General features: G+C 62.7%; 54 protein-coding genes and 2 pseudogenes (1 of these 56 running past the window's edge). 37 read left to right on the top strand and 19 right to left on the bottom strand.

Annotation, left to right across the window (positions count from 1 at the left end; genetic code table 11):
• Positions 1 to 15 precede the first annotated feature (15 nt).
• The 5 genes and pseudogenes from NKH78_RS09015 to NKH78_RS08995 all read right to left on the bottom strand — a co-directional run bounded on the left by NKH78_RS09015 (position 16) and on the right by NKH78_RS08995 (position 3258).
• Positions 16 to 405 carry a type II toxin-antitoxin system VapC family toxin gene (locus tag NKH78_RS09015; RefSeq protein WP_352505217.1) on the bottom strand — a complete coding sequence of 130 codons (390 nt, stop codon included), beginning with the start codon at positions 403 to 405 and terminating at the stop codon, positions 16 to 18.
• Positions 392 to 667 carry an AbrB/MazE/SpoVT family DNA-binding domain-containing protein gene (locus NKH78_RS09010; RefSeq protein WP_254818449.1) on the bottom strand — a complete coding sequence of 92 codons (276 nt, stop codon included), beginning with the start codon at positions 665 to 667 and terminating at the stop codon, positions 392 to 394. The genes NKH78_RS09015 and NKH78_RS09010 overlap by 14 nt, the downstream gene beginning before the upstream one ends.
• Positions 668 to 799: 132 nt before the next feature.
• On the bottom strand, positions 800 to 2212 hold the full coding sequence (gene tldD / locus NKH78_RS09005; protein ID WP_352882702.1) for a metalloprotease TldD: 1413 nt from the start codon (positions 2210 to 2212) through the stop codon (positions 800 to 802).
• An 82-nt stretch (positions 2213 to 2294) separates the two neighbouring features.
• Positions 2295 to 2724 (bottom strand): annotated as a pseudogene (locus NKH78_RS09000) (GNAT family N-acetyltransferase).
• 9 nt (positions 2725 to 2733) lie between these two features.
• Positions 2734 to 3258, bottom strand: a complete 525-nt coding sequence (locus tag NKH78_RS08995; protein ID WP_254818452.1) for an invasion associated locus B family protein — start codon at positions 3256 to 3258, stop codon at positions 2734 to 2736.
• 371 nt (positions 3259 to 3629) lie between these two features.
• Here NKH78_RS08995 and coxB point away from each other — a divergent pair, with 371 nt between their 5' ends.
• From coxB to rnhA, 11 genes and pseudogenes are all read left to right on the top strand, one after another.
• The gene (coxB, locus tag NKH78_RS08990) at positions 3630 to 4508 is read left to right on the top strand and encodes a cytochrome c oxidase subunit II (protein ID WP_352646297.1); all 879 of its coding nucleotides are present in this window, start codon (positions 3630 to 3632) and stop codon (positions 4506 to 4508) included.
• A 38-nt stretch (positions 4509 to 4546) separates the two neighbouring features.
• Complete coding sequence (ctaD, locus tag NKH78_RS08985) at positions 4547 to 6199, top strand: cytochrome c oxidase subunit I (RefSeq protein ID WP_352476671.1); 1653 nt, start codon at positions 4547 to 4549, stop codon at positions 6197 to 6199.
• 76 nt (positions 6200 to 6275) lie between these two features.
• Positions 6276 to 7220 (top strand): heme o synthase, encoded by a 945-nt coding sequence (locus NKH78_RS08980; protein ID WP_352645918.1) that lies wholly within the window; start codon positions 6276 to 6278, stop codon positions 7218 to 7220.
• Positions 7217 to 7384 (top strand): cytochrome c oxidase system small membrane protein, encoded by a 168-nt coding sequence (locus NKH78_RS08975; RefSeq protein WP_023674135.1) that lies wholly within the window; start codon positions 7217 to 7219, stop codon positions 7382 to 7384. The genes NKH78_RS08980 and NKH78_RS08975 overlap by 4 nt, the downstream gene beginning before the upstream one ends.
• 7 nt (positions 7385 to 7391) lie before the next feature.
• Positions 7392 to 7949 (top strand): annotated as a pseudogene (locus NKH78_RS08970) (cytochrome c oxidase assembly protein); the annotation flags it as partial.
• Positions 7950 to 8024: 75 nt separating this feature from the next.
• On the top strand, positions 8025 to 8906 hold the full coding sequence (locus NKH78_RS08965; RefSeq protein ID WP_352688989.1) for a cytochrome c oxidase subunit 3: 882 nt from the start codon (positions 8025 to 8027) through the stop codon (positions 8904 to 8906).
• 82 nt (positions 8907 to 8988) lie between these two features.
• Positions 8989 to 9375, top strand: a complete 387-nt coding sequence (locus tag NKH78_RS08960; protein ID WP_352882700.1) for a DUF983 domain-containing protein — start codon at positions 8989 to 8991, stop codon at positions 9373 to 9375.
• On the top strand, positions 9372 to 10127 hold the full coding sequence (locus tag NKH78_RS08955; protein ID WP_352882698.1) for an SURF1 family protein: 756 nt from the start codon (positions 9372 to 9374) through the stop codon (positions 10125 to 10127). Before NKH78_RS08960 ends, NKH78_RS08955 begins: the two co-directional genes overlap by 4 nt.
• A 107-nt stretch (positions 10128 to 10234) precedes the next feature.
• Entirely contained in the window at positions 10235 to 11239 is a 1005-nt protein-coding gene (ispH, locus tag NKH78_RS08950) for a 4-hydroxy-3-methylbut-2-enyl diphosphate reductase (protein WP_254818458.1), read from the top strand.
• A gap of 5 nt (positions 11240 to 11244) precedes the next feature.
• Positions 11245 to 12207, top strand: a complete 963-nt coding sequence (locus NKH78_RS08945; protein ID WP_352882696.1) for a homoserine kinase — start codon at positions 11245 to 11247, stop codon at positions 12205 to 12207.
• Entirely contained in the window at positions 12204 to 12743 is a 540-nt protein-coding gene (gene rnhA / locus NKH78_RS08940; RefSeq protein ID WP_352882694.1) for a ribonuclease HI, read from the top strand. The genes NKH78_RS08945 and rnhA overlap by 4 nt, the downstream gene beginning before the upstream one ends.
• A gap of 18 nt (positions 12744 to 12761) precedes the next feature.
• On the opposite strand, the gene NKH78_RS08935 is transcribed toward rnhA, so the two are convergent.
• The 3 genes from NKH78_RS08935 to NKH78_RS08925 all read right to left on the bottom strand — a co-directional run bounded on the left by NKH78_RS08935 (position 12762) and on the right by NKH78_RS08925 (position 14778).
• Complete coding sequence (locus NKH78_RS08935; protein ID WP_352645929.1) at positions 12762 to 13241, bottom strand: DUF2938 domain-containing protein; 480 nt, start codon at positions 13239 to 13241, stop codon at positions 12762 to 12764.
• A 147-nt stretch (positions 13242 to 13388) separates the two neighbouring features.
• Positions 13389 to 13889, bottom strand: a complete 501-nt coding sequence (locus NKH78_RS08930) for a peroxiredoxin (RefSeq protein ID WP_254818462.1) — start codon at positions 13887 to 13889, stop codon at positions 13389 to 13391.
• An 82-nt stretch (positions 13890 to 13971) separates the two neighbouring features.
• Entirely contained in the window at positions 13972 to 14778 is an 807-nt protein-coding gene (locus NKH78_RS08925; protein ID WP_352882692.1) for a protein-disulfide reductase DsbD domain-containing protein, read from the bottom strand.
• Between the two features lie 146 nt (positions 14779 to 14924).
• Between NKH78_RS08925 and NKH78_RS08920 the strand changes: the two genes are divergently transcribed.
• Positions 14925 to 15533 (top strand): YqgE/AlgH family protein, encoded by a 609-nt coding sequence (locus NKH78_RS08920; RefSeq protein WP_254818656.1) that lies wholly within the window; start codon positions 14925 to 14927, stop codon positions 15531 to 15533.
• Between the two features lie 24 nt (positions 15534 to 15557).
• On the opposite strand, the gene NKH78_RS08915 is transcribed toward NKH78_RS08920, so the two are convergent.
• Genes NKH78_RS08915 through thrC form a run of 4 tightly spaced genes read right to left on the bottom strand, consistent with a single transcriptional unit; the run spans position 15558 to position 21766 of the window.
• Positions 15558 to 18446: an EAL domain-containing protein gene (locus NKH78_RS08915; protein WP_352882690.1), complete on the bottom strand. Its 2889-nt coding sequence runs from the start codon at positions 18444 to 18446 to the stop codon at positions 15558 to 15560.
• A gap of 3 nt (positions 18447 to 18449) precedes the next feature.
• Positions 18450 to 19046, bottom strand: coding sequence for a GNAT family N-acetyltransferase (locus NKH78_RS08910; protein ID WP_254818464.1), 597 nt, complete (start codon positions 19044 to 19046; stop codon positions 18450 to 18452).
• 15 nt (positions 19047 to 19061) lie between these two features.
• Entirely contained in the window at positions 19062 to 20354 is a 1293-nt protein-coding gene (locus NKH78_RS08905) for a M16 family metallopeptidase (RefSeq protein WP_292657506.1), read from the bottom strand.
• A gap of 14 nt (positions 20355 to 20368) precedes the next feature.
• Complete coding sequence (gene thrC / locus NKH78_RS08900) at positions 20369 to 21766, bottom strand: threonine synthase (protein ID WP_352882688.1); 1398 nt, start codon at positions 21764 to 21766, stop codon at positions 20369 to 20371.
• 128 nt (positions 21767 to 21894) lie between these two features.
• Here thrC and NKH78_RS08895 point away from each other — a divergent pair, with 128 nt between their 5' ends.
• Entirely contained in the window at positions 21895 to 22593 is a 699-nt protein-coding gene (locus NKH78_RS08895; protein WP_352701597.1) for a hypothetical protein, read from the top strand.
• A gap of 37 nt (positions 22594 to 22630) precedes the next feature.
• On the opposite strand, the gene NKH78_RS08890 is transcribed toward NKH78_RS08895, so the two are convergent.
• A complete protein-coding gene (locus tag NKH78_RS08890; RefSeq protein WP_352737050.1) occupies positions 22631 to 23320 on the bottom strand; it encodes an HAD family hydrolase in 690 nt (229 codons plus the stop codon).
• 181 nt (positions 23321 to 23501) lie between these two features.
• Between NKH78_RS08890 and NKH78_RS08885 the strand changes: the two genes are divergently transcribed.
• Positions 23502 to 24635, top strand: a complete 1134-nt coding sequence (locus NKH78_RS08885; RefSeq protein WP_352882685.1) for a site-specific DNA-methyltransferase — start codon at positions 23502 to 23504, stop codon at positions 24633 to 24635.
• Between the two features lie 62 nt (positions 24636 to 24697).
• Here NKH78_RS08885 and NKH78_RS08880 read toward each other — a convergent pair whose 3' ends face one another.
• Together NKH78_RS08880 and mutY are read right to left on the bottom strand one after the other, a co-directional pair.
• Positions 24698 to 25309 carry an HAD family hydrolase gene (locus NKH78_RS08880; RefSeq protein WP_254818470.1) on the bottom strand — a complete coding sequence of 204 codons (612 nt, stop codon included), beginning with the start codon at positions 25307 to 25309 and terminating at the stop codon, positions 24698 to 24700.
• Positions 25310 to 25320: 11 nt separating this feature from the next.
• Positions 25321 to 26433, bottom strand: coding sequence for an A/G-specific adenine glycosylase (gene mutY, locus NKH78_RS08875; protein WP_352505204.1), 1113 nt, complete (start codon positions 26431 to 26433; stop codon positions 25321 to 25323).
• 49 nt (positions 26434 to 26482) lie between these two features.
• Between mutY and NKH78_RS08870 the strand changes: the two genes are divergently transcribed.
• The 8 genes from NKH78_RS08870 to nadE all read left to right on the top strand — a co-directional run bounded on the left by NKH78_RS08870 (position 26483) and on the right by nadE (position 37477).
• Complete coding sequence (locus NKH78_RS08870) at positions 26483 to 26983, top strand: DUF721 domain-containing protein (RefSeq protein ID WP_352777216.1); 501 nt, start codon at positions 26483 to 26485, stop codon at positions 26981 to 26983.
• Between the two features lie 129 nt (positions 26984 to 27112).
• Positions 27113 to 27841: a DsbA family protein gene (locus tag NKH78_RS08865; RefSeq protein ID WP_254818473.1), complete on the top strand. Its 729-nt coding sequence runs from the start codon at positions 27113 to 27115 to the stop codon at positions 27839 to 27841.
• Positions 27842 to 27958: 117 nt separating this feature from the next.
• Positions 27959 to 31417: a chromosome segregation protein SMC gene (gene smc, locus NKH78_RS08860; RefSeq protein WP_352505202.1), complete on the top strand. Its 3459-nt coding sequence runs from the start codon at positions 27959 to 27961 to the stop codon at positions 31415 to 31417.
• 109 nt (positions 31418 to 31526) lie between these two features.
• A complete protein-coding gene (locus NKH78_RS08855; protein WP_352737047.1) occupies positions 31527 to 32498 on the top strand; it encodes an NAD-dependent epimerase/dehydratase family protein in 972 nt (323 codons plus the stop codon).
• 184 nt (positions 32499 to 32682) lie between these two features.
• Entirely contained in the window at positions 32683 to 34620 is a 1938-nt protein-coding gene (gene asnB / locus NKH78_RS08850; protein ID WP_352737046.1) for an asparagine synthase (glutamine-hydrolyzing), read from the top strand.
• 19 nt (positions 34621 to 34639) lie between these two features.
• Positions 34640 to 34903: an acyl carrier protein gene (locus NKH78_RS08845; protein WP_254818658.1), complete on the top strand. Its 264-nt coding sequence runs from the start codon at positions 34640 to 34642 to the stop codon at positions 34901 to 34903.
• Positions 34904 to 34925: 22 nt separating this feature from the next.
• Complete coding sequence (locus NKH78_RS08840) at positions 34926 to 36473, top strand: class I adenylate-forming enzyme family protein (RefSeq protein WP_352737045.1); 1548 nt, start codon at positions 34926 to 34928, stop codon at positions 36471 to 36473.
• Positions 36470 to 37477 carry an NAD(+) synthase gene (nadE, locus tag NKH78_RS08835; RefSeq protein WP_352777218.1) on the top strand — a complete coding sequence of 336 codons (1008 nt, stop codon included), beginning with the start codon at positions 36470 to 36472 and terminating at the stop codon, positions 37475 to 37477. Before NKH78_RS08840 ends, nadE begins: the two co-directional genes overlap by 4 nt.
• 47 nt (positions 37478 to 37524) lie before the next feature.
• Here the strand turns inward: nadE and NKH78_RS08830 are convergent, their stop codons facing one another.
• Positions 37525 to 38640 carry a hypothetical protein gene (locus NKH78_RS08830; RefSeq protein WP_352505197.1) on the bottom strand — a complete coding sequence of 372 codons (1116 nt, stop codon included), beginning with the start codon at positions 38638 to 38640 and terminating at the stop codon, positions 37525 to 37527.
• A gap of 510 nt (positions 38641 to 39150) precedes the next feature.
• Between NKH78_RS08830 and NKH78_RS08825 the strand changes: the two genes are divergently transcribed.
• The 13 genes from NKH78_RS08825 to NKH78_RS08765 all read left to right on the top strand — a co-directional run bounded on the left by NKH78_RS08825 (position 39151) and on the right by NKH78_RS08765 (position 53107).
• Positions 39151 to 40278, top strand: coding sequence for a transporter substrate-binding protein (locus NKH78_RS08825; protein ID WP_352688934.1), 1128 nt, complete (start codon positions 39151 to 39153; stop codon positions 40276 to 40278).
• Positions 40275 to 40877: an ANTAR domain-containing response regulator gene (locus NKH78_RS08820; RefSeq protein ID WP_352645958.1), complete on the top strand. Its 603-nt coding sequence runs from the start codon at positions 40275 to 40277 to the stop codon at positions 40875 to 40877. The genes NKH78_RS08825 and NKH78_RS08820 overlap by 4 nt, the downstream gene beginning before the upstream one ends.
• 19 nt (positions 40878 to 40896) lie before the next feature.
• Complete coding sequence (locus tag NKH78_RS08815) at positions 40897 to 41763, top strand: ABC transporter permease (protein WP_352777429.1); 867 nt, start codon at positions 40897 to 40899, stop codon at positions 41761 to 41763.
• Complete coding sequence (locus NKH78_RS08810; RefSeq protein ID WP_352777223.1) at positions 41760 to 42680, top strand: ABC transporter permease; 921 nt, start codon at positions 41760 to 41762, stop codon at positions 42678 to 42680. Before NKH78_RS08815 ends, NKH78_RS08810 begins: the two co-directional genes overlap by 4 nt.
• A 30-nt stretch (positions 42681 to 42710) precedes the next feature.
• Positions 42711 to 44354, top strand: coding sequence for an ABC transporter substrate-binding protein (locus NKH78_RS08805; RefSeq protein ID WP_352777226.1), 1644 nt, complete (start codon positions 42711 to 42713; stop codon positions 44352 to 44354).
• Positions 44344 to 45288, top strand: a complete 945-nt coding sequence (locus NKH78_RS08800; protein ID WP_352777228.1) for an acetamidase/formamidase family protein — start codon at positions 44344 to 44346, stop codon at positions 45286 to 45288. The genes NKH78_RS08805 and NKH78_RS08800 overlap by 11 nt, the downstream gene beginning before the upstream one ends.
• Entirely contained in the window at positions 45285 to 47081 is a 1797-nt protein-coding gene (locus NKH78_RS08795) for an ABC transporter ATP-binding protein (protein ID WP_352777230.1), read from the top strand. Before NKH78_RS08800 ends, NKH78_RS08795 begins: the two co-directional genes overlap by 4 nt.
• Before the next feature lie 184 nt (positions 47082 to 47265).
• Positions 47266 to 48150, top strand: coding sequence for a dihydrodipicolinate synthase family protein (locus NKH78_RS08790; RefSeq protein WP_352777232.1), 885 nt, complete (start codon positions 47266 to 47268; stop codon positions 48148 to 48150).
• Between the two features lie 39 nt (positions 48151 to 48189).
• Positions 48190 to 48849: a GntR family transcriptional regulator gene (locus NKH78_RS08785; protein WP_023674176.1), complete on the top strand. Its 660-nt coding sequence runs from the start codon at positions 48190 to 48192 to the stop codon at positions 48847 to 48849.
• Positions 48850 to 48911: 62 nt separating this feature from the next.
• Positions 48912 to 50249 carry an extracellular solute-binding protein gene (locus NKH78_RS08780; protein ID WP_352777233.1) on the top strand — a complete coding sequence of 446 codons (1338 nt, stop codon included), beginning with the start codon at positions 48912 to 48914 and terminating at the stop codon, positions 50247 to 50249.
• A gap of 35 nt (positions 50250 to 50284) precedes the next feature.
• Positions 50285 to 51187: a carbohydrate ABC transporter permease gene (locus tag NKH78_RS08775; RefSeq protein WP_352476784.1), complete on the top strand. Its 903-nt coding sequence runs from the start codon at positions 50285 to 50287 to the stop codon at positions 51185 to 51187.
• On the top strand, positions 51188 to 52009 hold the full coding sequence (locus NKH78_RS08770) for a carbohydrate ABC transporter permease (protein ID WP_023674179.1): 822 nt from the start codon (positions 51188 to 51190) through the stop codon (positions 52007 to 52009).
• A gap of 39 nt (positions 52010 to 52048) precedes the next feature.
• Entirely contained in the window at positions 52049 to 53107 is a 1059-nt protein-coding gene (locus tag NKH78_RS08765; RefSeq protein WP_352777235.1) for an ABC transporter ATP-binding protein, read from the top strand.
• Positions 53108 to 53136: 29 nt separating this feature from the next.
• On the opposite strand, the gene NKH78_RS08760 is transcribed toward NKH78_RS08765, so the two are convergent.
• Together NKH78_RS08760 and NKH78_RS08755 are read right to left on the bottom strand one after the other, a co-directional pair.
• A complete protein-coding gene (locus NKH78_RS08760) occupies positions 53137 to 54210 on the bottom strand; it encodes a Gfo/Idh/MocA family protein (protein WP_502899797.1) in 1074 nt (357 codons plus the stop codon).
• A 60-nt stretch (positions 54211 to 54270) separates the two neighbouring features.
• The gene (locus NKH78_RS08755) at positions 54271 to 54927 is read right to left on the bottom strand and encodes a GntR family transcriptional regulator (protein WP_352777239.1); all 657 of its coding nucleotides are present in this window, start codon (positions 54925 to 54927) and stop codon (positions 54271 to 54273) included.
• Between the two features lie 226 nt (positions 54928 to 55153).
• Here NKH78_RS08755 and NKH78_RS08750 point away from each other — a divergent pair, with 226 nt between their 5' ends.
• Both NKH78_RS08750 and NKH78_RS08745 read left to right on the top strand, forming a co-directional pair.
• Positions 55154 to 56311, top strand: coding sequence for an LLM class flavin-dependent oxidoreductase (locus tag NKH78_RS08750; RefSeq protein WP_352882675.1), 1158 nt, complete (start codon positions 55154 to 55156; stop codon positions 56309 to 56311).
• A complete protein-coding gene (locus tag NKH78_RS08745; protein WP_352777244.1) occupies positions 56311 to 56793 on the top strand; it encodes a flavin reductase family protein in 483 nt (160 codons plus the stop codon). The genes NKH78_RS08750 and NKH78_RS08745 overlap by 1 nt, the downstream gene beginning before the upstream one ends.
• Here the strand turns inward: NKH78_RS08745 and NKH78_RS08740 are convergent.
• Positions 56778 to 57242 carry the 3' portion of a LacI family DNA-binding transcriptional regulator gene (locus NKH78_RS08740; protein WP_352777246.1) on the bottom strand. Its footprint extends 603 nt past the window's final position, so 465 of the gene's 1068 nt are visible here — the last part of the coding sequence; its start codon lies off the right edge, out of view; it ends in the stop codon at positions 56778 to 56780. The two genes, NKH78_RS08745 and NKH78_RS08740, sit on opposite strands and share 16 nt — an antisense overlap.

Genomic DNA, 57242 nt, shown 5'->3' with positions numbered 1-57242 from the left:
GGTGGCCATAAACTGCTATGCTTCTTGCACGCCGTCATATCCAGCCGCCTGCGCTGCCGTGACGAACTTACGATCAAAAGTCGCGAAGCCAACGCAGTGAGCAGATTTGCCCAGATGCAGCGCATCAGCGAAATCCAATCCCCTTTCCGAGAGGTCGAGCGCGGACGACACGACCGTCCCGTCTTCCACCTCTACCGTAGGGAGCCCGCTAAACGCCCGTAGCGTGCGGGCGATTTCGAGCGGTGCCAAACCGTAGGCGCTGCGCAACACCCACTCGACCTCCAGCATTACCGTGACGGCGACAAAGACTGGCTGGCTATCGATCAACGCGCGGGCGCGGGAAGACTGAGTCGGGTGATCGTCCGTCAGGTAGCGGACGATCAGGTTGGTATCAATCGCGAGCATGGCGCCGCCGCGCTTCGGCGAGCACGCCCGCGTCCATTTCTTCCAACGTCTTCGGTCTGCCGCTATAGCGCAGCGATCCAAACACGTCCTCTGGCCGCGTCTCGGCGAAGACTGGCGCAGGCTTCAGTAGCACTCCCTCCGGGGTATCTTCGACCAGAAGGCGTGTGCCGGCGTCCCATTCTCTCCGTTTCCGGATCGAACTGGGCAGGATGACCTGTCCCTTGGTCGAGACGGTGGTCACGAGCTTTTCCGCGGCAGCCATGATGGCGCTCCTCTGGATGTAAGACGAACGTAAGATAAGTGAAGATCGCGCCCAATTCAAGGCTCGAATAGCTCAATGGGACGACAGGACGGACAGGGTGTTCGAAACAGCGATGCCGGACCGCCGGCCGCATCAAACCCTGGTGCCGCCGACCGTCATCTGGTTCATCCTGAGATGCGGCTGGCCGACGCCGACCGGCACGCCCTGTCCGGCCTTGCCGCACATGCCGATGCCGGTGTCGAGCGTCATGTCGTTACCGATCATCGCCACACGATGCATGGCATCCGGCCCGTTGCCGATCAGCATGGCGCCCTTGATCGGCTGCGTTACCTTGCCGTTCTCGATCATGTAGGCCTCGGTGCAACCGAACACGAACTTGCCCGAAGTGATGTCGACCTGGCCGCCGCCGAACGACACGGCATAGATGCCGTTCTTGACCGAGGCAATGATTTCCTCCGGCTCCATGTCGCCTGCGGTCATGTAGGTGTTGGTCATGCGCGGCATCGGCTCGTGTGCGTAACCTTGGCGCCGCCCGTTGCCGGTGGCTTTCATGCCCATCAGACGCGCGTTCTGGCGGTCCTGCATGTAACCGACCAGCTTGCCATCGTCGATCAACACGTTGTGGGCAGAAGGCGTGCCTTCATCGTCGACGGTCAGCGAACCACGCCGTTCGGGAATGGTGCCGTCGTCGACGACGGTGACGCCTTTCGCCGCCACCTGCTGGCCAAGCAGGCCGGCGAAGGCAGACGTCTTCTTGCGGTTGAAATCGCCTTCCAGCCCGTGGCCGACGGCCTCGTGCAGCATGACGCCCGGCCAGCCGCTCGACAGCACGATGTCGAAAGTGCCGGCAGGCGCGGGAACCGCTTCGAGATTGACCAGTGCTTGCCGCAGCGCCTCCTTGGCCGCATGCTTCCAGCTGTCCTCGATCAGGAACTCGCCAAAATCCTTGCGCCCGCCCATGCCGTAGGAGCCGCTCTCCTGGCGGTCACCGTCGCCGACCACCACCGACACGTTGATCCTGACCAGCGGGCGGATGTCGCGGACCATCTGGCCATCAGCGCGCACGATCTCGACATGCTGCCAAGAGGCGGCGAGCGACGCCGTCACCTGCCGGACGCGCGGGTCCTCCGATCGCAGCCAGGCATCGATTTCCTGAAGCAGCTTGGCCTTGGTCTCGAAGGAAGGCGAGGGGATAGGGTTTCCGTCGCCGTAGAGATGGCGGTTGGTGCGGGCGGGAGCCGCAGCAAGCGTGCCGGAATAGCCGCTCTTCACCGTCGAAACCGCATCGGCGGCGCGCAGCAGCGAGGCTTCGGAGAGATCACTGGAATGGGCGTAGCCGCTGGCCTCGCCGGCGACTGCGCGCAGGCCAAAACCCTGGTCGGTGTTGAAATTGGCGGTCTTCAGCTTGCCATTGTCGAACATCAGCGCTTCGCTTTCGCTGTATTCGAGAAACAGTTCACCGTCGTCGGCGCCGTTTATAGTCTCGGCGACGATCTGCTTGATGCGATCGTCGGAAATGTCGAATTGGCCGATCAGGCTGTTCATGGCGCTGGCCTCTTGAGAAGTGATTTTACGGCATGTAGGCGCCTGGGCGCCGTTCGGCAACTTCACGGTGGAACACCACGACCTAAGTCAAGCGGCGTGCCATCATGATTTCGTCGATCTCCCTGCCTTCATGAAGAAAGCCGGCCAGCACTTACAGCCAGCTCGATCTGCCTTATGCCCAATGCTCGGGCGTGATCGAGCAGCAGATTGAGCATCTTGACGGCGTATCCGCCGCCACGCTCACTGCCGCGCAAATAGACCATGACGATCGTCGCGCGCTGCGCCATCTTGCTGGCCGGCTGGCGCATCAGGCCCATTATGCTGACAGGTTCCCCGCTCCGAAAGCTGACGACAACCAGGTTGTTCGTCAGGCGCCGCCGCCATTCCTCGTCGGCAAGTTGCTCCCATTCCGCTGCGCTGCTGGCGAAGGCTTCGGGCTCAGCGCGCAAAGCCTCCAGGCGAATTCGCTTGAATATCTCGAAGTCGTCCGCATCGAGCAGTTTCAGCGTCAACGTGCAGCCTCAAGGCAGGGCGGCAAAGCCGTCGGCGAAACCCTTGAGGTCGACGGGAATGCCGATGCCCTCCTCCGGCGTCTGGAAGACGATGAAGGTGGCGGACGTACCGGTCTTCAGCGTGTCGAGCAGCGGCTTTTCCAGGATGACCTCGGCGTAGCAGCCGTCCTGGAAACAGCGCACGAAATAGGCGCGGCCGATATCCTTGCCGTCGACATTGAGGCCGAGCCCGTTGGGCAACAGCACGCCGAGCGGCGCCAGCACGCGAAGGATTTCGGCCTTATTGTCGGCTGTACGCAGCACGACGACGGAAAGACCCATTTCCGGGCGATCCTCGGCGACAACGTTCTGCATCATCACGCATTGTTCGGACGTAGCACCGGCCGGCGTATCGCAGATGATCGACCACGCCCCATGCGTCGACTTCACGGTGCCGCTTGGCTGCGCGGCATTGGCCAGGCCGGCGCCGGGCAAGGCTATTGCGGCGGCAACAAGGATGACCTTCGCCAAGGTTCTCGAAAGCCAAGGGTTCATGACGGCTCCATTGCGAATCACGGCACTTTAAGCCGCACTAAACCCAAGTAAAGGACGAGACCCCGGCGATCTGCCCCGACACAGGCGACAATGCGCTTTTCCGTGCCAATTTCGCCCTAATTGCGACGGTTCCGCGCGCCGCGCGGCTCATTCTACTCGGATGCCGCTCCGGTGATTCGCGGCGAGCCGTCACCGCACGAAGCCAGCGCCGCGCTTGCGCGCAAAAATGCCGCACGGGTTCCGGCGCTCCTTTCTTGCGGAGGCAAATAGAGTATGGTTTGAACCAGCCTTGAATTGTCCGGGATTCCCGTCCCGGCATTGTTCGACATTCTTGCGGTCCGATCGCGAGGAACTGGGAGATGACGAGGGCGATGAGAAAATTCCTGGCAACCGCCAAAATCGTAGCTAGTGCCGCCGCCACGTTGTTTGCCGCTGCATCGGCTCGTGCAGCCCAGCCCCAACCTTGGGAAACCAGTTTTCAGCCTGCGGCGACCGACATTATGAGGCAGATCGAGTGGTTCGGGAACTACTCGTTCGCGTTCATCATTGTGATCACCGCCTTGGTGCTTTTCCTGATCGCCTACTGCATTTTGCGGTTCCGGGCGAGCGTTAACCCGACCCCGTCGCGCACCAGCCACAACACGCTGATCGAGGTCATCTGGACTGTCGGTCCCGTCGTCATCCTGCTCTGTCTCGCCATTCCCTCGTTCCAGCTGCTGACCGCGCAGTACACGCCGCCGGAAGAAGCCAAGCTGACCGTCAAGGCGACCGGCAATCAGTGGAACTGGGACTACGAATACCAGGTCGACAATACGCTTTCCTTCAATTCCGCGATCCTTCAGGATGCCGACAGGGCTGCTGCCGGCAAGGAAGATCGCGCCGAGTATCCGCGCCTGCTCGCCGTCGACAATGAGATGGTGGTGCCGGTCAACACCATGACCCGGGTGCTGGTGACGGCGACCGACGTCATTCACGCCTTTGCCATGCCGTCCTTCGGCATCAAGACCGATGCGGTGCCGGGCCGCATCAACGAGGTGTGGTTCAAGGCCGACAAGGAAGGCCTCTATTATGGCCAGTGTTCCGAACTCTGCGGCAAGGACCACGCCTTCATGCCGATCGCTATTCGCGTCGTCTCCGATGCGCAATACAAGACCTGGCTGGCGGCAGCCAAGACCGACCTTCCCGGCGCCAACAAGGCGCTGATGGCCGAGGTCGATGGCACGAACAAGGTAGCGGCCGCCGGCAACTGATGCCGCGACCAGAAAAGATTCAGGGAACGGAGCCGATCATGGCAGACGCTGCAGTTCACGACGACCACGACCACAAGCCGTATCATGGCTGGGTCCGGTGGGTGTATTCGACCAACCACAAGGACATTGGCACTCTTTATCTGATCTTCGCGATCATGGCGGGCTGCATCGGTGGCGCCTTGTCGGTCGTCATGCGCATGGAATTGCAGGAGCCGGGCATCCAGATATTCACTGGCCTGGCGCAGATGGTCTACGGCATGAATGGTGACGCCGCCATCGACGGCGGCAAGAGCATGTACAATGCTTTCACCACCGCGCATGCGCTGATCATGATCTTCTTCATGGTGATGCCGGCGCTGATAGGCGGTTTTGCCAACTGGATGGTGCCGATCATGATCGGCGCGCCGGACATGGCCTTCCCGCGCATGAACAACGTCTCGTTCTGGCTGCTGCCGCCGGCTTTCATCCTGCTGATTATCTCGGCCTTCGTCCCGAGTGCGCCCGGCGCCTACGGCGTCGGCGGCGGCTGGACGCTTTATCCGCCGCTATCGACATCGGGCCAGCCCGGACCGGCCATGGACCTGGCGATCCTTTCAATCCACATCGCCGGCGCCTCCTCGATTCTTGGCGCCATCAACTTCATCACCACCATCTTCAACATGCGCGCGCCCGGCATGACCATGCACAAGATGCCGCTGTTCGCCTGGTCGGTGTTGATCACCGCCTTCCTGCTGCTTCTGTCGCTTCCAGTGTTGGCTGGCGGCATCACCATGCTGTTGACCGACCGTAATTTCGGCACCACCTTCTTCGCCCCGGACGGCGGCGGCGATCCGATCCTGTTCCAGCACCTGTTCTGGTTCTTCGGCCATCCGGAGGTCTACATTCTGATCCTCCCGGGTTTCGGCATCATCAGCCACATCATCTCGACCTTTTCGAGGAAGCCGGTGTTCGGCTATCTAGGCATGGCCTATGCGATGGTTGCCATCGGCGCGGTGGGCTTCATCGTCTGGGCCCACCACATGTACACGACGGGCCTGTCGCTCGACACCCAGCGCTATTTCGTCTTTGCCACCATGGTCATCGCGGTGCCGACGGGTGTGAAGATCTTCTCGTGGATCGCCACCATGTGGGGCGGGTCGATTTCGCTCAAGACGCCGATGCTGTGGGCGATCGGCTTCATCTTCCTGTTCACTGTTGGCGGCGTCACCGGCGTGCAGCTGGCCAATGCCGGCCTCGACCGCCCGCTGCACGACACCTATTTCGTGGTCGCGCACTTCCACTACGTGTTGTCGCTGGGCGCGGTCTTCGCCATCTTCGCCGGCTGGTACTACTGGTTCCCGAAAATGACCGGCTACATGTATTCGCCGGTGATCGCCAACACCCACTTCTGGGTCACTTTCGTCGGCGTCAACCTGGTCTTTTTCCCGCAGCACTTCCTCGGTCTTTCCGGTATGCCGCGTCGCTATATCGACTATCCGGATGCCTTCGCCGGCTGGAATATGGTGTCGTCCTACGGCTCGTACATCTCGGCTGTCGGCGTCGTCATCTTCCTGTTCGGCGTCTTCGAGGCGTTCCAGAAGAAGCGTGTCGCCGGCGCCAATCCTTGGGGCGAGGGTGCGACCACGCTGGAATGGCAACTGCCTTCGCCGCCGCCGTTCCACCAGTGGGAACAGTTGCCGAAGATCAAGTAGGCGGTTGCCTCCTTTAATACGGAACCGCCGGCCGACCGGCGGTTTTGGCCAACGGAATGATGGACTTTAAGTACGCATGGCCCTTGCCGAAGACAGACTGATTGACGAGCCAGGCTTCCGCATGTCGGAAGCGACGGCGGGCGATTTTTTCGCCCTGCTGAAGCCGCGCGTCATGTCGCTGGTGGTGTTCACCGCGTTTGTCGGCATGGTCGCCGCCCCGGTAACCATCAATCCGCTGCTGGCGGTGATCGCGATCCTGGCTATTGCCATTGGAGCTGGCGCGTCCGGTGCGCTCAACATGTGGTACGACGCAGACATCGATGCGGTGATGACGCGCACCGCCGGCCGTCCCGTGCCGGCCGGCCGCATCCGGCCAGGCGAGGCATTGAGTTTCGGGCTGGTGCTGTCGGTTCTGTCGGTGATGACGCTCGGCGTGCTGGTCAACTGGTTGGCCGCATCGCTTCTGGCCTTCACCATCTTTTTCTATGCCGTCATCTATACGATGTGGCTGAAGCGCTGGACGCCGCAGAACATCGTCATCGGCGGTGCTGCCGGCGCCATTCCGCCGGTCATCGGCTGGGCGGCGGTAACCGGATCGGTCAGCCTCGAAAGCTTGGTGCTGTTCCTGATCATCTTCCTGTGGACGCCGCCGCATTTCTGGGCGCTCGCGCTGTTCAAGTCGGAGGACTACGCCAAGGCAGGCATTCCGATGATGCCGAATGTCGCCGGCCATCCCGCGACCAGGCGCCAGATCTTTGCCTATGCGCTGGTCCTCGCGCCGGTTGGCGTGCTGCCATGGGTTCTTGGCTTCACTACGCCGGCCTATGGCATCGTTGCGTTGCTGCTCGGCGTCGGCTTCCTATGGTATGCGTGGAAGGTGCTGCAAATGGCCGATGACGACAGGGCGATGAAGCCGGCCAAGGCCTTGTTCGGCTATTCGCTGCTTTATCTCTTCGCCATCTTCGCCACCTACCTTGGCGATTGCGTCGTCGCGCGCGCGCTGACCGTCGGCGGAGCATGAGCATGGCCGAAAAGAAGCTTGAACTGGTCACGCTGACCGAACGTCAGCAGAAGGCGCGCCGCAATCGCTCGGCCGCAATCGGTTTCGCGCTGGCGGCGCTGGTCGTCATATTCTACGTCGCGACCATCGTGAAATTTGGCCACAGTTTCCCTGGCTCGATGTGAGCTGACGATGACCAGGCAAACAGTCACCGATCCTACGAAGAAGAATACGAACCGCGTCGTCGCTGCCGTCTGCATCGCGTTCTTCGGCGGCATGATCGGCATGGCTTACGCCGCAGTGCCGCTCTATGCGATGTTCTGCCAGGCGACAGGCTACGGCGGCACCGTCAAACGGGCGACCCAGCAATATGCCGATAGGGTGCTCGACCGCGACATCACCATCCGCTTCGATGCCAACACCGCCGGCGTTCCCTGGCAATTCCAGCCGGTCGACCGCTCGATCATCATCAAGATCGGCGAGACCGCCGAGGCGCATTTCAGCGCGACGAACAAATTCAGCCGGCCCATCACCGGACGCGCCACCTTCAACGTGCAGCCGGAACTGGCTGGGCCTTACTTCAACAAGGTCGAGTGTTTCTGCTTCACCGACACGACGCTGAAGCCGGGCGAGACGCTGGACATGCCGGTCGTGTTCTATGTCGATCCCGACATCGTCAACGCGCCGGAATTGAAGGATTTGAGGACGATTACCCTGTCCTACACGATGTTCCCGGTCGACAAGACCAAGCCGGTCGCATCATCGGTGCGGCCGACGGCCGCCGCAACAAGATTTCAGATACCGAAGCAAGCCTCGGGGGTTGATATGGCAGACGCACACGCAAAACCACAGCATGACTATCATCTCGTCGACCCGAGCCCGTGGCCTTTCCTGGGCTCCGTCGGGGCACTGGTGACCGCGATCGGCGGCGTCTGTTACATGCAGTATCTCAAGGGCGGCGATTTCCCGATCTTCGGTTTCAACATTGCCAATCCGTGGCTGTTCTTCATTGGCCTTTTGATCGTCATCTACACGATGTTCGCTTGGTGGTCTGACACCATCAAGGAGGCGCATGAGGGTCGCCACACCCGCGTCGTGTCGCTGCATCTGCGCTACGGCATGATCATGTTCATTGCCTCCGAGGTGATGTTCTTCGTCGCCTGGTTCTGGGCCTTCTTCGACGCCAGCCTGTTTCCGGGCGAGGTCCATCAATACGCCCGCACCGCCTTCACCGGCGGCGTCTGGCCGCCCAAGGGCATCGAAGTTCTCGACCCCTTCCACCTGCCGCTCTACAACACCGTCATCCTGCTTTTGTCGGGCACCACGGTGACATGGGCGCATCACTCGCTCATCCACGGCGACCGCAAAGGCCTGATCAATGGCTTGCTGCTGACCGTCGGCCTCGGCATGCTGTTCACCATGGTGCAGGCCTACGAGTACATGCACGCGCCGTTCGGCTTCAGGGACTCAATCTACGGCGCCACCTTCTTCATGGCGACCGGCTTCCATGGCTTCCACGTCATCATCGGCACGATCTTCCTGTTGGTCTGCCTGATCCGCGCCATGAAGGGCGACTTCACGCCCAAGCAGCATTTCGGCTTCGAGGCCGCCGCCTGGTACTGGCACTTCGTCGACGTGGTGTGGCTGTTCCTGTTTGCCTCGATCTACGTCTGGGCCTCGAACGGCGCGATGATCGAACCCCATTGAGATCGACCTGAGGAAATCGACAAGGCGGCTGCGGCGGCGCGGCCGCCTTATCTTTTGCGGCAAATGCTCCTAGGATGATCCGATGAGCGACGACAAGGCGATCTGGCCACCAATCGATCCGATCTCGGCCGGCCTGTATGGCCGCTGCCCGCGCTGCGGCGAGGGCAAGCTGTTTTCGGGATTCCTCACGGTCGGCAATCGCTGCACCAATTGCGGCCTCGATTATTCCTTCGCCGATGCCGGCGACGGGCCGGCGGTGTTCGTTATCCTGATCATCGGCTTCATCGTCGTCGGCCTGGCGCTGTGGATGGAGGTGACGCTCAATCCGCCGCTCTGGCTGCATCTGCTGCTGTGGATTCCGCTGACGCTGGTGCTTTGCCTGGCGGCGCTCCGGCTGATCAAGGGCGTGCTGCTGACGCTGCAATACCGCAACAAGGCGGCCGAGGGCCGGCTGGACCGCGGCGAATGAGCGAGGCATCAGGTTTGGTGGCCGGCCGGTCGCGGCCCAAGCGCGCATTGGCGCTCGGCCTGGGTATCATCGTGTTTTTGATCCTGCTGGCGCTCGGCACCTGGCAGGTTCAGCGACTGCACTGGAAAGAGGGCCTTCTCCAGACGATAGACCAGCGCACGCATTCGGCGCCTGTGCCATTGGCCGAGGTCGAAAAGCGGTTTGCTGCCACCGGCGACGTGGACTACACGCCGGTAACGGTGACCGGCACTTTCTTGCATCAAGGCGAGCGGCATTTCCTCGCCACCTGGGAAGGCCAGTCCGGTTTCGATGTCTTCACGCCACTGCAGCTCGACGATGGCCGTTTCGTACTGATCAACCGCGGCTTCGTGCCTTACGATTTCAAGGACCCAGCCAAGCGGCCGCAGGGGCAGGTAACGGGCGAAGTGACGGTGACGGGGCTCGCCCGCAACCCGCTGCCGGCCAGGCCCTCGAGGATGCTTCCCGACAATGATCCGCAGAAGAACATCTTCTACTGGAAGGACCGTGATGCGATGGCCTCTAGCGCCGGCCTGCCGGCAGGTGCGGCGCTGGTGCCAATCTTCATCGATGCGAACGCCACGCCCAACCCCGGCGGGCTGCCGGTCGGCGGCGTCACCGTCATCGACCTGCCGAACAGCCATCTGCAATATGCGATAACCTGGTACGGCCTTGCCGCCGCCCTTGCCGGTGTCCTTATCTCCTGGTTCCGCCGCCCGGCGAAAGACCAATGATCGCCGCCACTACCCTTGACAGGGCAGGGCCGCGCACCTCATTTCGCGCCTAGAGCTCAGTAGTCACAGTCCGATCAACCGGCCTACAATCAGCGTAAGATGCAATCATGCTTCACACAAAGCCACCGCTGACCATCCGGCTTTGCCAGCCGCGCGGTTTCTGTGCGGGCGTTGACCGTGCCATCCAGATCGTCGTGCTGGCGCTGAAGAAATACGGCGCGCCGGTCTATGTCCGCCACGAGATCGTGCACAACCGCTACGTCGTCGAAGGGCTGCAAAGCCTCGGCGCGGTGTTCATCGAGGAGCTCTCCGAGATCCCGCCCGAGCATCGCCAGAGCCCGGTCGTCTTTTCGGCGCATGGCGTGCCGAAATCGGTGCCGGCCGACGCCCAGTCGCGCAACCTCTTCTATCTCGACGCGACTTGCCCGCTGGTTTCGAAAGTCCACAAGCAGGCAATGCGCCATCAGCGGCTTGGCCGCCACGTGCTTTTGATCGGCCATGCCGGGCATCCCGAGGTGATCGGCACAATGGGCCAGTTGCCGGATGGCGCGGTCACTCTGATCGAGACCGAAGCCGACGCCGCAAGCTTCGTGCCTGCAGACCCGCAGGCGCTCGGCTTCGTGACCCAGACGACGCTGTCGGTCGAGGACACCGCTGGTATCATTCGCGCCCTGCAGCAACGTTTTCCCGAGCTGCACGCGCCGGCGGCGGAATCGATCTGTTATGCCACCACCAATCGCCAGGAAGCGGTCAAGGAAACAGCGGCCGGCGCCGATCTCTTCCTGGTTGTCGGCGCACCTAACTCCTCCAACTCGCGGCGCCTGGTCGAAGTGGCCGAGCGCGCCGGCGCCTCGATGTCGCTTCTCGTGCAGCGCGCCTCCGAAATTCCGTGGAATGAGATTGCCGGCATTTCGACGCTCGGCCTGTCGGCGGGCGCCTCGGCGCCGGAGATCATCGTCGACGAGATCGTCGATGCTTTCAGGCAGCGCTTCGACGTGACCATCGAGCTGGCCGTAACGGCGACGGAGACGGAGGACTTTCCGGTGATGCGGGTGTTGCGCGATGTCGAACTGACGGCTGCCGACATGGCCTTCGTCAACGGGGCCGCGTAACAACGATGGCGGTCTATACCGACGTCAACGAGGGCGAGCTCGGCGCATTCCTCAGGAACTATCCGGTCGGCGACCTCCTGTCCTACAAGGGCATCGCCGAAGGTACCGAAAACTCGAATTTTCTGCTGCACACCAGCAGCGGCTCCTACATCCTGACGCTTTACGAGAAGCGGGTCGACAAGGCTGACCTGCCGTTCTTTCTCGGCCTTATGGCCCACCTCGCCAGAAAGGGCATTTCGTGCCCGCTCCCGGTCACCGCACATGATGGCGGTGTCATCGGAACACTTGCCGGTCGGCCGGCGGTCATCATCACCTTTCTCGAAGGCCTGTCGCTGCGGCGGCCGACGGCTGCGCATTGCGGCGAGGTCGGCAAGGCGCTGGCGGCCCTGCATCTCGCCGGCGCGGATTTTCCGATGACCCGCCCCAACGCCCTTGCCATCGATGGCTGGCGCAAGCTGTGGAATGCCGCCCGCGCCCGCGCCGACGAGGTCGAGCCGGGACTGGCGGCCGAGGTCGATGCCGATTTCGCCGATTTCGGGCGGAACTGGCCGAACGGTCTGCCGCAAGGCATCATCCATGCCGATCTTTTCCCGGACAATGTGTTCTTCCTCGGCGAGAAACTGTCCGGGCTGATCGACTTCTATTTCGCCTGCAACGACCTCTACGCCTATGACGTTGCCACGTGCCTGAACGCCTGGTGCTTCGAGAAGGATTTTTCCTTCAATCTGACCAAGGGCACGGCGCTGCTTGCCGGCTACCAAAGCGTGCGGCCGTTGAGCAGTGACGAGAAAGCTGCGCTGCCGATGCTGGCGCGCGGCTCGGCGCTGCGCTTCATGCTGACCCGGCTCTACGACTGGCTGACGGTTCCGGACGGCGGGCTGGTGATGAAACGCGACCCGACCGAATATATCCGCCGGATGCGCTTCCACCGGGCCATCAACTCTCCTTCCGAATATGGACTGACATGACCAAGCGCGTTGAAATCTTCACCGATGGTGCCTGTTCGGGCAATCCCGGGCCTGGCGGCTGGGGCGCAATCCTGCGCTTCAACGGCGCCATCAAGGAGCTCCATGGTGGCGAGGCTCTGACCACCAACAACCGCATGGAGTTGTTGGCGGCGATCTCGGCGCTCAACGCGCTCAAGGAGCCTTGCGTCGTCGACCTTTATACCGACAGCAACTACGTCAAGGACGGCATTTTCGGTTGGATCGATGGCTGGAAGCGCAACGGCTGGAAGACCGCCGCCCGGCAGCCGGTGAAGAATGCCGAGCTGTGGCAGCAGCTCGACGCGGCGCGCAACCGCCATCAGGTCACCTGGCATTGGGTCAAGGGCCATGCCGGCCATCCTGAGAACGAGCGCGCCGACGAATTGGCGCGGCTCGGCATGGCGCCATTCAAGACGAAGTCGGCGAAACCCGCGCTCGCGTCCGTGCCGCCGAAGGAAGGCACCCAGTCCAGGCAATCGGCGGCCAAGAAGGTTCGGCGCTCGACCCAGAGTTATTGATCCGGTTGAACTGGCGTGTCAGCGGATCAGGAGGGCGGTGCCGAACAGTCCGATGGCAAACACCGTATGCGACACAAGATTGAGGGCGCGGACCTGCATCGGATTGGGCCGCTTCGAAGCGGCCCAGCCGGCGCCCATGCCGGGCGCGAGCAGAAACCACCCGGCGCCGACGGTGACGATGCCGAGGATAAAGGCCGGCAGGAAGGTCGGCGCGGTGAGCCAGGCCGTACCGGCCAGCACGACCAGTATGATGCCGTAGACGATACCGACAGCATAATGAAAGGTCCAGCCAAGTACTGATTCATGCAGGTAGGGCGAGGCCTTGCCAATGTCGTCATGGAAGACCTTGCCTTCCCTGAGATGCCAGACCCAGCGGCCGACCAGCCCCCAGTTCGGCCGCGGTTGGGCGAAGGCCTTGTTCAGGAAAATCGCCCAGACATCCATAAGCGCGGTTGCGCCGATGCCGATCGCGACGCTGCGCCACAAGATGTCAGACATAATCGAGGTCCTCAAAAGCAAGCAGTCCCGAAGGGCCGACACATGGCCCAGAAACCGGGTCGGCTTTCGGAAGGATCATGCGCCGATGCAAAAGTCAGCGTCCTTTGGACGTTGAGCGCTCGAAGGCGCCCCGCCGCCGTCCCAGGCCTAAGCTGTCGCCAGGACGGAAAGCTGTCCGAGAATGTGAGCCGCACCGGACTCGTCGACGCCGGGCTTTGTCTCGACATTGAGTGCGGTGACCCTGCCGTCCTCGACGATCATCGAAAAACGCTTCGAGCGCAGCCCCATGCCGCCGCTGGAGAGGTCGGCGTCGAGGCCGACCGATTTGGCGAAATCGCCATTGCCATCGGCAAGATAAAGGATTTTGCCTTCACCGCCGCTGAAGCGGGCCCAAGCCCCCATGACGTGAACATCGTTGACCGAGACAACAGCGATAGTGTCGACGCCGCGCGCCAGGATGGCGTCGTAATTGTCCAGGTAGCCGGGCAGATGATTGTTGCTGCAGGTCGGCGTGAAAGCGCCTGGAACGCCAAACAGCACGACCGTCTTTCCTGAGAATATCTCGCCCGTCGTGATCGGCTTTGCACCATCGGCGGTCATTGTCTTGAAGGTCGCATCGGGCAGTTTGTCGCCAACGGAGATCGTCATGATGGTCCTCGTTTGGAAATGGAAGGGAGTGTCCTTGCGATAGCGAATTAAGGCGCGCCCGGCAACCGTCCAGACGTTGGCATCACGGGAATGGCAACAGGCCTTCGACCGCGCCTGCGGCACTTGTCAGTGTGTAGTGCAGGCCGCCATCCGTTGGCGTTGTCGACGGCCTGTCGAGGATCGGCACAGTAAAGATCAGCTTGCCATCCTTTTCGCTGCGTGCCGGGGCACCGAACATGTAGTCGCGTTCGCCGGCAACGAAGAAGTCGGCGCCCTCGGGGCTGCCCGGAAAGCTCGCTTCGAGAATCAGCGTTTCGTGGTCGCCCGGCAGTACGTTTATGCCGAAATCGGGCGTTGCCGTGGCGGGCAGGGTGGCAAGGCCTGCCTTGACCAGTGCCGCATCCTCGGCGTTGTCCGGATCGGCGCCGGGATCGACGGTCAGCCTTGTTTGCACAGGGATGCAGATGGTTTCGCAGATGCCGAGGAAAATGTCCGCATCGATGACGGCCGGCTGGCCGGGCGTGGCAAGCGTGAACGTCACCGGCAACGAAACCGGGTGGTCGTAGCCGGCCCATTTGCCATAGCCGTCGTCATGGCGCTGCGGCGGCGGAAACAAAAGCGTCGCGTCGGCAATGTTGGTGCTGGCCGAGACGTCGATCTGTGGCGGCACGCCCGCATCGCCCGGATCGCGCCAATAGGTTTTCCAGCCGGGCTTCAGCGCAATGTCGAGGACGCCCTGGAGACGTCCGGCCTGGTCGGCTTTGCCGCTCGTCACCAGCCTCACCCTGCCGCCTTCGCTGTTATACCAGGCGGAGGAGGAGGCTGCGGCTGGGAGGCCGGTCGCCGATCCAATGGCCACACCAAGCAGCAGGATTTTCAAGCTTTGCATGACGGTGATTTGATCGTCCGTTGATGGCTACACAATGATTTCATGACGCGGCCGGCATCATATTGCGTGACCTTCGATTTACGAGCCTGATCAAATCGAGCGCCGCCCATCTTTTCGAGGCTTCGGAAACGCGTTACGCTGTGGCCATGGATTTGTTGCGCCATAAAAGGACGGCCACAGGACCCGGCTTTCTCGACGACCAGTTCCTGATCGCCATGCCCGGCATGAAGGATGATCGCTTCACGCGCTCTGTCATCTACATTTGCGCGCACAGCGACGAAGGCGCGATGGGGCTGATCATCAACCAGACGCAGCAGATGCTGTTTCCGGACCTGCTCGTACAACTTGGCATCATGAATGAGATGGAGGCGATCCGTCTGCCGGCGCCGGCGCGCGATTTTGTCGTGCGCAATGGCGGACCGGTGGATCGCAGCCGCGGCTTCGTCCTGCATTCGGGCGACTACCGGGTGGAATCCTCGCTCGCCGTGTCCGATGACGTCTGCCTGACCGCGACCGTCGACATTTTGCGCGCCATCTCCTCCGGCCGCGGACCCCGGCGGGCTCTGATGGCGCTCGGCTATGCCGGCTGGGGCGCGGGCCAGCTTGAAAACGAAATCGCCGAGAATGGCTGGCTGACTTGCCCGGCAAGTGCCGAGCTTCTGTTCGACGCCGACATCGACCGCAAATACGACCGGATCCTTGCCTCGATCGGCATCGATCTCGCGCATCTCAGCCTGGCTGCCGGTCACGCCTGAGCCTCATCACGTCCCCGAAACTTGTCACGCTTGAGTGAGCGGGTACTGTTCCTTCAGCGTCTTCAGCACCTGGTCGCCGGGCATCGGCGCGCCGAACATGAAGCTCTGCACGTATTCGCAGCCCATCTGCCGCAGCTCCAGCGCATCGCTCTCGTCCGAAATGCCTTCGGCAACGACCGACAGGCCGAGCTCATGTGCCATGTTGACCATCGACTTGAGCAGCACCGCGCGTTTCGGCGTCGCGTCGTCGACGAAGCTCTTGTCGATCTTGATGGTGTCGAAAGGAAAGCGCGTCAGATAGGCCAGCGATGAATAGCCGGTGCCGAAATCATCCAGCGACAGGCCGATCCCAAGCTGCTTCAGCTTGGTCAGCACATGGGCAGTCTGCTCGGGATTGTCCATCACCAGCGATTCGGTGAGTTCGAGCCGGAAGCAGCGCGGTTTCAGGTTGGCTCGCGCGATCACCGAGCGGACGTCGCTGACCAGGTCGCGACGGATGAGCTGACGGCTGGACAGATTGACCGAGACCGACAGCGGCGCATCGCCGATCTGCTTTTGCCATCCCGCCAGGTCTTCGGCAGCCTGCTGCATGGCGAACAGCCCAAGCTGCACGATCAGGCCGCAGTTTTCGGCAACCGGAATGAAATCCGCCGGCGGGATCATGCCGCGCCGCGGATGGTCCCAGCGCAGCAACGCTTCGAAGCCGGCAACGCTGCCGTCCTCCAGCCGCACGATCGGCTGATAGGCGAGCGTGAATTCGCGTCGCTCGATGGCGCGGCGCAGGTCGGACTCGAACTGCAGCCGGTCGGTGCCGACCGTGCGGAAGGCGGGCCGGAACGGCTCGATCCTGTCGCCGCCGAAGCGCTTGGCCTGATGCATGGCAAGCTCGGCATCCTTGACCATGTCCTCGGCCGAGGTCTGCGTGGACGTCCAGGTGATCAGCCCGATCGAGGCGGTCAGCACGATCTCGCGCTTGGCGAAGGTGATCGGGTTGTTGATGGCGTGCTTGATGGCATCGGCGATGGCCGCGATGCGAGCCGGATCCTGCTCCGACAAAAGCATCAGCGCGAACTGGTCGCCGGCAAAGCGCGACAGCGAATCCTTCGGCTTGAGCAGCCGGTGCAGCCGCCGCGCTATGGTCAAAAGGATGGTATCGCCGGCCGAGATGCCGAGCCCGTCATTGACCTGCTTGAAGCGATCGATGTCGATGACAAAGACGGTCGGGCGCACCTTCTCTTCGGTGCGGGCAATCGAAATGATCGCCTCCAGCCGGTTCATGAACAGCTCGCGGTTGGGCAAGCCGGTCAGATTGTCGTGCACAGCGTCGTGCAGCAGCCGTTCCTCGGACTTCTTCTGCTCCGTCACGTCGACCATGGTGCCGACGCAGCGGATGACCTCGCCGTCCGAGCCGATCACCGGCCGGGCGCGCAGCGAAAACCAGTGATAGTGCCCGTCGACGCCGCGCAGGCGGAAGTTTCGCGACACCCGGCCACGCCGGTGCTCGAGCACGACGTCGAGCGTCGTGCGAAACGTGTCGCGGTCGTCGGCATGCAGCACCGGCAGCCAGTTGCGGGCGGGGCCGCCGAGACTGTTGGGGGCAAGGCCGAGCTGAATGCTGACGTCGGGACGAGTGACGACGCGGTCGCGCAGCACGTCCCAGTCCCACACAGTATCGCCCGATCCGGCAACCGCCAGCGCCTGCCGCTCGAGATCGGAGAACAGGCCCTGATGCAGGGCGCCGCCAGCAAAAGCGTGCTGCATCACCGTGAAGCCGATCAACAGGATGATGAGGATCAGCCCGCCGCCCAGCGCCGGCTGGGCGATATCGTTGTCCAGCATGCCGGTGATCGCCATCCACGATCCGCATAGCCACAGCAGAACCATCACCCAACTGGGCACGAGCATGATGGCGCGGTCGTAACCGCGGATACCGAGGAAGATGATCAAGCCGAGCCCGGTCAGTGCGGTGGCGGCGAAGGACAGCCTGGCAATGCCGGCAGCAACCGCCGGATCGATGATGGCGACGCCGGCGATCAGCACCAGCCCGAGAATCCAGACCAGCGCGCCGTAGCTGAAATGGCCGTGCCACCGGTTGAGGTTGAGATAGGCAAACAGGAACACCACGAAGGTCGCCGCAAGCGCCACCTCCGTTCCGGCGCGCCACATCTGCTCGTTGCCCGGGGATATTTCTATGATCTTGTTAAGAAAGCCGAAATCGACGCAGATATACGCAAGCACCGCCCAGGCAAGGGCCGCCGTCGCCGGAAACATCGAGGTCCCCTTGACGACGAAAAGAATGGTCAGGAACAGCGCCAGCAGGCCGGCGATGCCGATGACGATGCCACGAAACAGCGTGTAGGAATTGACCGAGTCCTTGTAGGATTCAGGATCCCACAGATAGACCTGCGGCAGCTTGGGCGAGGCGAGCTCGGCGATGAAGGTGATCACCGTTCCGGGGTTCAACGTCACCCGGAACACGTCGGCGTCGGGGCTGGTCTGGCGGTCGAGCGCAAAGCCTTCGCTGGGCGTGATCGCAGCGATACGGGTCGAGCCGAGATCCGGCCAAAACAGGCCGGAATTCACCAGCCGGAAATGCGGTGCTACAATCAGCCTGTCGAGCTGCTGGTCGGTGGTGTTAGCGAGCGCGAACACCGCCCAGTCGCCGGTCGAGCGCACGTCATTGGCCTCGACCTCGATGCGCCGCACGATGCCGTCCGGGCCGGGTGCCGTCGAGACCTGGAAATTCTCGCCCTGGTTGCGGTAGATTGCGACGGCGCCCGAAAGGTCGAGCGCCACGTCGTCGCGGGCGATCTTGATCGGTTCGACCGCAAACGCCGACGATGCCGCGCAGAGCGTGACGATTGCCGCCAGCATAAAGGCAAGCAGCGACCCGTTGCGCAGAAAATTCGTCAAAAATCAGTCCTTTGTTCCAACGCCCGGCGGATCGTCCGCGATTCGGGCGTATAGGTAATGGTCCTGCCAGATGCCGTTGATCCTGAGATAGGATCGTAGCAGTCCTTCGCGCCGGAATCCGGCTTTTTCAAGCACGCGGATCGACCGGGCATTATCGGGGATACAGGCAGCTTCGATCCGGTGCAACCGCAGCGTTTCGAAGGCGAAACGCGTCACCACCTTGACGGCATCGGTCATCAGGCCGCGTCCGCTGAAGCGCTCGCCGATCCAGTAGCCGATATGGCCGCTTTGGGCGACCCCGTGGCGGATATTGCCGAGGGTGATACCGCCGGCCAGCTTGCCGCTGCTTTTCTCGAAGATGAAGAAGGCGATCGCCGTCCCCTGCGCGTAGTCCTCGCGGTAGCGGCCGATACGGTGCCGCCACGCCGTACGGTCGAGCTCGTCAGGCGTCCATCGCGGCTCCCACGGCTCGAGGAAGGCGCGGCTTTCACTGCGCAGCACCGACCACTCGCGATAGTCGTTGGTCAGCGGCACGCGCAGCGTGACCAGCTCGCCCTTCAGTGCCGGCAGGTCGCGGCGAAAGAAAGGGAGCGCGAACACGATGCTCGAATGGGCTTAGACGGCAAGCTTACGGGCAGTGGTCTGCGTGCCCGAAAGCGAATCGAGGATCGCCTCATAGGGCGCGAGCGTACCCACCGGCCCGACAGCTGTAAGCGTCGGCTTGGTCGAAAAAAGCCGGGACGACAGATCCGTCAGCCGCTCGACAGTCAACGCCGACAGGCGCTCCATCAGCTCTTCCTTGGCGATCGGCCTGCCGAACAGAAGCAACTGCCTGGCGATCTGCGAGGCGCGGCTAGCCGGGCTCTCGGCCGACATGATCAGCCCGGCGCGGTATTGCGCACGCGCCCGGTCGAGCTCCTCCTGCAGGATGTTTTCACCGGCCTTTTGCAGCTCGTCGATGATCACAGGCACCAGCTCGGCAATATCGCTTTGTCCGGTCGCGGCATGGACCCCGAAGACGCCGGTGTCGGAAAAACCCCAATGGAAGGCATAGACCGAATAGCACAGGCCGCGTTTTTCGCGGACTTCCTGGAAAAGTCGCGACGACATGCCGCCGCCGAGGATCATCGACAGGACCTGGGAGGCATAGAAATCGCGGACGTGATAGGCGCGGCCCTCGAAACCCAGCACGATCTGCGCGTCCATCAGGTCGCGGTCCTCGCGAAAATCGCCGCCGACATACTGTGCATATTGCGGGATGGTGCCGTCGGCCTTGCCGCGGAAGCTGCCGAGACGCTTTTCGACCTCCCGCACGAAATCGTCGTGCTTGATATCGCCAGCCGCCACCATCACCATGTTCTCGGCGCCGTACTGTCGTTCGATGAAGTCGTGCAACTGCTTCGAAGTGAAGGATTTGACGGTTTCCGGCGTGCCGAGAATCGAGCGGCCGATAGTCTGGTGGCGAAAGGCGGTCTCGGTAAAGTGATCGAAAACGACGTCGTCGGGCGTATCGTGCGCGGCGCCGATCTCCTGCAGAATCACATGCTGCTCTCGCTCCAACTCCTGCGGATCGAATTCGGATTCCTGCAGGATGTCGGAAAGAATATCGACGGCCAGCGGCACGTCGTCGCTCAGAACCCTTGCGTAATAGGAGGTCGTCTCGACGCTGGTGGCGGCATTGATCTCGCCGCCGACGTCCTCGATTTCCGAGGCGATCTCGAAGGCGCTTCGCCGCCTGGTGCCCTTGAAAGCCATGTGCTCGAGCAAGTGCGCCATTCCGTGCTCTTCGTCACGCTCGTTGCGTGCGCCCGATTTGACCCAGGCGCCAAGGGCAACAGATTCGAGGCTTGGAAGGGTTTCGGTGGCGACTGTCAGGCCGTTCGACAGACGGCTTACCTCAACACCCATATGGCAATTACTCCCTAACGCGCCGCCCGCGTGTGGCGGCCGAGATAATCTTCCACCATTTTCAGGTCGGATGGAAGTACCGTGTATTTTTCCTCGGCGCTCATCAACCCGCCTAGCCATGCAGGCAGGGCAGGCGACACGCCGCTGGCGGCTTCGACGGCGACGGGAAACTTTGCCGGGTGCGCAGTGCCCAGCACCACCATCGGCACCTCACCCGCAGTCTTGCCGGCGGCCACATGCATGGCCGCGGCCGTATGCGGGTCGAGCAGATAGCCGCTCGCCGCAAGTGTGGTGCGGATGGTGGCGGCGACCTCGTCCATGGTGGCGCGGCCGGCGTCGAATTCGGAGCGGATCTTGGCGATTTCGCCAGCCTCGATGGTGAAGGCGCCGGACTGCCTGAGCCCGTTCATGTAGCGCCGCACGGTCGAGGCATCGCGGCCGGACGCTTCGAACAGCAAGCGTTCGAAGTTCGAAGACACCTGGATGTCCATCGAGGGCGACGTGGTCGAAAAGACCCCCTTCATGCGGTATTCGCCGGTCGCCAGCGTGCGCGCCAGAATATCGTTGTCGTTGGTGGCGATGATCAGCCGTTCGATCGGCAGCCCCATCTTCTTGGCGGCATAGCCGGCAAAGATGTCGCCGAAATTGCCGGTCGGCACGGTGAAGGAAACCGGTCTGTCGGGCGCGCCGAGCGACAGCGCGGAGGAGAAATAATAGACGATCTGGGCCATGATGCGGGCCCAGTTGATCGAATTGACGCCCGACAGCGATACCCGGTCGCGAAAACCGTGGTCGTTGAACATGTCCTTCACCAGGCCCTGGCAGTCATCGAAATTACCTTCGATCGCCAACGCATGGACGTTTGCGGCGGTCGAGGTCGTCATCTGCCGCTGCTGTACCGGCGAGACGCGGCCATGCGGGAAAAGCACGAAGATGTCGGTGCGGTTGCGCCCGGCAAAGGCATCGATGGCGGCCCCTCCGGTGTCGCCGGAGGTGGCGCCGACAATGGTGGCGCGCTGGTCGCACTCGGCCAGCACATGGTCCATCAGCCGCGCAAGAAGCTGCATCGCCACGTCCTTGAACGCGAGCGTCGGGCCGTGGAAGAGCTCGAGCACGAAGCTGTTCGGCCCGGTCTGCACCAGCGGGCAGACGGCCTCATGGCGGAAGGTCGCATAGGCTTCGCGCACCAGCCGTTCGAACACCGGCGCCGCGATCTCGCCGCCGAGGAACGGCGACAGCACCCGGATGGCAAGATCGGGATAGGCAAGGCCGCGCATGGCGCGGATCTCGGCTGCGGAAAAATGCGGCCAGGCGCTCGGCAGGTAGAGCCCTCCGTCGCGCGCCAGTCCGGCCAGCACGGCGTCGGAAAATCCAAGCGCGGGCGCTTCCCCGCGGGTACTCACATATTGCATCGTTACGTTTCCATTGCTGCCGGGAATTTTGGCCCGCCGCGAGGTGGTGGATTTCTGCGCGGGCTCAGTCGCATTTTTGCCGCGCGGTTGATATACGTCACCGGCTTTGCGAGAGGGAAGTGCAGTTCATGGCGTTTCATTCATTCAACGGTCGTTTTGTCGCGGGTCTGGGGCTCGCCGGCTTTATGCTTGCCGCCGCAGGCTGCCAATCGAGCGACAATGGTATTCTCGGCTTCGGCAAGAAGGACACGACGCCGCCACCGCCACCCGATCCCAAGGTGCTTTCCAGCCAGCTGCAGGCCTATTGCCCGAAAGTGACGTTGCGTGACGGCACCGCTTTCTTCAATACCTACGCCAAGAGCGGTCCGAAGCCGAAGAAAAAAACCGATGTTGCCGCCGAGGAAGCCGCGCAGCCGGCAACGGACGCGGCTGGCGTCGATCAGCCGGACGATTCCGCCAAGATCATCTATCAGGCTTCGATCACCGATGTGACCCGCGACTGCAGCCGCGCCAACGGCTCCTTGTCGATGAAGATAGCCGTCGCCGGCAAGGTCGTGCCTGGCCCGATGTTCACCCCCGGGACCATCACCATGCCGATCCGCATCGCGGTGATGCACGGCACCGAAGTTCTCTATTCGCAGCTTCACTCCTATCAGGTCCAGGTTACCGATCCTTCGAGTGCCACGCAGTTCGTCTTCACCGATTCCAACGTCGTCGTTCCGGAGCCGACGGCGAAGGACTACCAGGCATATGCCGGGTATGACGAGGGCGCTCCGAAAGTAGCGACAGACAAGCCGAGGAAGAAGAAAGCCGCCGCGACCAACTAAGCCGCTGCATTCGCGCCGCGGCGGCTGAGGCGGCCTCTCACGCGTCCGCCGACCATTCCGACAGCGCGGCGATCACGCTTTTCAGTTCCGCCCAGCGGCGGATGACCGTTTCCGCGCCGGCCTCGGTCAGCGCATCGGCGTGGCCGGGATAGCTGTGCGCCGCGCCGGTAAAGCCGATGACGCGCATTCCCGCCGTCTTGGCGCCGGTGACGCCATGCACCGAATCCTCGATGACAAAGGTGTTCGCCGGATCGGCCTTGAGCTTTTCCGCGGCGAACCGAAACACGTCCGGCGCCGGCTTGGTTTTCCCGGTCGGGGTTTCCAGCGAGGAAAAGATCCGGCCGGCAAAGAACGGCAAAAGCTGCACCTTCTCCAGCATGAATTCGATCCGCTCAGAACGCGAATTCGAACAGACGCAGCGCGGAACTGCTACCGCGGCGACAGCTTCGTGCGCTCCGTCGATGGCACGCACGTCGCTGCGCAGCCTGCGATCGACAAGCTGTTCCTCCTTGTCGATCAAGGAGGCCTGGAACGGGATCCGGGACTTTTCCTCGACCCGCATCATGATGTCCTTGAAAATCAGCCCGGCATAGACCTCGGAAATCTCCTCGGCCGATATCTCGTAGCCGGCCGAGGTCAAAAGCTCGGCATCGATACGCGCGGCGATGATTTCGGAATCGACGAGCACGCCGTCGCAATCGAAGATGACAAGATCTGGCTGGGGCATGGTGATCCGGGAAGCGGGATGAGGGGAATGCCGAGAGGGCCTTTGGTCAAAACGGCTCAGGCGGCGCGGCATACACCAACAGGCCGGGCTTCGCAAATTCGGCGTGCTGCTTCACTGAATATTTACGCTGATCGGTAACCATAACGGACAGTAAACAGTAACGCGTGCCTTGGGTGTCACAATGTCTGCCGTGCGTTTTCTCGACGACCTTTCCGATGCTCCCCAGCAATCCGAGTGGCTGGATACGATCCTGAAAGGCGACTGCGTCGCCGCGCTCGAACGGCTGCCGGAAAAGTCGATCGACGTGATCTTTGCCGATCCGCCTTACAATCTGCAGCTCGATGGCGATCTGCACCGGCCCGACCAATCCAAGGTCGATGCCGTCGACGACCATTGGGACCAGTTCGACAGTTTTGAGGCCTACGACGCCTTCACTCGCGCCTGGCTGCTGGCGGCGCGCCGCGTGTTGAAGCCCAACGGCACGATCTGGGTCATCGGCTCCTACCACAATATTTTCAGGGTCGGCGCCAAGATGCAGGACCTGGGCTTCTGGATCCTCAACGACGTCGTCTGGCGCAAGACCAATCCAATGCCCAATTTCCGTGGCCGCCGTTTCCAGAACGCGCATGAGACGATGATCTGGGCATCGCGCGACCAAAAGGGCAAGGGTTACACATTCAACTACGAGGCGCTGAAGGCGTCGAATGACGACATTCAGATGCGTTCCGACTGGCTATTTCCGATCTGCACCGGCGGCGAGCGCCTGAAGAACGACAATGGTGACAAATTACATCCGACGCAGAAGCCGGAAGCGTTGCTTGCCCGCGTCATGACGGCATCGACCAGGCCAGGCGACATCGTGCTCGACCCCTTCTTCGGTTCAGGTACCACCGGGGCTGTGGCCAAGCGGCTTGGCCGCCACTTCGTCGGCATCGAGCGTGAGCAGGCCTATATCGATGCCGCCATGGAACGTATCGATGCGGTCCGGCCGCTGGAAGGCGCCAATTTGACGGTGCTGACCGGCAAGCGGGCTGAGCCGCGCGTCGCATTCGTCACGCTTCTCGACAATGGCTTGGTGGCGCCCGGCGCCACGCTCTACGACGCCAAGAAGCGCTGGGCGGCAAAAGTGCGTGCCGATGGCACGCTGGCGATCGGCGACAGTGCCGGGTCGATCCACAAGATCGGCGCTCACGTCCAGGGGCTGGACGCCTGCAACGGATGGACCTTCTGGCATTATGAGCGCAGCGGCGGTCTGACACCGATCGACGAGCTTCGCCGCATTGCGCGGCTGGGCATGGAGCGGGCAGGGGCCTGAGGCTCCGAGTTGCGATAGATCGGTTATGCCAAGGCTCACCCAACCTCTGGAAGCGATTCAAATCACACTTTGATCCCAAGGCGCTCAAGGTCCGCCCTGAGCGTCTTTGCGTCGGTGAACAGCACAGCCTGCCAACCGGCCGCCTTGGCGCCGTCGACATTCTTCTGGCTGTCGTCGATGAACAGCGTGGCTGCCGGATCGAGGCCGAACGCGGCGACGTGGTGATCGTAGATGGCGCGATCCGGCTTGATCTGGCGGATGTCGCCCGACACGGTCACGCCGCGCGGCCTATTGAGGAAATCGAACCGCTCACGGGCCTCGGCAAGCGTATCGGCCGCGAAATTGGTCAGCATCGTCACGTCGTGGCCGCTCTCGATCAGCCCGATCATGATCGCGACGCTGTCCTCATAGGCATGAGGCACCATCTCGTGCCAGTGCCGGCGGAAATTGCGGATGTTTTCGGCATGGTCGGGATATTGAGCGATTGCCAGCGCTTCGGCCTCTTCCCAGCTGCGGCCGCGGTCCTGCTCGATGTTCCAGTCGTGCGTGCAGACATTTTCGAAGAACCATTTCCGTTCGTCGGGATCGGGGATCAAGCGGCTGAAGGGCAGGTTCGGATCATAGTGGATCAGCACTTTGCCGATGTCGAAAACGATGTGGCGGATTTCGGACATTCTTCTCTCTTTCAATGCGGCCGCTGCTTTTTCGTCGCGCCCGGTATCGCCGCTTCGATTACCTTTTTCATGACGCTCGGCAGCGCCTCCCCGGAAATTTCATGGGCCAGCGACCAGAAATGCCCGGCCGGGCCGACGCTGTCGGTCTCCGCCTTGAACACGTCGAGTTCAAGCGCAAAATGGGTAAAGATATGGCCGATGCGTCCGGCCTGCCGCCAGTCGCCGGGGAACGGGGCTGCCGCCACCGTGGTGGCGCCATCGATCCGCGCGGTCCAGCCGGTCGTCGGCACTTCGGTCATGCCGCCCAGCAGGCCTTTATTCGCGCGCTTGCGCAAAAGGATGGCGCCGTCGCTCCTGACGGCGACGAAGGCGGCGCCGCGGCGCAAGGGTTTCTCGGCCTTGGGCAGGCGGACCGGAAAGCGCTCGGGATCGCCCGAGATTGTGGCGCTGCAATCCTGCCTGACCGGGCAGAGCATGCAGCGGGGCCGGCGCGGCGTGCAGATCGTCGCGCCCAGGTCCATCATCGCCTGCGCGAAGTCGCCGGGCCTTGTCGGGGGAACCATGCGTTCGACCTGGCCGCGTATCTCGCCCTTGGCGTCGCCCAGAGGCGTGGCGATCGAATACAGCCGTGAGACGACCCGTTCGACATTGCCGTCGACGACCGCGGCTGGTCGGTCGAAGGCGATCGCCGCGATCGCCGCCGCCGTGTAGGCGCCGATGCCGGGCAGTTCCCTCAAGCCGGACTCGCTGTCCGGAAAGCGGCCGCCTTGCCGCGCGACGAGATCGGCGCAGGCTTTGAGGTTACGGGCGCGGGAATAATAGCCGAGCCCGGCCCAGGCCTTCATGACGTCTTCGGTCGGTGCCGCCGCCAGTGCCTCGACAGTTGGCCATTTCTGCACGAAAGCCCGGAAATAGGATTTTACCGCCTCGACCGTGGTTTGCTGCAGCATCACCTCGGAAAGCCAGACCAGATAGGGATCTGGCTGGGCGCCGCCTGCCACCGCACGCGGCGGAACGCGCCACGGCAGCTCGCGGTGATGCGCGTCGTACCAGCCAAGCAGCCGGAACGCGATCTCGCCATTGTCTCCGGATACGGCCTTGCGGGTCTGGTCGTGCAGTGCCATTGATCGAGGGTCGGCCCTAATCCACTGATGCTGAAGCTGGAGAACGCACATGGCAGGGAAAAGGCCCTTCGGCAATCCCGTTCCGGTGAGCGATCTCGCAACCGAGATCCTCGACCCGGTGCTGCGCAAGCGGGCCGGCATGTCGATCGGGCTGGTCCAGTCGTGGGAAGAGATTGCCGGACCGCGGCTTGCCGGCCGCTCGCGCCCGGAAAAGATCCAGTGGCCGCGCCGCATGCACGAGGACGATCCGTTCGAGCCGGCCGTGCTGGTAATTGCCTGCGAGGGTGTGGCGGCACTGCATCTGCAGCACGAGACCGGCGAGATCATCAACCGGGTCAATGCGTTTCTCGGTTTCAATGCGATCGGCCGGATCAGGATCGTGCAGAAGCCGGTAATGGCGGGCAAGGAAAGGCCGGCACCCAGTTTGCGGCCGCTGACCGTGGCGGAGAAGGCGAAGCTGTCGGGCTCTGTCGGTTTGATCGAGGACGACGGGCTGCGCGCCTCGTTGGAGCGCCTTGGCGCCACCATTCTTGGTCAAAAGAAGCCGTGATCTCGCGCTATCGTGATGGTATGCCCGGATTTGGCGATTGGAATAGGGGCGGTAATGCCTTAATTCGCGCCAACTCTCGCTTTTTGTAGCCTTTGCATTGCAAAATCCAACTATTGCCAGGTGACTCGTATGCTTCGTTCCTTGTCCCGCAGACACCTTTTGACTTCACTGGCCGCAATACCAGCGGCAGCCCTGCTTGCCGCCTGCAGCGACTCGGGCGAGAAAGCCGAGGCGCAGGATGTGAAACCTGCGGCTCCGGCGGAACCTGCGAAGCCGGCCGCCCCGGCCGCCGCCAAAGCGCCTGAAGCTCAGGGCACGGTGGATATGGCAGCCTTGTTGAAGCCCGGCGCGCTGCCCGACATGCAGCTCGGCAAGGACGATGCAAAGGTCACCATCGTCGAATATGCATCGATGACCTGCCCGCATTGCGCGCATTTCGCCGAGACCACGTTTCCGGAGCTGAAGACGAAATATATCGACACCGGCAAGGCCCGTTACATCCTGCGCGAGTTTCCGTTCGATCCCAGTGCCGAGGCCGGTTTCATGCTGGCGCGCTGCTCCAAGGACAACTATTTCCCGATGGTCGACGTGCTGTTCAGGCAGCAGGCGAACTGGGTTGGTGTGAACAATACCAAGGACGCACTGCTGCAAATCGCCAAGCTTGCCGGTTTTACACAGGAGTCCTTCGAGGCCTGCTTGACGGACCAGAAACTTCTGGACGATGTGAGATCCGTCCAGAAGCGCGGCGCCGACGAATTCAAGGTCGATTCCACACCGACCTTTTTCATCAACGGAAAGACCTACAAAGGGGCGATGTCGATTGCGGAAATGTCGGCCATCATCGACCCTCTGCTCTGACGTTTCGGCAGTGCCGAAGCGGCGTCGCTTCGGCGTGCGCACTTCTTTGGCTTGCCGCGGGTTCTCCTTGCAAAACCCCGGAACAGTGTTGCGAAACTTGGCTATGGGCCGGCGCGAATGAAGTTCTCGCGCCTTCGCCTGCTCGGCTTCAAATCCTTCGTAGAACCCGGCGAGTTCGTCATCGAACGCGGCCTGACCGGCATCGTCGGGCCGAATGGCTGCGGCAAGTCGAACCTGGTCGAGGCGCTGCGCTGGGTTATGGGCGAAAGCTCCTACAAGAACATGCGTGCGTCCGGCATGGACGACGTCATCTTTTCCGGTTCCGGAACACGACCGGCCCGCAACACCGCTGAAGTCACGCTTTTTCTCGACAACAGCGACCGTAGCGCGCCCTCGGCCTTCAATGATTCAGACGAGTTGCAGGTTTCGCGCCGCATCGAACGCGAGGCGGGTTCGCTCTACCGCATCAACGGCAAGGAAGCCCGCGCCAAGGATGTGCAGCTGCTGTTCGCCGACCAGTCGACCGGCGCGCGTTCGCCATCGATGGTCGGGCAGGGCCGCATCGGCGAGCTGATCCAGGCAAAGCCGCAGGCGCGCCGCGCGCTGCTGGAAGAGGCAGCCGGAATTTCCGGCCTGCACACACGGCGCCACGAAGCCGAGCTGCGGCTGAAGGCGGCGGAACAGAACCTCGAAAGGCTGGACGACGTTGTCGGCGAACTGGAAAGCCAGATCGAAAGCCTGAAACGCCAAGCCCGCCAAGCCTCGCGCTTCAAGAACCTGTCGGCCGACATCCGCAAAGCCGAAGCGACGCTGCTGCATCTTCGCTGGACGCTGGCCAAGACGCAGGAAGGCGAAGCGCGTTCGGCGCTGGCGATTGCCACCGCGCTGGTCGGCGACCGTGCTGCTGCCCAGATGGCTGCCGCCAGGGAACAAGGCATCAACGCCCACCGGCTGCCGGACCTGCGCGATGCGGAAGCAGCAGCCGCCGCAGCCTTCCAGCGTCTGTCGATCGCCAAGGCGCAGATCGAGGAAGAGGCAGGCCGCATCCGCGCCCGCCAGGCAGAGCTCGACCGCCGACTGCAACAGCTTGATGACGACCTTGCCCGCGAGCAGCGCATGGTCCGCGACAATGCGGATATCCTCGAACGTCTCGCTGCCGAAGAAGCCGCGCTCAACACCGAAAACGCCGGCGCCGCCGAGCGTGAGGCCAGCACCCGCGCGGCTTTCGAGCAGGCGGCATCGACGCTTGCCTCTAGCGAGGCCAGGCTCGCCGCGCTGACCGCCGAACGGGCGGAGGCTGCCGCCTCCCGCAACCAGATCGAACGGACGCTGCGCGATACCGCCGAGCGCCGCGACCGCTTTGGCCGCCAGCTTGCAGATGTCGACCGCGAATTGTCGGAGATCGTCTCCAGGGTCGCCGGCCTGCCCGATCCCGCCGAGAAGCGGCTGCTGGTCGAACAGGCGCTGGCACTGCTCGAAGGGGCCGAGGCAGCAGCGATTGCAGCCGAACGGGCGGTCGCCGAGGCGCGTGCGGGCGAAGGTGCTGCCCGCCCACCGGTTCAGGACGCAAAGGCCGAGCTGGCGCGGATCGAAACCGAGGCCCGCACGCTTGCCAAGATCCTCAATGCTGCGAGCGGCGACTTGTTTCCCTCGGTGCTGGAGCAGATCAGCGTCGAGCGCGGCTACGAGACGGCGCTGGGTGCCGCACTTGGCGAAGATCTCGACGTGCCGCTCGACCGCAGCGCGCCGGTGCATTGGGGCCAGAGCGAAATCCAGCCCGGCGACGCCGCGTTGCCCGAAGGTATAAAGAGCCTCGCCAGCGTGGTGCGCGCGCCGGCGCAGCTGGCCCGCCGGCTGGCCCAGATCGGCATTGTCGAAGCCGCCGACGGAAGAAGGCTGCAGACGCTGCTTGCCCCCGGTCAACGGCTGGTCAGCCGCGAAGGCGCGCTGTGGCGCTGGGACGGCTTTACCGCCAGCTCCGATGCGCCGACCGCCGCCGCGCAGCGGCTGGCGCAGAAAAACCGGCTGGCCGAACTCGACGCCGAAGCGATCCATGCCACCCGCATACTGCGCGACGCCGAACAGGCTCTTGCCCGGGCCGAACAGGCGCTTGCCCAGGCGAGCGAAGCCGAACGCTCCGCTCGACAGGCCGGGCGCGACGCCCAGCACGGGCTGGACGCTGCTCGCAATGCGCTGGCCGAGGCCGAAAAGGCCGGCGGCGAACTGTCGAGCCGGCGTGCAGCACTTGACGAGGCGCGCGCCCGCATTGTCGACAGCCATGAGGAAACGGCGACAGCATTCGTCGAGGCGGAAATGCTGCTGCAGGACGCGCCCGATCTCGGCGATCTGCAGTCGCAACTCGACCAGTCGGCCGCCAACGTCGCCCGCGACCGCGCCGCCCTTGCCGATGCGCGCGCCGTTCACGAGGGCCTGAAGCGGGAAGCCGAGGCACGTGCGCGCCGGCTCGACGCCATCGGCGCGGAACGGCGCAACTGGGTGGAGCGCGCCGAAAACGCGTCGACGCAGATCGCAGCGCTCGGCGAACGCAAGGCCGAGGCCGAGGCCGAGCGCGAGCGGCTGGCCGACGCACCCGACGAGATCGACGCCAAGCGGCGCGCCTTGCTGTCGCAGCTCGCCGAGGCCGAAAGCCTGCGCAAGGCTGCCGGCGACCGCTTGCAGGAAGCGGAGAACCGGCAGTCCGAGCTGGACAAGGCTGCGACCGCTGCCATCCAATCGCTCGCCGAAGCGCGCGAAACGCGTGTTCGCGCCGAAGAGCGGCTGACCGCCGCCGACGAGCGTCGGCTGGAAGTCGAAGCGCGCATCCAGGAAACGCTGAACACGCCGCCGCATCTGGTGATCCGCCACACCGGCCTCGAACCCGACAGCCCGATGCCCGAAATGGCCGAGATCGAGCGTCAGCTCGACCGGCTGAAGGTCGAGCGCGAACGGTTGGGCGCCGTCAATTTGCGCGCCGAAGAAGAGCAGAAGGAACTGTCGGACCGGCTGGAGACCATCGTTTCCGAGCGCGACGACATCATCGAGGCGATCCGTAAGCTGCGGCAGGCGATCCACAGCCTGAACCGTGAAGGCCGCGAGCGGCTGCTCGCTGCCTTCGAGGTGGTCAACGGCCATTTTCAACGGCTGTTTTCGCATCTGTTCGGCGGCGGCACCGCCGAGCTGCAACTGATCGAGTCCGACGATCCGCTCGAAGCCGGGCTCGAGATCCTGGCGCGACCGCCCGGCAAGAAGCCGCAGACGATGACGCTGCTGTCGGGCGGCGAGCAGGCGTTGACGGCGATGTCGCTGATCTTCGCCGTGTTCCTGACCAATCCGGCGCCGATCTGCGTGCTCGACGAAGTCGACGCGCCGCTCGACGACCACAATGTCGAACGCTTCTGCAATCTGATGGACGAAATGGCCGCAACCACCGAAACGCGCTTCGTCATCATCACACACAACCCGATCACCATGGCGCGCATGGACCGGCTGTTCGGGGTAACCATGGCCGAGCAAGGCGTCAGCCAACTGGTGTCGGTTGACCTGCAGGCGGCCGAAGCCATGCGCGAGGCAAGCTGACGCATCAGCTTAATGGTGGTCTCCACCTCGGCTTTCGACTATAGCACGACGAAATGGGCCGGATCTGCCGCTCCAGATACCGGCCCGGCTATGCGCGTGGAGAAGCTTGTTGCCTATACTTGTCACCGGTGCCGCGGGGTTCATTGGCAGTCACGTTTGCCACTATCTGCTCGACCGGGGACAAGCGGTCGTCGGCGTCGACAACATGAACGACTATTACGACCTGGCGCTCAAAAAGGGGCGGCTTGCCCGCCTTCTGCCCCGCAAGGATTTTTCGTTCCACCAGCTCGATATTGCCGAACAGGGCGCGCTTGCGGCTGCTCTGGCCGGGCAAGGCATCGTCAGGATCGTGCATCTCGCCGCGCAGGCCGGTGTGCGTCACTCACTCGACAATCCGCGGCTCTATGTCCGCTCCAATGTCATGGGCCACCTCGAAGTGCTCGAATTCTGTCGCGCCGAGCCGGCATTCGAGCATCTGGTCTATGCCTCGTCGAGCTCGGTGTATGGCGGCAACCGCAGCGTGCCGTTCAGCGAAGCCGATCAGGTCGACAAGCCCGTTTCGCTCTACGCCGCCACCAAGAAAACCGATGAGTTGATGAGCCACACCTACGCCCATCTGTTCGGCATACCGCAGACCGGCCTGCGGTTTTTCACGGTCTATGGTCCTTGGGGCCGCCCCGACATGGCCTATTGGATGTTCACCCGGGCGATGCTCGAGGGCAAGCCGATCCGGGTTTTCAACAATGGCGAAATGTGGCGCGATTTCACCTACATAGACGATGTGGTTAAGGCGGTCGTCGCCGTGCTCGACAAGCCGCCGGCAGCCGACGTTCCGCCGAACAGGCTCTACAATGTCGGCAACAACCGGCCGGTGCGTCTGGGCGACTTCATCGACATTCTGGAAAGGCTGCTCAAGGTCAAGGCAATCCGCCACAACGAGCCGATGCAGGCGAGCGACGTCGAGAAGACTTACGCCGACATGAGCGCGCTGGAGCGGGATTTCGGCTTCAGGCCTAGCGTTTCGATAGAGGACGGGCTGAAGAAGTTTGTCGACTGGTACCGGCCATACTCGAAGCAGTGATTTGCACCACTCGCCGTGACGCCTTCAAGCGGGACACCTGGAGTGGGCACAAGCCGGTCCGCAAAAGCATCGTTTTGTCCTAACATCCTGTTAACCACATGCTCGCTGAAAGGTATCCGATTAACCTTTGAGGCGCTTATGACGGCTATGTTTCGTGGCTTGCTGTTCAATATGAGCTGTGTGGATGTGCGGATTCGGGGGCTATTTCGGTTCAGTCCGGGATGCGGAAGCTTTGCTTGCGCGCATGACGTCCGCGATCGCCCATCGCGGACCGGATGAACAAGGCAAATTCGTAGCGCCCGAGGCTGGACTCGGGCATGCGCGGCTGTCGGTGATCGGAATTGGTGATGGCCAGCAGCCGATGTCCGACGAAACCGGCAATTTGACGATTGCGTTCAACGGCGAGATTTTCAATTACGTGGAATTGCGCGAAGGGCTGCTGGCCAAAGGCCGACGCTTCCGCACGTCGAGCGACACCGAGGTTCTCCTGCAGCTGTATGAGGAAATGGGCGAAGACTGCCTCCCGCTCCTGAACGGTGATTTCGCCTTCGCGATTTGGGATAGCCGGCGGCGGCGGATGGTGCTTGCAAGAGACCGCATGGGTGTTAGGCCGCTGTTCTACACCAGCAAGGACGGGGTGGTCTACTTTGCGTCCGAGATAAAAGCCCTGCTGAAGGTACCCGGCATCTCTGCCGAAATCGATCCGATTGCACTCGACCAGATCTTTACGCTTTGGGCGCCGATCGCGCCACGCACGGCTTTCCGGGATATCCACGAGCTGGAGCCGGCAAGCGTAATGATCGCGACCGAGGGGCAAGTGACGGTCAAACCATACTGGCATCTGGACTATCCTCATCGAGATGCGCCATCGAAGATCACCAATGAGGACGACGCGGCCGAGGAACTGCGGACCTTGTTGACCGACGCGGTGAGGCTTCGCATGCGCGCCGACGTGCCGGTCGGTTCTTACCTTTCGGGCGGGCTCGATTCATCCCTCGTTTCGGCACTCGCGGCCGGCATGACTCCTCTTAAGCTGCAGACATTTTCCGTAACGTTCGACAGCGGCGAGCATGACGAAAGCGCCTTCCAGACCGAAATGGCGTCAGCACTTGGCACGCGCCATCGAACCATAGCCTGTCGTGCCGGTGATATCGCCGGCGTGTTTCCCGAAGTCATCCGCTTTACCGAGCGGCCGATCATCCGCACCGCCCCGGCCCCCCTCTATCAACTGTCCGGCCTCGTTCGCCAGGCCGGTTTGAAAGTGGTGCTGACAGGCGAAGGCGCCGACGAAGTCTTTGCCGGCTATGATGTCTTCAAGGAAGCGCGGGTTCGCCGTTTCTGCGGACGACAGCCGGCATCGCGCATAAGACCACAGCTGTTCCGGAAGCTTTATCCCTATCTGCCAGGTCTGCAGCAGCAGTCCGTAGAGTACCTGGCCGCGTTCTTCGGCACCGGCAGCGCAGCCCTGGACGATCCGCTGTTCTCGCATCGGCCGCGTTTCAAGACCACATCAGCGGCCAAGATGTTTTTCTCCGGTGACCTGCGTGCGACATTGAAGGGCTACGACGCAGCCGAGGAACTGGCCGGCCGGTTGCCTGAGGCGTTTTCCCGGTGGCATCCGCTGCATCAAGCGCAATATCTCGAAACCCGCTTTCTCCTGCCGGGCTACATCCTCTCCAGCCAGGGCGATCGCATGGCCATGGCGCATGGTATCGAAGGGCGTTTCCCCTTCCTTGACCATCGCTTGGTGGAGTTTGCGGCAAGACTTCCGCCGGAGATGAAGCTCAAGGGACTGGTGGAAAAACACATACTGCGCAAAGTTGCCAAGCACCTGCTTCCGACGGCCATCAGCGAGCGCACCAAACAGCCTTACCGGGCGCCGGAAGCCCGCTCCTTCGTTGGACCCGGAGAACTGGACTACATACGCGACTCGTTGAGCGAGGCAAGCATCGCCGCCGGAGGACTATTCAACGCCAAGGCGGTGGCGAACCTGCACGAGAAATGCCGCTTGCAGCCCGCGTCCGGATTCCGCGACAATGCGGCTTTCGTCGGCATTTTGTCGACGCAGCTGTGGCAGAAGATTTTCACCGGCGAAAAGGTCGGTGCAGCACGAGCGGCCTGAGAAATCGAGGGAATGAAAAATCATGGTAGCAATCAAGGACAAGGTCAAAACCTTTATCGTCGACAACTTCTTGTTCGGCGACACGTCCTACGAGCTTGCGGACTCCGCGTCACTGATCGAAAACGGCATCATCGATTCGACGGCCGTGTTGGAGCTCGTGGCATTTATAGAGGATGATTTCGGCATAGCGATGGTCGATGCCGACATCGTACCGGCCAATCTGGATTCGATTGACCGCATCTCAGCCTTCATCAAGGCAAAAGCAGAAGCGCTGGCAGCGTAGGCGCCATCGGCGAGGAGCGTCCGTGCGAATCGAACATTTTCTGACGGCGAAAGCCGCTGCCGATCCAGCCAAAACGGCATTGATCACCGAGCACAAAAGGCTGTGCTACGAAGAGCTGGACGATCTCTCGAGCCGCCTGGCCGCCGCCCTTTTCATGAATGGCGTCAGGCGCGACGACCGGGTCCTGATCTTCATGGACAATTGCTGGGAGGCTGCGGTTTCGATTTTCGCGGTTCTTAAAGCAGGCGCGACTTTCAGTCCGATCAACGCATCCACTAAGGCCGAAAAGCTGGCCTACATTATCACCGATTGCGATGCGGCCGCGATTCTCACTCAAGCAAAACTGATGCCCGTGGTCGCGGAGGCGTCAAGATACTCCGGCAAGACCGGTATCTTCGTGGCTTCCACCGTTGCTGCCGATAACCAATGCCCGGCAGGAGCCACATCCCTGGCGGATTGCTTGACGTTTCAAGCCGGGGAGATTGACCATCGCGGCATTGACGTCGATCTTGCGATGTTGATCTACACCTCGGGCTCGACCGGCCGGCCCAAGGGTGTGATGATGACGCACCGCAATTGCGACGCGGCGGCCGACTCCATCACCACTTATCTGCGCAACTCGCCCGACGACATCATCTTGAATGTTCTGCCGCTCGCCTTCGACTACGGCCTCTATCAGTTGCTGATGGCCGTCAGGCTCGGCGCCACGCTCGTGCTCGAGAAGTCCTTCGCTTTTCCCCAGGCGGTCTTTGAACGCATCCGCCAGGAACGAGTCACCGGGCTTCCGCTCGTGCCCACGATGGCAGCGATGATCCTGCAGATGCGTGATCTGGCGCCGGGCTTCCTGCCCAGCCTTCGCTATATTTCCAACACGGCGGCTGCCTTGCCGCCCTCTCACATAGAACGCCTTCGGTTCCTTTTCCCCGGTGTCAGGCTCTATTCGATGTATGGCCTGACGGAATGCAAGCGCTGCACCTATCTGCCGCCCGAGGAGCTCGACCGCCGGCCGGGCTCGGTCGGAATAGCCATTCCGAACACCGAAGCCTTTGTCGTCGACGACCACGGGCAACGGGTGCCGCCGGGCGTAGCAGGCGAGCTGATCATTCGCGGGCCGCACGTCATGCAGGGTTATTGGCGAAACGAAGCTGCGACAGCACGAGCCCTGCGCCCGGGTCCGAACCCTTGGGAGAAGGTTCTCTACACCGGCGATCTGTTCAGGGCCGATGAGGAGGGCTTCCTTTATTTCGTCGGCCGCAAGGACGACATCATAAAGTCGCGGGGGGAGAAGGTGGCGCCCAAGGAAGTGGAAGCCGTGCTTCACGCTCATCCGGGCATCGCGGAAGCGGTGGTTGTCGGTGTGCCGGATCCCGTGCTCGGGCATTCGATCGGCGCAGTTATCGTACGGTCCGACCCGGCGCTTAGCGAAAAGGATATCATCCGTCACTGTGCACGCCACCTTGAGGACTTCATGGTCCCCAAGGTCATCGAGTTCCGCCGGGAACTGCCGAAGACTGATACCGGCAAGGTCAGCCGTCGGCTTGCGGCAGAAACCATGGAGGCCGCGCAATGAATGTTCGCCCGACCGAGGATGCGCGGGCCTTTCTGACGCAGGCTCTGGCAATCGACCTGATCACCGAAACGGACCGTATCGTAACGGCCTTGCGCCAGCAGTTGCGCGGGCTTCGCAAGCGGGGCCTTGTGCTCGGTCTTTCGGGCGGGATCGATTCGAGCGTGTCGGTCGCGTTGGCGGCACGAGCCGTCGGGCCCAAGAATGTGCTTTGCCTGTTCATGCCGGAAAGCGATTCCGATCCTGAAAGCCTGCGGCTCGGCCGCCTCGTCGCCGAAACTTTCGGTGTCGAGGCTGTGACGGAGGATATAGGGCCGATCCTGCGCGCAATGGGCTGCTACAAGCGTCGCGACGCCTTCATCCGCGAAGTGGTCCCGGAATACGGCGAAGGCTGGGCCTCGAAGATCGTCATCGCGAACGCGCTCGAGGGCGGGGGTTACAACATCTCATCCCTGGTGGTGCAGGATCCGGACGGCAAGCAGACGAAACTGAGAATGCCGCTGCCTGTCTATCTCGGCGTCGTCGCCGCTACCAATATGAAACAACGCACCCGCAAGCAGATTGAATACTATCACGCCGACCGCCTGAATTTCGCCGTTCTTGGAACACCGAACCGGCTGGAATACGATCAGGGTTTCTTCGTGAAGAACGGTGACGGCGCCGCGGACGTCAAGCCGATCGCTCATCTCTATAAAACGCAGGTCTATGCGCTCGCGGCCCATCTCGGTGTTCCGGAGGAAATCCTCAACCGGCCTCCGACCACCGATACCTACTCGCTGGCGCAGACCCAGGAGGAGTTTTACTTCTCGCTTCCTTATGACCGCATGGATCTGTGCCTTTACGGTCTCAACAACGGCGTGGCGGCTGAGGTAGTGGGGCAGGCGGCGGGGTTGGCCGCCACACAAGTGGAAAGCGTCTGGGCCGATATCATCGCCAAACGCAGGGCGACGCGTTATCTGCACCAGCGTCCGCAACTCGTTGATGTCGTCGAGGAAATCGGCACCTGACAAACAGGTAGAGCGGTGTGCACGGTTCGATTTGCATGCATCCCGCTCTAGCTGAAACGGGTGCCGATCAGCCGGCTCCATTGCTCGCCCGCAAGCCCGTTCAGGAAAACTTGCGAGTTCTTCATGGCGTCCAACAGCTCTGGATCACGTGAATGCACCACCGTTGAAGCAACGGTCAGGAAAGCGATCCGTCGTCCAAGCATCGCCTCTAGAAGTGCAGGTTGAACACGTCCGCGCAGGCCGCTGACGCCGCGCGCGGCGGCATGATCGATCAGGCAGTCTATCACGGAGCCCGCCTGGCCGGGCAGGGCGAGGATCTGCAGCACGCGGCCAATTTCATACTTCCGTGCGTAATAGGCGAAAGCGCCGACATTGGTGCCGACTGGCGACGTCACGCAAACGTAGACAAGCTCGCCCAGATCCGGCTTTTGTGCGGCATCGGTCAGGATGTGGTTGAGTTGGTCTTCCGTCCATTCCGGGCGTAGCGCGAAACGCGCGATAAACGGCTCGATTAGCTTGGCAAATGTGTGGCTGTCGATTTCGGACATGCGAAATCCCCCGTGACCTGCCCCGTCCGCCGCCACACCCGACCAGCGTCGTTCGCTGGACGTCATCCTCCTGCAATAGAATCGGTCGACGGCACGCGCCAACGGATTGAGCACTCGGGCAAGCTCCATGCGATTGGCGGAAAGGCTGAGCATGAAGGTCGCTGGCCGCATCACACGCACCCAGTCGAGGCTGTATTGCGGCAGGACCACGCCGCGCAGCCGGGTCCACAATTTCACCGAGATATCGTTGGCCGTCTCGCTGAAGGAGATGTCCTGCGGACCATCCAGGTAAGCTTTCAGCAAGCGGGCGCCGGCCAGCGGGTCGTGCTCATGGTCCTCGACCATGAGCGAGCTACAGATGGCGGCGCGTACTTGACGGCCGTTGAACGTCATCGGCAACACATGAACACCGACAAACCCGGAGACACGACCGGCGTCGTTGACGTGGACAAGCGACCGGAGGCTATCTCCGCAACCGGGCGCATCCAGATAAAACCGTTTCATGTATTCCACGAGAGAGGCCGGCGCTTCGGTCCTTTCCTTCAGCAGCACGCGTTGAAACATGTTCGCGACTGCTGGGAGATCGGCGCCTTGCAAGGCGCGAATGACGCTCAAGCCCGGCTCCCGCCACCAAAGTTCCACCCACCGAGCTTCCGGGCCAAGGCGACACGAGGCACGAGAACATCGGGCGCGCGTTCCAATTCGACGCCCATGAAGCCGTGGAACCTCGGCCAGTTGCGATCGCCCGGGTGACCGAACGGAATGCTGAATTGCTGCGGCAAGGTGAACCCTTTGCTTGACCGACGAAAAACCGGCGTCATTGCTGCTAGCAGATTCAGGTAAACCGATATTAAAGTCGTTGCTTTGAATGGTAGCGAACCTGGTTGTCCGGGCCTCATACTTGGGCATCAGCAATTTTGGTTCCTGGCGGACGACCGGCGTGAGTTGCGTGCTCCACGTCGAACCGTTTCGGCTAGCCAAAGTTTCGTGCGGCGGCTCTTGACTGGGAGCGCGGGCGGAATACGGTGAGGACAAATACCGGCTCTGGCCGCCGGGCGGCAAGAATGCCTCGTATGCCTCGCCTTGCGGCGGTGGCTGCGGGGCATTGTCATTTTGAGGCTTTGCTTGAAACGGCATATCGAGATCGGCATTCTCTATTCGCGGTCCGGCAACTACCGGCTGGTGTCCGAATCCTGCCGCGCGGGCGCGGTGAACGCCATCGCGGACGTCAATGCCGATCCCGCTGTCCCCTTCGAATTCGTCCCGGTCGAGCGCGACCCGCAGGGCAACATCGATCGGTATGCAAGCGGCTGCGCCGACATTCTCGCCAACAGTGGCGCGCGTCACATCATTGGCTGCGTCACCTCGTGGAGCCGCAAGGAGGTCATTCCAATCCTGGAAAGGGCAGGCGGCACGCTGTGGTACGCCTGCCCGTACGAAGGTTTCGAAGCCAACGAGCACGTCGTCTATACGCACGCCTGCCCCAATCAGCATCTCGTACCGCTGCTTGCCTATGTCGTGCCTCGTTTCGGCGCCGACGGCTTCCTGCTCGGTTCCAACTACATCTGGGGTTGGGAGACCAACCGTGTGGCGCGCGACCTGATTGCGGACGCCGGCGGCAAGGTGCTGGGTGAACGCTATCTGCCGCTCGGCGAGGTCGATGTTGCGCGGCTGATCGCGGAGGTTCAGGCGACGAGACCTGATTTCATTCTGAACAATCTCATCGGCCCTTCGTCCTATGCCTTTATCGCCGCCTATGCCGAGCTTGGCCGGCGGGACCCGCATTTCAGGCCGGAGCGTTGCCCGATCCTGTCCTGCAATCTCACGGAATGCGAATTGCCGGCGCTCAACGGGGCAGGCAATGGCCATCTTTCCGTTGGGCCCTATTTTCACGATATCTCGGGCGCGGATCGCGGAGCGGCTTCAGTGTCTTCCGTTATGCCTGCCTCATCCTTCGAGGCGGCTGCTTATGCCTCGGTGCGCACGCTCGCAGAGATACTCACCCGCAACCCCGGTGCACAATGGATGGACCTTCCCAAGGTCTTTGCCGGAACATCATTTCGAACACCGCTGGGCGACATCGCCATCGACCCGCAAACCCAGCATGCTACGTTGCCAGTGCAGATCGGACGTATCGATGGAACATCGTTCAAAACGGTCACGCTGACGAAGGGCGTGGCACCCGATCCCTACCTTTCCCGCTATGACCGGACGGAGACGTTCGGGCGGCCACGCCTGCGGGTGGTGTCGTGAGCAAGATGGCGCGTATCCCGAACCTTGGAGGCGCCAGGGCTTTTGTCCTGCATCGTCCACATCCGACCGTGCAGGCGATCACAAGACAATTGTCGGCCATCGGCCTTGAGGCGATTGGCTTCTGGCCGGAACTGCCGGCCGAAGCCTTGGCGGCGGACTTCGTCTTCTTCGACGTCGACCTCGGCTTTGACGAGCAATTTCCGTGGAAGCCGGGCGAGGCCCCGATGCCGCTGATAGCGCTGATCGGCTCCGAGGCGCCGGGGCGTGTCGAATGGGCACTGTCGCACAAGGCCGATGCCCAATTGCTGAAACCAGTCGGCAATGCCGGCGTCTACAGCGCGCTTTTGATCGCAAGGCAGAGTTTCGAGGCGCGCAAGCTTCTGGCCGGCGAGATCGCCTCGCTTCGTCAGCGGGTCGCGGAGCGCCAGACCATCGTACGCGCGGTGGAGGCCTTGTCGAAGGGCGTCGAGGACGGCCGTGCCTATGCGCAGCTCCGCTCGCTGGCAATGAGCTGGCAAATCAGCGTCGAGGAAGCAGCGCGCAGGATCGTGGCGATGACACAAGAAGAAGGCGACGATGACCAATCCGATCGCGCCTGAGCTTTCAGCCGCCGGGCGTATGCCGGCCAAGCCTCGCGCCGGCCTCTGGCGACGTCTGCTAAAACGGCCTCTCGCTTTGCTCGGCCTCGGGATTATTGCCCTTGTCTTGGCCGGCGCCATCCTTGCACCGTGGCTGACAGGCTACGATCCGAACGAGCAGATGTTCGACGGGCTCACGCTTGAAGGCGCGCCACTGCCGCCGGGAGCCCAGTTCTGGCTAGGCACCGACCTGCTTGGCCGCGACCTGCTGACCCGTCTCCTATTCGGCGCGCGCACGTCGCTGATCATCGGCATCGTCGCCAATGGCGTGGCGCTTCTGATCGGCACGCTAGTCGGCATCACCGCCGGCTACTTCCGCGGCTGGATCGGAAGCGCGCTTATGCGCTTCACCGATTTGATGATGGCTTTCCCCGCGCTGCTGCTCGCCATCTGCCTGGCGGCGGTCCTCCAGCCGAGCCTGTGGATCGTCGCCATGGTGATCGCATTGGTGAACTGGGTGCAGACCGCCCGCGTCATCTACACCGAGACAAGTTCGCTCTCCGAGCGCGAGTTCATCGATGCCGAGCGCACCATCGGCGCAAGCTCTCCACGTATCCTGTTTCGCCATATCCTGCCCCACCTTTTGCCGACGATCATCGTCTGGGGCACGCTCGGCATCTCGACGACGGTGCTTCTGGAAGCGACGCTCAGCTATCTCGGCATCGGCGTGCAACCGCCGACTGCTTCCTGGGGCAACATCATCTTCGAAAATCAAACCTATTTTCAGGCAGCGCCCTGGCTGGTTTTCTTTCCGGGTGCGGCGATCCTGGCGCTGGCGCTAGCCTTTAACCTGGTCGGCGATGCGCTGCGCGACATCCTCGATCCGACGCAAAGGGGGCGGGCATGATCGCCTATCTCGGCCGCCGCGTTGTCCAGTCGGTTCTCATCTTGCTCGGCGTCTCCCTGATCACCTTTGCGCTGCTCTATCTGCTGCCCGCCGATCCTGTCCGCCAGATCGCCGGCCGCAGCGCAACGCCCGAGACGGTCGAGAGCATCCGCCGGCAGCTCGGTCTCGACCAGCCCTTTGTCGTCCAGTACTGGCACTACCTGACCAGCCTTCTCAGCGGCGATCTGGGGCGCTCCTACATTCAGCGCTCGGAGGTCACGGAGCTTATCGTCTCGCGGCTGCCGGCAAGCCTGCTGCTGATGGTCGGCGCCATTGCTTGCGAAGTCGTGATCGGGCTGACGATGGGCCTCATCGCCGCCATCAAGCGTGGCACCGCCACCGACCAGTCGCTGATGGTCGCCTCCTTCGTCGGCGTCTCGGCACCGCAATTCGTCGTCGGCCTGCTGCTGCTTTATGTATTCGCGGTGCGGCTCGGCTGGTTCCCGATCGGCGGTTACGGCACCTGGCGTCATCTGGTGCTGCCGTCGCTGACCATGGGAATTCTTGGCGCCGGGTGGTACGCCCGCATGATGCGCTCGGCGATGATCGACGTGCTGCGCCAGGATTACGTGCGTACCGCGCGTGCCAAGGGTCTTGCACGCAGCGCCATTATCTTCCGGCACGCGCTGCCCAACGCCATCCTGCCGGTCATCGCCATGATCGGCATCGACATCGGCATCTTCATGGGCGGCATCGTGGTTGTCGAAAGCGTGTTCGGCTGGCCAGGCATCGGCCAGCTAGCCTGGCAGGCCATTCAGCGCATCGACATTCCGATCATCATGGGGGTCACCCTGGTTTCGGCCTTTGCCATCGTGCTCGGCAATCTCCTGGCCGACACTGTCGCACCGTTCATCGATCCGCGCATCAAGCTCAGATGAAAACCCAAAAATCAGAGAAGGGAACATGACATGAGAAAATATCTGATATCCACCGTGGCAGCATCGGCGCTTGCGCTGGTGCTTGGCATGACGAGCGTACGCGCCGAAGACATTGTCGATCCGAATGCCAAGCAGGGCGGCGCGATCACCATCACCTACAAGGACGACGTCGCCACGCTCGATCCGGCCATCGGCTATGACTGGCAGAACTGGTCGATGATCAAGAGCCTGTTCGACGGGCTGATGGACTACGAGCCGGGCACCACCAACCTGCGGCCCGACCTTGCCGAGAGCTACGAGATTGCGCCTGATGGCAAGACCTTCACCTTCAAGCTGCGCCATGGAGTGAAATTCCACAACGGCCGCGAGATGACCGCCGACGACGTGAAATATTCGCTCGACCGGGTCACCAATCCAAAGACACAGAGCCCGGGTGCCGGCTTCTTCGGTTCGATCAAAGGCTATGACGATGTCGCTGCCGGCAAAGCGGAAAGCCTGGCCGGCATAACCGTCGTCGATCCCTACACGATCAAGTTCGAGCTGACCCGGCCCGACGCCACCTTCCTGCATGTCATGGCGATCAATTTCTCGCACGTCGTGCCGCATGAAGAGGTCGAAAAATACGGCGCGGACTTCGGCAAGCATCCGGTCGGAACCGGCGCCTTCAGGCTCGCCGAATGGACGCTCGGCCAGCGCGTGGTCTTCGAGCGCAACCCGGATTACTGGCACAAAGGTCTGCCGCATCTCGACAAGATCACCTTTGAGATCGGCCAGGAGCCGATCGTGGCGCTGCTGCGGCTGCAGAAAGGCGAGATCGACGTTCCCGGCGACGGCATTCCCCCGGCGAAATTCCAGGAGGTGATGGCCGATCCCGAGCAGAAGGCCCGTGTCGTCGAGGGCGGCCAGTTGCACACCGGCTATATCACCATGAATACCACCATGGCGCCCTTCGACAATGTGAAGGTACGGCAGGCGGTCAACATGGCGATCAACAAGGACCGCATCGTCCAGCTGATCAACAACCGTGCGGTGCCGGCCAATCAGCCGTTGCCGCCGTCGATGCCTGGCTACGACAAGGAATTCAAGGGCTATCCCTATGACGTGAGCAAGGCCAAGGCTTTGCTTGCCGAGGCCGGGCATCCCGACGGATTTGACACGCAGCTGTTTGCCATGAACACCGATCCCAACCCGCGCATCGCGCAGGCCATTCAGCAGGATCTGGCGGCGGTCGGCATCAAGGCCAGTATCCAGTCGCTAGCGCAGGCCAACGTCATCGCCGCCGGCGGCGACAAGGCCGGTGCGCCGATGATCTGGTCCGGCGGCATGGCCTGGATCGCCGACTTCCCCGATCCGTCGAACTTCTACGGCCCGATCCTCGGCTGCGCTGGTGCCGTCCCGGGCGGCTGGAACTGGTCGTGGTATTGCAACAAGGACCTCGACGCCAAGGCAGCCGAAGCCGACTCCATCGTTGACCCGGCCAAGGCTGGCGAGCGCGCCAAGATGTGGAGTGAGATCTACGGCAAGATCATGGAAGACGCGCCCTGGGCACCGGTGTTCAACGAGCAGCGTTTCACCATGAAATCAGCCCGCATGGGTGGCGCCGACAACCTTTATGTCGACCCGGTCCACATCCCGATCAACTACGACAATGTGTATGTGACCGATGTGCAATAACTGCGACTACACCATCCACGGGCGCCACCATCATTTCGGCTGGGACAATTCCTTTGTCCCGGCCGAACGAGTGGCGCCAGGGTCGACGATCGAGTTCCAGTGCCTGGACTCGTCCGGCGGGCAGCTGACGATGGAGAGCACCGTCGACGACGTTGCTGTGCTCGATTTTGCCAAGGTGAACCCGGTCACTGGGCCGATCTATGTCGACGGGGCGGAGCCGGGCGACGCCCTGAAAATCACTATCGAGGCGTTCAAGCCGTCCGGCTTCGGGTGGACGGCAAATATCCCGGGATTCGGTCTGTTGGCGGATGACTTCACTCAACCGGCACTGAATATCTGGAAGTACGACGCCGCCTCGCTCGAGCCGGCGCTGTTCGGCAAGAGCGGCCGGGTGCCGCTCAAGCCCTTCGCCGGCACCATCGGCAATGCCCCGGCTGAGCCGGGTCTGCATTCGGTGGTCCCGCCGCGGCGCGTGGGCGGCAATCTGGACATACGCGATCTCGCTGCCGGCACGGTGCTCTACCTGCCCGTAGAGGTCGCGGGAGCGTTGTTCTCGGTCGGCGACACGCACGCCGCGCAAGGCGACGGCGAGGTCTGCGGCACGGCAATCGAGAGCCCCATGAATGCCGTGCTGACGCTCGATCTGGTCAAGGATGCCCGGCTGCGGACGCCGCGTTTCACAACGCCCGGTCCGGTGTCGCGGCATCTCGACGCCAAGGGCTATGAGGTGACAACCGGTATCGGGCCGGATCTGATGGATGGCACCAGGAGCGCCGTCTCCCACATGATCGACCTGCTCTCCGGCCGCTACGGCATGGATCCGGTAGATGCCTATATGCTCGTCTCGGTTTGCGGTGACCTGCGCATCAGCGAGATCGTCGACATGCCCAACTGGGTGGTTTCGTTCTACTTCCCCCGCTGCGTCTTTGAATGAACGTGGAGGACATCAAACGATCCGGGCAGGCCGCCGCAAAGAGTGGCTCCATTAGGCCGGTACTCAGCGTCTCAGGTCTGAGCGTCGCCGTGCGTGGCGAGGAGGGCGAGCGCGACGTCGTTTCCGACCTGACATTCGGCCTGATGCGCGGCGAAACGCTTTGCATCGCCGGCGAGTCCGGTTCCGGCAAGTCGATGACGGCGCTGGCCATCATGGGCTTGCTGCCGCAGCCGGCGGCACGCATCAGATCAGGCTCCATCCGGCTCGGCGATCAGGATCTCGCGGCTCTCAGCGAGAGCGGAATGCGCCGCATCCGCGGCAACCGTATTGCAATGATCTTTCAGGAACCGATGACATCGCTCAATCCGGTTCTGTCCATCGGCCGTCAGCTCACGGAGGCGATCGAGGCACACACCTCGCTGTCGCGCTCCGACTCGCGGCTGAGGGCGCTCGAGGCGCTGAAGGCAGTCCGAATTCCGGATGCCGAACGGCGGCTCGAGCACTATCCGCACGAACTCTCAGGCGGCATGCGTCAGCGCGTGATGATTGCCATGGCTCTGGCCCTGAACCCGGATGTGCTGATCGCCGATGAGCCGACGACCGCCCTCGATGTCACGGTTCAGGGCGAGGTGCTGGAGCTGCTGCGCGACCTGCAGCGCGAGCACGGCACCAGCGTTATCCTGATCACGCACGACATGGGCGTCGTCGCCGAGATGGCGGACCGCGTCATTGTCATGCGCGACGGCCGGATGGTCGAGCAGGGCAGGGCGGCTGACATCTTCAATCGCCCGCAGGCCGACTATACGCGCGAGCTTCTGGCCGCCGTGCCGCGTATCGGCGGCGGACGGATGGCCGAAGACCGACAGGATGCCGCCAACATGCCGGCCGAGCTTGTACATGTCGGCGATCTTCACGTCCGCTTCGACCTGCGTGGCGGCTTCTTCGGCCGCGTCGACCGCAGGGTGCACGCGGTCGAAGGCGTCAGTTTCTCGATCGCGCCGCACGAAACCCTGTCGCTGGTCGGCGAATCGGGCTGCGGCAAGTCGACGACGGCCAAGGCGATCGCCGGGCTGGTGCCCTACATCGGCAGCATTTCAATCGGCGGCCAGGACTTGTCGGCACTCAGCCGAAAGGAGCGCAAGGCTGTCCGCCGCAATGTGCAGATGATCTTTCAGGATCCCTTCGCGTCCCTCGACCCGCGCATGCGAGTAGGCGATCTCGTCGCCGAGCCTCTGCTGATCCACGGCCTTGGCGACAGAGAGCAACGGCGTGCCCAGATCGCCGCCCTGTTCGAACGCGTGGGCCTCTCCGCTGACCAGATGGAGCGCTATCCCCACGAATTCTCCGGCGGGCAGCGCCAGCGAATCTGCATTGCACGGGCGCTGGCGCTGCGACCGAAGCTGATCATTGCCGACGAGAGCGTCTCTGCTCTCGACGTGTCGGTGCAAGCGCGCGTGTTAAGTTTGCTGAAGGAACTGCAGCGCGAATTTGGCGTCGCATATCTCTTCATCTCGCACGACATGGCGGTGGTAGAAAACATCTCCGATCGCGTGGCGGTAATGTATCTGGGGCAGATCGTCGAGATGGGCACCCGCGACCAGATCTTCTCCAACCCGTGCCATCCTTACACAAAGCGGCTGATCGAAGCCGTTCCGGTTCCCGATCCAGGCCGCCGGCGCGCCCGGTTCGCCCGCTTGGACAGTGAAATTCCAAGCGCTGTGCGGCGCATCGGTGACGAGCCCCGGAAGCTCAAGCTTGAAGATGTTGGCGACGGCCACCTCGTCGCCACTTGAGCGAGCTTAGGCTACCTCGTCCAGCCAATCCGCAGGGCTCGGGGACAGCAGCCTATGCGATGCTCGGGCGCGGGAAATGATCGGCGATGCTGCTGCCGTGACAGCGCCAGTCGGCGATGCCAGTTTACATCTGACATGTTAGCGTGCTAACGCTACGTGCACATTGATTTCAACGGAGTTCGCATTGCCTTCCCGCTTTGGTCTTTCGGTTGCCCTAACCACACCCTTCGACCCGTCGGGGCAGATAGCGCTCGCGCCGATGATCGCGCATGCCCGAGCCTGCCTCGGCGCCGGCTGCAGCAGTGTGACGCTGTTCGGCACCACCGGCGAAGGAGCCTCGGTCGGCACCGACGAGCGGCGGATCGTGATCGAGGCCATGCTGGCGGCCGGTATTCCGGCACATCAGCTCGTTACCGGCGTGCTGGTCGATGCAGCCGAAGATGCCGCCGATCAGGCCCGGCACGCTTTGCAGCGCGGCGTTCGCAACATTCTGCTGGCTCCGCCGAGCTACTTCAAGAATGTCGGCGAGGACGGGCTGTTCGGATGGTTTTCCGCCGTCTTCGCCGCACTCGGTCCGCTGGCGCGCGACGTGCTCCTCTATAACATCCCCTCAGTCACCATGGTGCCGCTCCCGCTTGGGCTGATCGGCCGGCTGCGCACCGCTTTTCCCGCCGCGGTGGCCGGGGTGAAGGATTCCGGTGGGGACTGGAGCTACAGTGAGGCGCTGCTTGAAGCGCACGGCGATCTGGTGATCCTCATCGGCGACGAACGGCATCTGGCGAGAAGCGTGCGCCGCGGCGGACAGGGTGCGATTTCCGGCATGGCTAATTTTGTTACCGGCGAAATCCGCGCAATGGTCGAAGAGGGCCGCGACGACTCACGCGTCGAGGACTTCGTGCTCGAATTGCTCAAATACCCGGTCACGCCGGCGGTGAAGGTCATGGTCGCGCGCAAGATCGGCGACGAGCGCTGGCTGGCGGTTCGCCCGCCCCTGGAGGCGATCGGCCCGCAAGGACAGCGGCAGCTTGCTGCTGCATACGACAGGCTGTTTGCGACAGAGGCGGCCTGACCGACAAGGCCGGGCTGACCGACAAGGAAGCGAGCTGAAGTGGAAGACGGCAGCGAACCGATCACTCTCCGGGAGAAAGCCTATGCCAGCTTCACGCGGCATTTGCTGGCCCGTGATCTGCGGCCGGGGCAATTCGTGTCACAGCGCGAACTGGTCGCTTTCACCGGACTGCCGCTGGGTGCCATTCGCGAGATCGTTCCGCGTCTCGAGGCTGAGGGACTGCTGACCACCATCCCGCAGCGCGGCATGCAGATCGCGCATATCGACATCAATCTGATCCGCGAGGCGTTTCAGTTTCGGTTGTTCATGGAACGCGAGGCAGTGGCGCTATTCACGACCAGCGCTTCTGATGCCGAACTTGCCCGCATGCGGCGCGAACATGAGGAGATGTTGGCTCAAGCTCTGGGACAGGCGCCGACGCCGGAAATGGAGGCCAAGGCCCAGAACATCGACTGGGCCATGCACGACACCTTCATCAATGCGCTCGGCAACGAGATTATCGCCAAGGCCTACCTGGTCAACTCGGTGAAAATCCGGCTGATCCACCAGGAGCGTTTCCGCATCGACGGACGTGTGGTGCCGGTGATGCGCGAACATTTGGCTGTCATCGAAGCTATGGAGAGCCGCAATCCGCAAAAGGCGGTTGAAGCGATCAGTCTGCATATCGACAATGCGCGCCGGCTGGCGCTCCAGATCTGAGGAAATATAGCCGCGCCGCGGGTTCGCGGCGCATCCACAACGACAGCAACCGGGAGGAAGAAATGTCGTCCAATCTGTTCAACCCAACCAGGAGGCAACTCCTTGCCGGAACCGCAGCGCTAACCGCTGCCGGCCTTGTGGGGCTTCGCCCCGGCTTTGCCGCAGGCGTCGACTGGAAACGCTTTGCCGGGACGACGCTTGACGTCAATCTGGTGAAAAGCCCGCGCAGCGACACTATCCTGAAATATCTTGCCGAGTTCGAGGAACTGACCGGCATCAAGGTCAATGCCGAGGCGACGCCCGAGCAGCAGCAGCGCCAGAAGACGGTGATCGAGTTGAGCTCGGGCAAGCCGAGCTTCGATGTGGTGCATCTGAGCTACCACGTGCAGAAGCGCCAGTTCGAGAAGGGCGGCTGGCTGGCCGACATCGCCGGCTATCTCGCCGACCCGTCGCTCACCGATCCGGCGCTGGTCGAAAGCGACTTCGCCGAAGCCGGCATGCTGTTTGCCAAGGACGGCCAGGGCGTGCTGCGCTCGCTACCCTTCTCGGTGGACTACTGGATCCTCTACTGGAACAAGGAGCTGTTCGAGGCCAAGGGCCTCAAATACCCCGAGGCCTTCGAGCAACTGGTGGCCGCCGCCGAAGCGCTGACCGACCCCTCGACCAATACATACGGCTTCGTCGCCCGCGGGCTCAAGAACGCAAACACGCCGGTGTGGACGTCGCTGATGCTCGGCTACGACATGACGCCGCTCGATGACAAGGGCAAGCTGCGCACCGAGGCTCCCGAGGCGGTCGAGGCTGCCGCGCTCTATCAAAGATTGATGACCAAGTCCGCCCCTCCGGGCGTCACGGGGTTCAATTGGGCCGAAGCACAGTCTGCCTTCCTGCAGGGCAAGATCGGCATGTGGTTCGACGGTGTGGGTTTTGCGCCGCCGATGGAAAACCCGGAAAAGTCGCGGGTGGTCGGCAAAGTCGGTTACGGCGTCATGCCCAAGGGTCCCAAGGCGCATGCCTCGGGCACCTTCGGCGACGGGATTGGCGTTACCGCCGCCAGCGAGAAAAAGGAGGCTGCCTATCTGTTCTGCCAGTGGGCGGTATCGCCAGCCATGGGTGCACGGCTGTTGCAGGCCGGCGCCGGTGTTCCGTTCCGCAAATCAGTGCTGGAGGATCCCAAGGTGCGCGAAGGCGTCACCATGCCGGCAAGCTGGCTCGATGCCGTGGTCGGCTCGGGCAATATCAGCCGGCTGGCGCTGCCGGTCATCATCCCCGTCACCGAATTCCGCGACATCTATGGCGTGGCGCTGACCAACATGATTGCCGGCGCCGATCCCGCCGCGGAGCTGAAGAAGGCCACCGAGCAGTTCCAGCCGGTTCTCGACAGGAGCGAGCAGGGCTGATGTCGGCCACCACCCCAGAACAGACCGGGGTGACGATGCCGGTTATCGACGGGAGCCAGACCATCCGGCTGGCTCCCAACTACTGGCCTTTCGTTGTCCCCGCACTCGTCGTCGTCGGCGCCGTCATCGTCTTCCCCTGGGCTTTCACCCTGTGGATGAGCGTCAACCGCTGGACGCTCGGCCAGTCGCGGAGCTTTGCCGGGATGGAAAACTATCTCCGCCTGGCCAGCGACCCACGTTTCTGGGAATCCCTTGTTCATACGTTGACCTACACCTTCCTCTCGGTTGCAGCGCCGATGCTGCTGGGCACTCTGGCCGCCCTGATTTTCGACGCCAGGTTTCCGCTGCGAGGCTTGCTGCGCGGCGTCTTCGTCATGCCGATGATGGCGACACCCGTTGCCGTGGCACTGGTTTGGACCATGATGTTCCATCCTCAGCTTGGCGTGCTCAACTACCTGCTGTCGCTGGTCGGCATCCCGGCTCAGGAATGGATATTCAACGCCAACACGGTCATCCCGTCGCTGGTTGCGGTCGAGACCTGGCAGTGGACGCCGCTGGTCATGCTGATCGTGCTCGGCGGGCTCGCCTCGGTGCCGCGCGAGCCCTTCGAAAGCGCCGAGATCGACGGCGCCAATGCCTGGCAGCAATTCCGCTATCTCACTCTGCCGATGATCGCGCCGTTCCTGATGATCGCGGTCATCATCCGGACCATCGATGCGTTGAAGAGCTTCGACATCATCTACGCGATGACCCAGGGCGGCCCGGGCACGGCGTCGGAGACCATCAACATCTATCTCTACAACACCGCCTTCTCCTACTACGATATTGGCTACGGTTCGGCCATGGCCGTGGTGTTCTTCGTCGTCATCGTGGCCCTGTCTTTTGTCCTGCTGATGCTGCGCCAACGCTCGCAGTGGATCGATACGGAGGGCAAATAGATGAGTTCACGGCTGCTCAACCAGATCGGTCTGTTTTTCGCTGCCCTGGTTTTCGTCTCGCCGGCGATCCTGTTCTTCCTCTGGATGATCTCGTTGTCGCTGAAATTCGAAATCGATAACGGTGCCTATCCGCCGATCCTTATCCCCGAACGTTTCGCCTGGTCGAACTATGTGAAAGTGTTCGAGGAGAACAATTTCCTGCTGTATCTCTGGAATTCGGTTCTGGTCACCGGCACGGCGACCTTGCTGGCGCTGTTGATCGGCGTACCGGCCGGTTATGGCATCGCACGGCTCAAGGCTGAACGATCGGCGGTCGTCATCATGATCGCCCGCATGACGCCCGGACTATCCTATCTCATCCCGCTGTTTCTGCTGTTTCAATGGATCGGGATCCTCGGCACGCTCTGGCCGCAGATCATCATCCACCTGGTGGTGACGGTGCCGATCGTGGTCTGGGTGATGATCGGCTATTTCGAGACCACGCCGATGGAACTGGAGGAGGCGGCCAACATCGACGGCGCCAGCTCCTGGCAGGTTTTCCGGCTGGTTGCCCTGCCCATCGCCAAGCCGGGCATCGTCGTCGCCTTCATCCTGTCCGTGATCTTCTCGTGGAACAATTTCGTTTTCGGCGTGGTGCTCGCCAGCCGTGAGACGCGCACACTCCCGGTCGCCGTCTACAACATGCTGTCCTACGAGCAGGTCAGCTGGGGGCCGCTCGCCGCGGCGGCGCTGGTGGTGACGCTGCCGGTGCTGATCCTGACCATGTTCGCGCAAAGGCAGATCGTCGCGGGGCTGACCGCCGGCGCCGTCAAGGGCGGCTGAGGACGCGGCCTGACATCACCCTTTTCCAGGAAAGATCCAATGGCATCGGTAACAATCAACAACGTGCAGAAGGCCTTCGGGGCCACCAAGATCATTCACGACGTCAGCGTCGACATCGCCGACGGCGAATTCGTCATCCTGGTCGGTCCGTCGGGATGCGGAAAATCGACGCTGCTGCGCATGATCGCAGGCCTTGAAACGATCTCCGGCGGAAAGATCGCCATCGGCGAACGCATGGTCAACAATCTGCGCGCGCGGGACCGGAACATCGCCATGGTGTTTCAGAATTATGCGCTCTATCCGCATATGACTGTTGCCGACAATATGGGCTTTGCCCTCAAGATCAAGAAAGCCGATCCGGCCGACACCGCTGGCCGGGTCCGGAAGGCAGCCGGCATTCTTGGCCTGGAAAAGTTGCTTGACCGCTATCCGCGCCAGCTTTCTGGCGGCCAGCGTCAGCGCGTTGCCATGGGCCGCGCGATCGTACGCGACCCACAGGTCTTCCTGTTCGACGAGCCGCTCTCCAACCTCGATGCCAAATTGCGCGTCCAGATGCGCGGCGAGATCAAGGCCCTGCACCAGCGGCTGGGTACTACGACGATCTATGTCACGCACGACCAGATCGAGGCCATGACCATGGCCGACAAGATCGTCGTGCTGCATGACGGCCTAGTCGAGCAGATCGGCGCGCCGCTGGACCTCTACGACCGTCCGGCCAACCTCTTCGTTGCCGGTTTCATAGGCTCGCCCGCCATGAACTTCATTGCCGGCCGCATCGAGGAGGGCGTGTTCCGCAGCGCCGGCGGGTTGATCCTGCCGTTGCCGGAAGGCGCCCGGCCGAAGGATGCCGCGGGACGCGAACTCGTCTACGGCATTCGACCGGAACATATCCGGGCAACCGGGCAGGGCGTGCCGGGCACGATCACGCTTCTCGAGGCGACCGGCTCGGAAATCTTCGCCAGGGTCGATTGCTCCGGTGAAGAAATCTCCTGCCTCTTCCGAGAAAGGCTTGCGCTCAAGCAAGGCGAAGGGGTGCGGATCGAAATCGATCGCGCATGTGCGCATCTGTTCAACGCAGCAACCGGTCGGCGCATCTGACTCGGTGGTTGGTGAATGCGTGGTTGGCCTTAGGTCGGCAATGCGAATTCACCGGCGAGTTCGATGGCGCGGCCTTCGCGGGCCGATCTCTCGGCGGCAAGACCCATGACGACAGCCCACCAGCCGTCTCGCAAGGTCACTTCCACTTTGCCTTGTCCGCGCACCGCAGCGGTGAAGCGAGCGTGCTCGAAAAAGGTCGAACCGTTATGGTCGCCTGCCTCGAGCAGCCGGGGGTCGACGGGAATCTCCAGCAGTCGTGGTCCAGGCGGATCGCGCGGGCTGACGATCAACTGGGGCACTGGCGCAGGGCCAAGGTGGGTCGGCCAGAAACGGCCTGGTCCGGGCACCAGACATTCGATCTTTCCGTCGCCGCCGACAGCGCAGAGTTCCTCCTGGTAGCGGCTGCCCTCGGCAAACATGCAGAGTTCCAGCATGGCGCGCGCGCCGCTCGCGAAATCAACCAGCACATAGCCATGGTCAAGGATATCCGGCCTCTCACCGCCATAGCGTTCGTCGAGATGGTTTACGGCCTGTCCAGCGCTCGCCATCACACGGACGGGATCCGATTCAAGGATCAGCCGCATCAGGTCGAAGAAGTGGCAGCACTTCTCGACGAACGTGCCGCCGGTGTTGCGGTTGAAGCGGTTCCAGTCGCCGACTTTGGCCAGAAACGGGAAGCGGTGCTCGCGGACCGTCAGCATGCGGATGCCGCCGGTGGCGTGGCGCGCCTGCTCGATGAATGCGGCGACGGGCGGCATATAGCGGTATTCCATGGCCACCCAGACAAGCGGAAGCCGAGCTTTCAGCGCCGCGATCCGCTCCTCGTCGGCGGCGTCGGTGAAGAGCGGCTTTTCCACCAGTACCGGCAGTGGTCGAAGTGCGGCGATCTGCTCCATCTGACTGAGGTGCTGGTGATTGGGGCTGGCAATCAAGACGCTGTCCACCTCGTCCATCGCCAGCAGTTCGGCGATCGATGCCGCCGATCGCGCGCCCGACGCCGTCGCCAGCGACGCCGCCAACATGCCGGGGTCCGGCTCGACGATCGCGGCCACGTGCGCGTCGGGCAACAGAGCGATATTGCGGATATGCTCGCGGCCCATCATGCCGCAGCCGATGATGCCGTAGCCGATCGATGATCTGGTCACGCTGCGTCTTCCTCCGGCCTATCTGAAACGCGTGACGTACCGCGCCGCGCCCGGATCGAACCAGCTGCTGGAATATTCCGCGCTGGCGCCGTCGCCAGCCCAGGCGATACGTTCTATGAACCCCACGACCGTCCCCGGCGGTGGCCTGAATTCGAGCGGGGCCCAGTCCGGCGCGGGTGCGACGGCAACATGGTCTTCGGCGCGAACGATCGAAAAGCCGAGAGCGAGCCGGTAGTGGAGATAGAGGGATTCCGACAAATCCTCGCGCTTGAGCCGCTCGGCGCGGCTGACGTCCAGCCAGATCTCCTCGACCGCGGCCGGCTCGCCGTCGAGCCGCCGCAGCCGGCGTATACGGTGGGCTTCGCCGGCGCTGCCGAATTGCGGCAGGTCGGCGGGCTTGCGCAGTCGCTCGACGGACAGCACGTCGGCGCTCGGCAGGCCGCCGCCGCCGATACGCTCCAGGCGAAAGAAAGCATAGACCCCGAGCAAGTCGCCGCGCGCCCGCACATAGTTACCCGAGCCCTGGATGCGGTCGAGAAGGCCCTTTTCGGTCAAATCTGCCAGCGCCCGCCTGAGCGTGCCGACGGCAATCCCGAGGCTCGCGGCCATCTCGCGCTCGGGCGGCAACCGCGCCCCGTCGGCCAGCCGTCCGGCCGCGATTTCGCGGATCAGCATTTCGCTGGTCTGCAAGTGCACAGGCAAGGGCCCGCGCATCTGGCTGGATCGGTGGCCGGGGTCAGCCCTTGTCAAATGCATCCCGCGTTCCAATCGCATCCCGGTTTCGGGTTTGGCTCAAATTGATACAGTATTGATCTACACCAAAACGAATGCTACGCAAGCCCTGTTCGCAGCTCCGGACCTCTTTGAAGAATGGCCCGAGCTTCTTTTTTGAAGAGTGGCAATGAGCATCGTCCCAATCACCTCGCCGGATCTCGATGCAGCCGAAGTCTCGTGGTTCGCCGCACTCTGCTCGGACGACTATCGCTATCTCGGTGTGCCGGACGGCGCGTTGCGCTCGAGCTGGGCGCATTGCTCCGAGATCGTGAAGGCGTCCGAGGAACTAGGTTTCCGCAACATCCTGTGTCCGTCGTCCTATCAGGTCGGCCAGGACACGCTGAGCTTCGCAGCCGGCTGCGCGCCGATCACCTCGAAGATCAATCTGCTCGCCGCTGTGCGCTGCGGCGAGATGCAGCCGATCATGCTGGCGCGCACGATTGCGACGCTGGATCACATGCTGGAAGGCCGGCTGACGGTGAACATCATTTCGTCGGACTTTCCGGGCGAGACAGCCGACAACGCCTACCGTTATCAGCGTTCGCGCGAGGTTGTGCAGATCCTGCGCCGGGCGTGGACCAGGGACAGCATCGATTTCGAGGGCGAGGTCTATCGCTATAAAGGACTCTCGACGGCGCCAGCGAAGCCCTATCAGCAAAATGGCGGCCCGCTGCTCTATTTCGGCGGTTATTCGCCCGACGCGCTCGAGCTTTGCGCCGAACAGTGCGATGTCTACCTGATGTGGCCGGAAACCAGGGAGGAACTTGCCGGGCGCATGAAAGCCGTCCACGAACGCGCCGAGCGTCATGGGCGGACGCTCGACTACGGCCTGCGCGTCCACATGATCGTGCGCGACACCGAGGCCGAGGCAAAGGAATATGCCCGGGAGCTGGTTTCGAAGCTGGACGACGAGCAGGGCAGGGCGATCCGCGAGCGCGCGCTCGACGCCCGATCGCTCGGCGTATCGCACCAGGCCAGGAACCGCCAGATCGCCGATGCCGAAGGCTATGTCGAGCCGCGTCTGTGGACGGGTGTCGGGCGAGCGCGCTCTGGCTGCGGCGCGGCGCTGGTGGGCTCGACCGATCAGGTTCTGTCGGAAATCGAGGCATATATGAAGATGGGGATCCGCGCCTTCATCTTTTCCGGCTACCCGCATCTCGACGAGGCGCGCCATTTCGGCACCAAGGTGCTGCCCCAGCTCAAGACATGCTCGCTCCCGCACGCCTATGGCCGGGTGCCGGAACGGATCCCGGCGACACCACTGGGAACGGGGGAGCGCCGCTGATGGAGCATGTCGTGTGCGATCCACGCCTTTTGCGCAATGCCTTCGGGCGCTTCGCCACAGGCGTAACGGTCGTCACCACTGGCACGGCCGACGGCCCGGTCGCAATCACTGCCAACAGCTTCTCATCCGTGTCGCTCGACCCGCCGCTGGTCCTCTGGTCAATCGGCCGCCACTCGCGCCGGTTCGAAGCCTTCGCTAATTCCGCGCACTACGCCATTCACGTGCTGGCGGAAGATCAAATCGATCTGTGCTGGCGTTTTTCGAAGTCGGGGACGGACTTTGCCGATCTTGACCTGTCGTGGAACGAGCACGGCGTGCCATTGCTGCCGCGCGCGCTGGCGCGGTTCGAATGCAGCGTCGCCGACCGTTTCCCGGCTGGCGACCATATGATCCTGCTTGGACGTGTCCTTGAACTGGAGACGCAAAAGGGTTTGCCGCTGCTCTTTGCTGGCGGCAAGTCGCGCGCTCAAGAGGCCAGTTGATGACCGCCGGCGCCGCTCCGGGCTGGTGCCGTCGACTGGCGCACCACGAGATTGCAGGCAAGCTCGACGCGGCGCGGCGGCGACCCCGAATGGGCCATGTCGTCGAGCAGCAGGCTAAGTGCTGCCGATCCGATCTCGCGCATGGGAATGTGCATCGCCGTCAGCGGCGGGTTGCAGAAGGCAGCGAGCGGCAAGTCGTCCATACCGACCACGGACACATCGCCAGGCACCGAATATCCGGCCTCCTGGACGCCGGCGATGGCACCAAACGCCAGGCTGTCGCCGGCCGTCAGCACGGCGGTGAAATCGAGGCCGCGGGCCGCGATGCGCTTGGTCACGGCTCTGCTCGCAAGTTCCGGCAGCCAGTCCTGCACCTCGACCACAAAGTCGTCGAAGCCGGCAATGCCGGCCGTGATCAGCGCGTCGCGCCAACCTTCATAGCGCCGCTC

The sequence above is a fragment of the Mesorhizobium sp. M0910 genome, from assembly GCF_040319465.1.
Taxonomy (GTDB): Bacteria; Pseudomonadota; Alphaproteobacteria; order Rhizobiales; family Rhizobiaceae; genus Mesorhizobium.
The sequence above is the reverse complement of the archived record's forward strand: the minus strand, read 5'-3'. Positions and strand labels throughout refer to the sequence as shown.

Coding starts and splice junctions, on each gene's coding strand:
- NKH78_RS09015 (WP_352505217.1), bottom strand. CDS start 405: ATGCTCGCGATTGATACCAACCTGATCGTCCGCTACCTGACGGACGAT.
- NKH78_RS09010 (WP_254818449.1), bottom strand. CDS start 667: ATGGCTGCCGCGGAAAAGCTCGTGACCACCGTCTCGACCAAGGGACAG.
- tldD (WP_352882702.1), bottom strand. CDS start 2,212: ATGAACAGCCTGATCGGCCAATTCGACATTTCCGACGATCGCATCAAG.
- NKH78_RS08995 (WP_254818452.1), bottom strand. CDS start 3,258: ATGAACCCTTGGCTTTCGAGAACCTTGGCGAAGGTCATCCTTGTTGCC.
- coxB (WP_352646297.1), top strand. CDS start 3,630: ATGAGAAAATTCCTGGCAACCGCCAAAATCGTAGCTAGTGCCGCCGCC.
- ctaD (WP_352476671.1), top strand. CDS start 4,547: ATGGCAGACGCTGCAGTTCACGACGACCACGACCACAAGCCGTATCAT.
- NKH78_RS08980 (WP_352645918.1), top strand. CDS start 6,276: ATGGCCCTTGCCGAAGACAGACTGATTGACGAGCCAGGCTTCCGCATG.
- NKH78_RS08975 (WP_023674135.1), top strand. CDS start 7,217: ATGAGCATGGCCGAAAAGAAGCTTGAACTGGTCACGCTGACCGAACGT.
- NKH78_RS08965 (WP_352688989.1), top strand. CDS start 8,025: ATGGCAGACGCACACGCAAAACCACAGCATGACTATCATCTCGTCGAC.
- NKH78_RS08960 (WP_352882700.1), top strand. CDS start 8,989: ATGAGCGACGACAAGGCGATCTGGCCACCAATCGATCCGATCTCGGCC.
- NKH78_RS08955 (WP_352882698.1), top strand. CDS start 9,372: ATGAGCGAGGCATCAGGTTTGGTGGCCGGCCGGTCGCGGCCCAAGCGC.
- ispH (WP_254818458.1), top strand. CDS start 10,235: ATGCTTCACACAAAGCCACCGCTGACCATCCGGCTTTGCCAGCCGCGC.
- NKH78_RS08945 (WP_352882696.1), top strand. CDS start 11,245: ATGGCGGTCTATACCGACGTCAACGAGGGCGAGCTCGGCGCATTCCTC.
- rnhA (WP_352882694.1), top strand. CDS start 12,204: ATGACCAAGCGCGTTGAAATCTTCACCGATGGTGCCTGTTCGGGCAAT.
- NKH78_RS08935 (WP_352645929.1), bottom strand. CDS start 13,241: ATGTCTGACATCTTGTGGCGCAGCGTCGCGATCGGCATCGGCGCAACC.
- NKH78_RS08930 (WP_254818462.1), bottom strand. CDS start 13,889: ATGACGATCTCCGTTGGCGACAAACTGCCCGATGCGACCTTCAAGACA.
- NKH78_RS08925 (WP_352882692.1), bottom strand. CDS start 14,778: ATGCAAAGCTTGAAAATCCTGCTGCTTGGTGTGGCCATTGGATCGGCG.
- NKH78_RS08920 (WP_254818656.1), top strand. CDS start 14,925: ATGGATTTGTTGCGCCATAAAAGGACGGCCACAGGACCCGGCTTTCTC.
- NKH78_RS08905 (WP_292657506.1), bottom strand. CDS start 20,354: ATGGGTGTTGAGGTAAGCCGTCTGTCGAACGGCCTGACAGTCGCCACC.
- thrC (WP_352882688.1), bottom strand. CDS start 21,766: ATGCAATATGTGAGTACCCGCGGGGAAGCGCCCGCGCTTGGATTTTCC.
- NKH78_RS08895 (WP_352701597.1), top strand. CDS start 21,895: ATGGCGTTTCATTCATTCAACGGTCGTTTTGTCGCGGGTCTGGGGCTC.
- NKH78_RS08890 (WP_352737050.1), bottom strand. CDS start 23,320: ATGCCCCAGCCAGATCTTGTCATCTTCGATTGCGACGGCGTGCTCGTC.
- NKH78_RS08885 (WP_352882685.1), top strand. CDS start 23,502: ATGTCTGCCGTGCGTTTTCTCGACGACCTTTCCGATGCTCCCCAGCAA.
- NKH78_RS08880 (WP_254818470.1), bottom strand. CDS start 25,309: ATGTCCGAAATCCGCCACATCGTTTTCGACATCGGCAAAGTGCTGATC.
- mutY (WP_352505204.1), bottom strand. CDS start 26,433: ATGGCACTGCACGACCAGACCCGCAAGGCCGTATCCGGAGACAATGGC.
- NKH78_RS08870 (WP_352777216.1), top strand. CDS start 26,483: ATGGCAGGGAAAAGGCCCTTCGGCAATCCCGTTCCGGTGAGCGATCTC.
- NKH78_RS08865 (WP_254818473.1), top strand. CDS start 27,113: ATGCTTCGTTCCTTGTCCCGCAGACACCTTTTGACTTCACTGGCCGCA.
- smc (WP_352505202.1), top strand. CDS start 27,959: ATGAAGTTCTCGCGCCTTCGCCTGCTCGGCTTCAAATCCTTCGTAGAA.
- asnB (WP_352737046.1), top strand. CDS start 32,683: ATGTGCGGATTCGGGGGCTATTTCGGTTCAGTCCGGGATGCGGAAGCT.
- nadE (WP_352777218.1), top strand. CDS start 36,470: ATGAATGTTCGCCCGACCGAGGATGCGCGGGCCTTTCTGACGCAGGCT.
- NKH78_RS08815 (WP_352777429.1), top strand. CDS start 40,897: ATGCCGGCCAAGCCTCGCGCCGGCCTCTGGCGACGTCTGCTAAAACGG.
- NKH78_RS08810 (WP_352777223.1), top strand. CDS start 41,760: ATGATCGCCTATCTCGGCCGCCGCGTTGTCCAGTCGGTTCTCATCTTG.
- NKH78_RS08805 (WP_352777226.1), top strand. CDS start 42,711: ATGAGAAAATATCTGATATCCACCGTGGCAGCATCGGCGCTTGCGCTG.
- NKH78_RS08800 (WP_352777228.1), top strand. CDS start 44,344: ATGTGCAATAACTGCGACTACACCATCCACGGGCGCCACCATCATTTC.
- NKH78_RS08795 (WP_352777230.1), top strand. CDS start 45,285: ATGAACGTGGAGGACATCAAACGATCCGGGCAGGCCGCCGCAAAGAGT.
- NKH78_RS08780 (WP_352777233.1), top strand. CDS start 48,912: ATGTCGTCCAATCTGTTCAACCCAACCAGGAGGCAACTCCTTGCCGGA.
- NKH78_RS08775 (WP_352476784.1), top strand. CDS start 50,285: ATGCCGGTTATCGACGGGAGCCAGACCATCCGGCTGGCTCCCAACTAC.
- NKH78_RS08770 (WP_023674179.1), top strand. CDS start 51,188: ATGAGTTCACGGCTGCTCAACCAGATCGGTCTGTTTTTCGCTGCCCTG.
- NKH78_RS08765 (WP_352777235.1), top strand. CDS start 52,049: ATGGCATCGGTAACAATCAACAACGTGCAGAAGGCCTTCGGGGCCACC.
- NKH78_RS08760 (WP_502899797.1), bottom strand. CDS start 54,210: ATGATGGGCCGCGAGCATATCCGCAATATCGCTCTGTTGCCCGACGCG.
- NKH78_RS08755 (WP_352777239.1), bottom strand. CDS start 54,927: ATGCTGATCCGCGAAATCGCGGCCGGACGGCTGGCCGACGGGGCGCGG.
- NKH78_RS08750 (WP_352882675.1), top strand. CDS start 55,154: ATGAGCATCGTCCCAATCACCTCGCCGGATCTCGATGCAGCCGAAGTC.
- NKH78_RS08745 (WP_352777244.1), top strand. CDS start 56,311: ATGGAGCATGTCGTGTGCGATCCACGCCTTTTGCGCAATGCCTTCGGG.